The sequence below is a fragment of the Timaviella obliquedivisa GSE-PSE-MK23-08B genome (assembly GCA_019358855.1).
GTDB lineage: Bacteria > Cyanobacteriota > Cyanobacteriia > Elainellales > Elainellaceae > Timaviella > Timaviella obliquedivisa.
The window spans coordinates 57,672-115,342 of sequence record JAHHII010000008.1 but is presented as its reverse complement, the minus strand read 5'-3'; the positions used below and the strand labels follow the sequence as shown (position 1 = coordinate 115,342).

Here is a 57,671-nt window from a genome sequence, read left to right as displayed (position 1 = left end):
TGTTTACGCTCAAGCTATGTGAGCGTTGGATGAGGTCATTACTGAATTCTTTCCATTCAAGTAGCTCAACAGATGGCAGTGTGGGCGATCGACCCATGCACTCATCTCAATAAGTTGATTTCTATAGAGAGCCAGATTCAAGCGATCCAATTTACCTCTTTTAGACGACAAAGCAGTTCTTATCGTAGGATCTAGACCTTACTGTTGAAGAGCCATCCCATGTTTGAACGAATTACGCTACCCGATAACATCCTGCCTCCTGTCTCTCCCTACTGCCATGCAGTGCGGGCTGGAGATTTGCTATTTGTAACCGGACAGCTTTCTCAAAATCCAGCGACCGGAGCGGTAGACAGAGGTTCTATTGAAGAGCAAACTCATCAAGTTATGCAAAACTTAAAGCGAGTCTTAGAACACGCTGGAACCTGCTTCGATCGCGTGGTTATGGCACGAGTGTTTATCACCGATTTTCGCTGGCTGCCGATCGTGAATGAGGTTTATGCTACTTATTTTGAGAATGGGCAGTTCCCAGGACGAACCGCGATCGGGGTGACTGCTTTGGCAGGATTTGGGGATGTGGAAATTGACTTGATTGTTTACTGTGGTGAATAAGGAGTTGCGTGAAAATAAAACCCAGTGAGACGTATTGACTTTTCAGCCCCCTAAATCCCCCATTCTGGGGGACTTTGAAAGGTTCGGAAGTCCCCCAGAATGGGGGATTTAGGGGGCGATTCAGGGTGTTATTTAATTGCAACTCCTAAGCGATTTCCAAACCTAGAGGATTTATGGATGCGTCTTGCGTCATTCCTGTCTTTAAGACTCCCAACGACTATCAAGCTTATCGGATTGGCGCAAACGATACCAATCGACTGGCGATCGTGTTTGATCCTGTCATCGCCAATATGTCGTTGACCTATTGCATAGAAATCTTTGATGTAGGCGGAAAAACACTGCCCAATCGTCATCAACTGGCAGTAGAAATGTTCTTCATCCTCAAAGGCGAAGGAGTAGCCAGTTGCGATGGTAAAACAGTGCCCATTTGCTCTGGTGACAGTCTCTTAGTCCCCCCGACTGGCGTTCATATTATTAAAAACACGGGTTCAGAGCGGCTTTATGCTCTCTGCATTATGGTTCCTAACGAGGACTTTGCTGAGTTGATCCGGAGTGGTACCCCGGTTGAACTAGACGCAGAAGATTGGGCAGTCCTGCGGCGCACAACAGCATGAAGCACAGCCTTTCTATGGAAACCCGTGACGGGGTACGCCTAGACGCAGATGTTTACTATCCGGAGTCTTTGAAGCAAACTCTATTAGAGCAGACTACCCACGAATTTCCGGTGCTGCTGATGCGGCAGCCCTATGGCAGAGCAATCGCCTCTACCGTCGTCTATGCCCACCCTACTTGGTACGCGGCTCAAGGCTACATCGTCGTCATTCAAGACGTGCGCGGGCGCGGCTCCTCCGAAGGTAACTTCGATCTATTTGCCCATGAAATTAACGATGGGTTTGATACCGTCCATTGGGCAGCCTCTCTTCCCCAAAGTAACGGACAAGTCGGCATGTATGGATTTTCTTACCAAGGCATGACCCAACTCTACGCTGCCGCCGCCCATCCGCCAGCCCTCAAAACCCTCTGTCCCAGCATGATTGGCTACGACCTCTACCAGGATTGGGCATACGAAGGCGGGGCATTTTGCTACCAACTCAACTTAGGGTGGGCAATCCAACTTGCTGCTGAAACGGCTCGTCGGCAAGGAGATGCAGAGGCTTACCAAGCGCTCTACACTGCTTCCTGCAGCCTGCCTTTATCAGATCCCGTTTGTCCCCATTCAGATCTCCTCCAGCAGTTTGCTCCCGACTCCTTCTACCACGATTGGCTAGCGCATCCTGAACCCGATGATTACTGGAGGCAGCTTTCCCCCCAGGCTTATATGCACCATGTGGATTTGCCGATGCTGCATATTGGCGGTTGGTTTGATGCTTACATGCGGGGCACGCTGCGGTTTTACAAGGAAATGGCAACTCGCAGTTCGCCGCAAGCACTTTGGGTGGGCCCTTGGGCTCATTTGCCGTGGGGGCGGAAGGTGGGGGCGATCGATTATGGATTAGCCGCGAACCGGGGGATCGATCGCCTTCAAATTCGCTGGTTTGATCACTTTCTTAAGGGTAAAGATACAGGCTTACTCGACGAGCCTCGGGTTAATCTGTTTGAAATGGGCAGCAATCAATGGCGAACGTTTGAGCAGTTTCCCGCCGCGCGAACGAAATCTTATTTCTTGGTTACCACAGGGCTAGCAGGAATGGATGAACGGGAAGGAAAGTTGGTTGAGATGCGAGCGTTTAAGTCATTGCCAGCAGAATTGCCAGCAGATACATGGGTGCATGATCCCTGGCGACCTGTCCCGGCGATCGGTGGACATGGAGGGTTTGCAGTGGGAGGGAGCGATCGCACTGCTCTCGATTGCCGCACCGATGTATTGACCTACCAAACCGATCCCTTAACGACAGATTTATCTTTAGCCGGAGAACTTAGCGTATCGCTTTATTGCACTGCCGATGCCCCTAGCTTTGATCTCTGTGCCGTACTATCCGAAGTAAAGACAGACGGGGTTTACAACTTTTCTCAAGGCTATCGACGGATCGATTCTCTTCAACCCCAGGTCGAGATTATCTTACAACCCACTTGCATTTGCATTCCTAAAGGTAGTGCCCTTCGCCTCAGCATTAGCGCTGCTTTTTTTCCAGCTTATGCAGTCAATTCGGGCACCGGGAAGGCAGCAGGCAGAAGTCGATTAATTGATGCCAGAGTCATCACTCTGACATTACAGAGTCGTTCTGAGCAGCCTTCTCAAATATGCCTCTCTCTTTCTGAATTCGACCATTCTATTTAGAGATCGGTTCAATAAATGCTCGATATAAACATTCAAAGAAAACGCAACACAGTTAAATAGTTCTTTGCTAATGCATTGTAGAGCGATCGGGAAAGACCAAAAGTTTAGGAATAAATATCCCGGCGATCGCCCTCCTGGCAGTTTGATAAGAATTTGACACTAGCCCAAATTTATTCTCAAGGAGCTTTAACTCATGTCTATCAAAATAGGCATCAATGGCTTTGGTCGCATTGGCAGACTGGTTTTGCGTGCCGGAATCAAAAATCCCAATCTTGAATTTGTTGGAATTAACGACCTCGTTGCCCCTGATAACCTGGCTTATTTGCTCAAGCACGATTCCACTCAAGGACGATTCAATGGCACTGTAGAAGCAACGACAGAAGGCATTGTAGTCGATGGTCATCTCATTCGCTGCTCCTCGGTGCGCAACCCAGCAGAACTTCCTTGGAGTGCGTTGGGCGTAGATTACGTTGTGGAATCTACGGGGTTATTTACTACATTTGATGCAGCGTTTGGACATATTCAGGCAGGCGCAAAGCGTGTCATTATCAGTGCGCCGACGAAAGATCCCGATCGCGTTCCTACGTTTGTCATTGGGGTGAACCATAGCCAGTTCAATCCTGAAACCGATGCGATCGTTTCTAATGCAAGCTGCACGACCAATTGTCTTGCCCCGATCGCCAAAGTCCTGAACGATAACTTCGGCATTACTGAAGGACTCATGACCACCATCCATGCCATGACTGCCACTCAGCCTACGGTCGATGGCCCCAGCGCCAAAGACTGGCGGGGCGGACGCGGAGCCTCCCAAAACATTATTCCTTCTTCAACAGGAGCCGCTAAAGCGGTGGCACTAGTGTTGCCCGAACTCAAAGGAAAGCTGACGGGCATGGCGTTACGCGTTCCTACCCCCGATGTCTCGGTCGTTGATCTAACCTTCAAGACTGCTAAAGCGACCTGCTACGAAGAAATTTGTGCGGCAATGCAGCAAGCTGCCGAAGGCGAATTAGCAGGAATTTTGGGGTACACCGATGAACAAGTCGTCTCCTGTGATTTTCTAGGCGATCCCCGCTCTAGTATTTTTGATGCAGGGGCCGGAATTGAGTTGAATTCTAATTTCTTTAAGGTGGTGTCTTGGTACGACAACGAGTGGGGCTACTCCTGCCGTGTGGTTGACCTGATGCTGTCGATGGCAGCAAAGGAAGGATTATTAAAAGCTGTAAACTTGATGAGTTCAGCGGTGCGGTAAGCGATCTGATGCTCCTACGGCTTTAAGTATTTAGCTTTAAGTATTTAGCCGTAGGAGTATCAACAACTTGTCTACAAATCTGTTGCTCCACTAAAAACTTGTTGGGCGGGGCCCGTCATATATAGCCGTTGATCGACCTCAGACCATTCAATTTCTAAGCATCCTCCGGGTAATTCGACGGTGGCACGGCGATCGCACAATCCGTTCAAAACTCCAGCCGCCAACGCTGCACAAGCCCCCGTTCCACAGGCTAAGGTAATCCCTGCGCCTCGCTCCCACACCCGCATCTTTAAATAATCGCGGCTGACCACTTCAATAAACTCTGTATTGATCTTTTGAGGAAAAGCAGGATGCTGCTCAAACTGCGACCCGATCGCCTCTAGCGGAACTTCTGCCACATTAGCGACAAACGTAATGCAGTGAGGATTGCCCATGCTGACACAGGTGACCTGCCAAGATTTCCCAGCCACTTCTATAGGCTGATTCACGACCTGCTGGTCAGCGGCTACCAGAGTTGTGGGGATTTCTGCTGCTATTAGACGCGGTAAACCCATGTCTACCGTCACTTGTCCATTTGCTTCTAGTTTGGGAATCATTACCCCAGCGAGGGTATGAATCCGATAGACTTCTTTGGCATTTTCTCCTTCTAAGTCGGCAATGAAGCGCGCCAAACACCGAATGCCGTTGCCACACATTTCTGGCTCAGAACCATCAGAGTTGAAAATGCGCATGGTGTAGTCGCTGCCTGCTTGACCCGGCAACGCAAAGATCACGCCGTCAGCGCCAATCCCAAAATGGCGATCGCACCACAAAATCGCTTGCTTTGGTGTGATCATGGGCTCTAACTGTTGCCGATTGTCCACCAAAATAAAGTCGTTGCCCAAGCCGTGATATTTGACGAATGAAATCATAAGTGGAATTTTTCCAGTCTAATTTGGGTTTTATGAGGGGATAGATGCAAATCTTAGAATAGCGTTTACCATTTATCCTTGACATCCCTATCCCTTACTCTCCGACCTATGGCGAATGAACTAGAAACCGGACTCCCCAGCATCAGACAAATCCAAACGCTCATTCGGGAAGACAAAGAAGTCGAAATAAAGCTTTTGACCAATGATTTAATAACGGGAAAAATTCGCTGGCAAGACAATAACTGCATTTGCCTGGTCGATCATTATGATCAACCCACCGTGATTTGGATACAGGCGATCGCGTATATGAAGCCTAAAGGATAATCTAAAACCATAGCATCCCCATAAAGAACCCCGCGATGGCTTTGCTATCACGGGGTTCTTTGACTTAGAAATCGGAGATTAAGAAATTGGAGATTACGAGATTATCTAATCTTCCTCATCCATATCATCGTCATCCACATCAGGCGACGCGTAATCATCTTCCTCATCATCAATTAAAGCCTCAGCCTTGCCGAAGCTAGCGCCAAAATCACCGAGGGGTTCTACAACAGGAGTCGCGCGGAACGGAGTTGGGAAGACATCAAAGCCGCCATCTCGCTCATAAGAACGAGCAGTGCGATCGTCTAACACCACATCTGTCATCAGGTCTAGCTCATCCTCAAACGATGAACCATCGTAGATAGGGTCAATCTCAACGCTTGCCGTTTCCTCATAAGCATTAAAGCCCGTCCCTGCCGGAATCAATCGTCCAATAATGACGTTCTCTTTCAAACCGCGCAACCAGTCCGACTTACCCTCAATAGCAGCCTCAGTTAAGACTCGAGTCGTTTCTTGGAAACTGGCAGCCGAGATGAAGCTGTCGGTATTCAATGAAGCTTTAGTGATGCCTAACAGCACAGGCGTATACTCTGCTGGAGCGCCGCCCGTAATAGACATGGCTTCATTCACCTGTTCAATCTGGCGCAGTTCTACCAACTCTCCGGGCAGCATGGTAGTGTCGCCGCCATCATCAATTCTGCCCTTAGAGGTCATCTGCCGCACAATCACCTCAATGTGTTTGTCGGAGATCTCGATACCCTGAGACTGATACACCGACTGGACTTCATTAACCAAGAAGGTTTGTACTTCTTGGAGGCTCTTCATCGAAGAATCGTGAATACCCAAGGTTTCGCGGTGTAGTTCAAAGAATAGCTCCAGAATTTCGTGGGGGTTGGCAGGGCCATCAGTGAGGGGTTCGCCCGACTTCACCTCAGCCCCATCAATCACCAGAAGGTTTTGACCTGGACCCAGAGGATAATCGGTGATGACACCGTCCTTTTCAATGACTTTGATATCTACCGAATCATCGTCGTTGTAGACGACCTGAGCTTGTCCAGCCCGACGTGCCAGAATACAAGCTTCCTTGGGCTTACGAGCCTCCAGCAATTCCTCAATTCTAGGTAGACCCTGAATAATGTCTCCGGTTTTTGCTCGTTCAAACACCAACAGCACCAAGTTGTCCCCCCGTTGAACGAGGTCACCATCATCAATGTGCAAGACTGCACCATTCGATACGCGATAAGGACGAGCCGTTCGCACAGTGACTTGGCTGCCTTCTACAGCAACGACCTGACCTGATTCTTCTAGCGTGACTCCACTCGCCAGCTTGCTACCCGAGACTAAAAGATCGCCCACCTTAACAAGGGGTTCTTTTGAGCCCGTATTGAGGGTCACGAGGTCGGAAGCTCGTACAACCAGTAAACGGCGAACCGATTCACTACCCAGTCGCAGTCCTCGTACTTCTCCAGCTTCTTTAGACAAAATTTCAGTCCGGGCTATGACTGCGCCAGGAGAAATTTGGTCGCCATCTGCAACTAGCAGACGAGTTGTTGTGCTGCCTTGAGTTTGATCAGCGGCAATGTCACGTCGGATCACCAGAGATTCAAGGATGACGAGCTGTAAACGCATGACCTCTGGATCGGTTTCGTCTGCCATTAGCTCAATGTCAGCGGCGAGTTGGGGCGTGTCTTTGTCAACTTCTAGAACAAGCTGAGTGCGAATTAGCTCCAGTCCATCGACTGATTTAACACGCTCTCCATCTTTGTAAGAAATGCGCTGCACAGCCCGTAGTTGGATCGATCGCCCGACTTCTTCGCTGGTAGAAGTTTGGCTAGGAATCGAAGGCTCGTTAGGGACATTGAACTCCGTCACAGGACGCAGCAGCAGCGCGGGCCCTTCTGGCGACTCAATGTACTCCATGTACCGCATTTCAGTCACCGCTAGCCCAGGAATTGCCTCTTCTCCGGGGTTAATAATGGTGCCATTTTTTGCGATCACTGCCTCAGGGTTATCGGCTAGGTGTAGTTCACCCGGCTTAATCACGATCTCCCGCAGAATGTCGTTTTTCTGGGTCACTTCGACCACACCACTAGTTTGACAGAAGATATCTTTGACTACTTCTGTTCCGGCTTCAACGTATTGACCGTCTTCTACCACCAGTAGTGAAATATCTTTGTTAACTTCGTGGGTTTCTTCAGGAATCCATAGCAGAGTACCGCCTTGCACCACTTCGTAGCCCAGCTTTGCTTTGCCGCGTTTAGCAACGTCTACGCCAGAGTATTTAATGATGCCGCCTGTCTGTGTACGGTAGCGGTTGTCAATCAGTTCAGCGACGACCTGACCGCTCGTAACCTTCGTGCCAGGAGTAGCAATCAAGGAAAAACGCTGACCGTTTTGAGTTTCAATCAGGTAATGCTCACGCCCCTGAAAACTTTCGGCAATGACCTGGGCTTGGTCAAGGACAACGGAAGCCGTAATGATTTCAATTTCCCGACCGCCTTTGCCCTCGCTGTCTTGAGGAATTCGGACAACGCCGCCGTTTTCAGTCACTAGTTTGGTTTGGGCAAGGATGCTATTTGCTTCAATGCGATCGCCATTTTTTACATTGGGCTCAGCCCCAGGCAGCAGGTTATATACCTCGCCTGAGAGAATCCAAATTAAGCCGCCTCTCTGAGCAATTCGAGTCGTGTTGCCTTGACGGTCTTTCTTTTCTTCGGGCACCACCTCAGCAAACAGAATCTCGCCTGCCAGGTCTGAAGCAACATCTTTAGTTGCTTTTTCAGTCACCTTGCGAGTCCGGCTGGCAGCTGGCATCTCTGCAATGACGTGACCGATTTTGACGTGGGAACCTTCAGGAGAGAATAAAATAGAACCGGGAGGAAGCGTAGATTTCTCTTTGCGATCGCCCGCTTCCAAGGTTACATCTATCGTCACCTCAGTAATTAGCGCTTCTTGTCCGTGGCTAGTTCTAAAGGCGCGCGATCGGAATTGCTTGGGCTTGGTACGCACCGTGCCATCAAAAGCAGCCCGAATTTGGGGCACCACTTCACCCGTAAACGTACCGCCCGTGTGGAACGTCCGCATCGTGAGTTGAGTGCCGGGTTCGCCGATCGACTGTGCCGCGATAATGCCAACCGCTTCCCCTAAATCGACCACCGAGGCATGGGCAAGGCTCCAGCCGTAGCAGGTTTGACAGACGGATCGAGTCGCCTCACAGGTGAGGGGCGATCGGGCATACACCATTTCAACCTTAGCCTTGCCAACAGCTTGAGCCATATCATCTGAGATCGGCTGGTTCCGCTCAACAATGACTTCTCCGGTTTCAGGATGCAGTACCGGACGAGCCGCCACCCGACCCAGCAACCGATCTTTGAGAGGAATTAACACCCGCTCACCGTCCGTCATTGCCACAACTGGAATACCGCGATCGGTGCCGCAGTCAATTTCCCGAATAATCACGTCTTGAGAAACGTCTACCAAACGGCGGGTTAAGTAGCCAGAGTCAGCGGTTCGCAGCGCCGTATCAACCAAGCCCTTGCGCGCGCCGTAAGACGAAATAATGTATTCCGTGACGGTCAATCCTTCCCGGAAGTTGGTTTTGATTGGCAAGTCAATAATTTCCCCTTGCGGATTCGCCATCAAGCCCCGCATTCCCACCAACTGCCGAACCTGGGAAATATTTCCCCGCGCTCCAGAGAACGCCATCATGTAAATAGAGTTGAGCGGGTCATTCGATTCAAAGTGGCGCACCACTTCGTCTTTAAGTTCCTCGCTGGTACCGTTCCAGGTGTCAATAACCTTTTGGAAACGCTCTACTTCTGTAATTTCGCCCCGAATGTAGCGCTCTTCAGTATCTTTAATCTGCTCTTCAGCCGCTTCCAAAAGCTGCTTTTTGCTGGGCGGCACTTGCAGGTCGTCGATACTGATCGAAACCCCGGCACGAGTCGCAAATTTGAAGCCAAGATCCTTGAGTTCGTCTGCCATGACAGCGGTTCTGGCGGTGCCGTAGTGGGTAAACGCCCAGGCAATCAGCTTTCGGAGTTGCCCTTTGCTCACCACTCGGTTCCGAAAAATCATTTTTGGATCAGACTTCTGGGTTAAATTTTGCTCTACCATTACTTTCCTCTTGCCCCTCAAATCATTTGGAAATTGCAGGGCGATCTGGCGATCGCCCAAACGAAAATTGATTCCTAACCTCTACCCCATCCTGACTTACCCCATTAGGGACTCTTGAATCGCCTTGTTGTAAATAATCCGTCCTGCCGTTGTTTTGACGTACTGCGAAATCCGGTTGCCATTGGCATCTTCCCGAATCCGACGATACTTATAGAGCTTTGTGACTGTTCCATCTGCCCCCGGATCTTCTTGCAAAACCTCGGCATCGGCTTCATCGCCTTCAACTTCGCCCTCAAACCGCACCCAAATGTAGGAGTGAATATCGACCTGTTTCTGGTCGTATGCCACAATTACGTCCTCCATGTTAGAAAAGTACTTACCTGCTCCCAACGTTGCCTTAGGGTTTTCAACGGTTAGGTAATAGCAGCCCAGAACCATATCTTGGCTAGGGGTGACGATCGGTCTACCTGTGGCTGGCGAAAGAATGTTGTTCGATGCCAACATCAATAGCCTTGCCTCAGCCTGAGATTCCAGAGAGAGAGGCACGTGAACCGCCATTTGGTCACCGTCAAAGTCGGCGTTGAATGCCGGACAGACGAGCGGGTGAATTTGGATGGCGCGTCCTTCGACCAAAATGGGTTCAAAGGCTTGAATGCCCAAACGGTGGAGCGTTGGTGCCCGGTTCAACATCACTGGGTGCCCTTCGATCACCTCGTCCAGTACGTCCCAAATTTGAGGGTCGTTGCGCTGAATCAGTTTCTTCGCCGCTTTGATGTTGTTGACCAAGCCTTGTCGAATCAAGCGGTGAATCACAAAGGGTTGGAATAGCTCGATCGCCATTTCTCTAGGCAAACCGCACTGGTGAATCTTCAGTTTCGGTCCAACCACAATGACCGATCGCCCTGAATAGTCCACCCGCTTACCCAGAAGGTTCTGCCGGAATCGTCCTTGCTTCCCTTCAATAATGTCGGAGAGAGACTTGAGCGGGCGATTGTTCGCACCCACCACTGTCCGACCGCGCCGACCGTTATCAATCAAGGCATCCACGGCTTCCTGAAGCATCCGTTTTTCGTTACGGACGATGATTTCAGGGGCGAGAATTTCTTGAAGTCGGGCAAGACGGTTGTTGCGGTTGATGACGCGACGGTAAAGATCGTTTAAGTCAGAAGTCGCAAAGCGTCCACCATCAAGCTGTACCATTGGGCGCAGATCGGGCGGAATCACAGGGATATATTCCAGAATCATCCACGAGGGGAGCGATCGCGTGGCAATAAAGTTGTCAATTACCCGCAGGCGCTTGATGTACTTAGCTCGCTTTTGCCCCTTTGAGGTAAGGATATCTTCCCGCAGCTTCTCAGCCGTGTTTTCCAGTTCCAAATCTTGCAGCAAACGTTGCAGCGCTTCCGCCCCAATGCCCACCTCAATACCGACAAGCTGAGAATCTTCCCCGTAAAGCTGGTCTTCAATTTCAATCCACTGATCTTCGGTCAGCAATTGCTTATAGGTCAGGTTCTCGGCGTTCCCCGCATTCAGCACCACATAGGAGTTAAAGTAAACAATTTGCTCAACATCCCGCAAAGGCATATCTAGCAAAATTGCCATGTAGCTCGGAATCCCTTTGAGATACCAAACGTGCGCCACTGGAGCCGCCAGCTTGATGTAGCCCATCCGATGCCGCCGCACGCGAGACTCTGTGACCTCAACGCCACAGCGCTCACACACAATGCCGCGATGTCTCACTCTCTTATACTTACCGCAATGGCATTCCCAATCTTTTGCAGGTCCAAAAATTCGCTCGCAAAACAGACCATCCATTTCCGGCTTTAGCGTCCGGTAGTTGATAGTTTCCGGCTTGGTGACTTCGCCGACGACCATGCCGTTCGGTAGCGTCCGCTCTCCCCACTGACGAATTCGTTCGGGAGATGCCAGACCAATTTTGACGTAGTCAAACCGCTGTTCTAGCTTTGGCATCGCTGATTACTTCCTTATTTACGTGGCAATTTGAATAAATTGAGGAATGGAGTCGTTCATACCTAGATGGCAGAACGCTCCACTTCTCCAGACTTAGCGCTCTCCTTCAGCCCCTTCCATTTCTTCCGTGGAGATGGATTCGTAGGTGGGGCGCGATGGCGTGCGGCGAGTGCCGACATCTGCCATCAAGTCCACCTCAATATCACGGCTAGTTCCGTCTTCCTGGGTTTGCAACTTGTGAGCAGCAATGTCTAAACAAAGCGACTGTAGCTCTCGCATTAAGACCTTAAAGGACTCGGGAGTTCCCGGTCGAGGAATCGCCTTGCCTTTAACGATCGCATTCAGCGCTTCATTACGCCCCTGCATATCGTCGGACTTAACCGTAAGTAGCTCTTGAAGAATATAGGCGCACCCAAAGGCTTCTAATGCCCAAACTTCCATTTCTCCAAATCGCTGTCCGCCTTGCTGAGCCTTGCCTCCCAACGGCTGTTGAGTGACCAAGGAGTAAGGACCCGTAGAGCGAGCATGAATTTTGTCGTCTACCAGGTGAACCAGTTTCAACATATAGGCTTTACCCACTGTGACATCGCGATCGAAGGCTTCTCCACTACGACCATCAAATACCTTGATCTTGCCTGCGTTGTTGGGGTTGAACACCCAATCTTGTCCTACTTTTTCGCGCGCCTCCATCATCTTGCCGTGAGTGGTTAAGCGCGAAGCTTCCTCTCCGTACATTTCATCAAAGGGAATCATCTTGAAACGTACGTCCAGATTGTGTCCAGCCCAGCCTAACAAGCACTCAAACACCTGACCCACATTCATCCGAGAAGGCACACCCAGAGGGTTAAGAACAATATCAAGGGGAGTTCCATCGGGCAAGTAAGGCATGTCTTCCTGCGGCAGAATCCGGGAAATAATACCCTTGTTGCCATGACGACCCGCCATCTTGTCGCCCACCTGGATCTTCCGTTTTTGCGCTACGTAGACTCGCACCACCATGTTGGCACCCGGAGGTAGTTCATCACCCTGCTCACGGGTAAAGACGCGCACATCTACCACCCGACCTTTTTCACCGTTAGGAACGCGCAAAGAGTTATCCCGCACATCTCTGGCTTTTTCACCAAAGATTGCCCGCAGTAGCTTCTCTTCAGGAGGCTGATCTGACTCGCCTTTAGGCGTAACCTTACCGACTAAAATATCGCCTGAATCAGTCCATGCTCCAATCCGGATGATGCCAGTTTCGTCTAATTGACGTAGCGCATCTTCCCCAACGTTGGGAATTTCACGAGTGATTTCTTCAGGTCCTAGCTTGGTTTGACGTGCCTCAATCTCATACTTTTCAATGTGGATGGAGGTGTAAACGTCGTCAGAAACCAGGCGTTCGCTGATGAGAATTGCGTCCTCGTAGTTGTAACCCTCCCAAGGCATATAGGCGACCAAGACGTTTTGCCCTAATGCCAACTCGCCGCCTTCGGTAGCCGATCCGTCAGCCAAGATTTGACCTGCGACGACGCGATCGCCCGAAAACACGATAGGGCGCTGGTTCAAACAGGTATCTTGGTTCGATCGCTGATACTTCTGCAACAGATACTCAATCTCATGACCTGTAGGAGGGCGCACCCGAATCCGGTTGGCATCGACATGGGTCACGTCCCCATCAGTGCGGCTAACAATGACCATTCCAGAGTCTCTTGCCGCTTGCGCTTCTAAGCCTGTGCCCACCAAAGGACGCTCAGGATGCAGCAAGGGTACTGCCTGACGCTGCATGTTCGATCCCATCAAAGCCCGGTTCGCGTCGTCATGCTCCAAAAATGGAATCAAAGATGTTGCTACCGAAATAATTTGCACCGGGGAAACTGCCACATAGTCAACCTCAGCAGGCGTGGTAGTGGTGAATTCTTGGCGATACCGGACGGGCACTTGTTCACCCAAAATAAATCCGTTTTCGTCCATAGTCACGTCACCCGCTGCCACCCGCAGGTCATCTTCTTCATCCGCAGTCATATATAGAGGAGCCTGATCTTTCAAAGCTCGTCCGTTATCGACTGGAAAGAAAGGCGTTTCGATGAAGCCGTAAGCATTGACTCGCGCGTGGGTCGCTAGAGAGCCAATCAAGCCCGCGTTAGGACCTTCAGGCGTTTCAATTGGGCAAATCCGACCATAGTGAGAAGGGTGAATATCGCGTACTGCGAAACCTGCACGCTCACGAGTCAAACCACCTGGGCCCAAGGCGCTAAGACGGCGCTTGTGGGTTAGCTCTGCCAGGGGATTGGTTTGATCCATGAACTGAGAAAGCTGGGAGGAGCCGAAGAACTCCTTAATGGCTGCCACAAGGGGCTTGGGGTTAACCAAAGAAGCCGGAGTCAAAGAATCGGCATCTGAGACGGTCATCCGTTCCCGAATAATTCGCTCCAAACGGTTCAAGCCGACTCGGACTTGGTTTTGTAACAGTTCACCGACCGAGCGAACGCGACGATTGCCCAAGTGGTCAATGTCGTCAATGCTGCCAACATCAAACTCCAGGTTAATTAAGTAGTCGATCGCCGCCAAAATATCAGGAGCAGTCAACACCCGCGTCGTTTCAGGAACAGTTAACCGCAGTTTTTTGTTGAGCTTGTAGCGCCCCACCTTACCCAAGTCATAGCGCTTAGGGTCAAAGAACCGAGAATCTAGAAGTTGCTGCCCACCCGAAACCGTTGGCGGCTCACCCGGACGCAGTTTCCGGTAAAGCTCCATCAAGGCTTCTTCTTCGTTGAACTGACCTTCTTTTTCAATAGTCTTCTGGAAGTATTCAGGGTGACGCAAGGAGTCGAAAATTTCGCCATCGCTTAACCCCAACGACTTCAGCAATACTTGGGCAGAGAGTTTACGGGTTTTATCGATCCGCACCCAAACTAGGTCGTTCTTATCCGTTTCAAACTTCAGCCACGCGCCTCGGTTAGGAATCAGGCTGGCATTGAAGGCGCTGCGTCCGTTCTTGTCGATTTCCTTTTTGTAATAAACGCCGGGACTCCGGACGATCTGGTTGACGATGACTCGTTCTGCGCCGTTAATAATGAATGTGCCTCGATCGGTCATTAAGGGCAAATCGCCAATAAAGACCTCTTGCTCTTTGATTTCTCCAGTTTCCTTATTAATCAACCGAGTGGGCACATACATTTGCACGGCGTAGGTGCTGTCCCGACGCTTGGCTTCATCAACGTCGTACTTAGGTCGTCTCAACCGATACTCCTTACCCAGGAAGTGAAGCTCGAGCTTGCCTGTGTAGTCAGTAATAGGGGAGAAGCTTTCTAACTCTTCAATCAAACCTTCATCCAAGAACCAGCGAAAACTCGCCCGCTGAATTTCTACAAGGTCTGGTAGGGTAAAAACGGGTGCAGATTGGGCTAGGTTACTCATGCGGCTCCTCAGGTGGTTCAGTCTTAGGGCAAGTCCCTCAAGGCTGATGGGTCTTAATTAACAAATATCAACACAAAACGTCAGTCTCCAGAGAAGGGTGAAGACTGAGAAGAATCTAGCTGTATCTCGAAAGTTGAGTCGAGACGAAGCAGAATTTCAGGGGAGATTTCAATATTTAATGTTAAGGGCTAGGGTGATTTTAGAGCAGAGTGAGCATAACGCAGAAGAGGACTCATGTCAATAATTATGACGTATATTCTCTTTTTCGTGTGTTGCTTAAGAAATTTCTACAAAGTGTGTTTCGGTCGATCTAGATTGATCGGTGGCTGGCAATTGGAACAGTAAGCAAGCGTTAGCGGTGGTTTGAGCGGCGATCGCCTCCACTTCAACCCCTCGCAGCCGCGCCACTTGTTCCGCTACATATTTAACGTATGCGGGCTGATTGCGCCGTTCACCTCGCTTGGGCACAGGTGCCAAAAACGGACAGTCGGTTTCAATCAAAAGGCGATCGTTGGGAACCAACTGGGCTGATTCATGCACCTGAGTCGCATTCTTAAACGTGACAATGCCACTAAAGCTAATGTAAAACCCCAAGTCAAGAAACCATTGCGTCTCCTCCGGAGTGCCGCTCCAGCAGTGCATCACACCTTGCACAATCCCATGCTCTTTCCAGAAACCTTTAATCAGCTTCGCCATTGCCTCTGCTGCATCTCGACAATGAATGATCACAGGCAAACTAAGCTGACGAGCAACCTTAAGCTGTGCCCAAAACGCCTGTTCCTGAAGTTCTTGGTTGTCTGCCTTATAAAAGTCCAACCCCATTTCACCGATCGCCACCACCCGAGCATCAGACTGAGCGAGTGCCAAAATTTGGCTGGCTGAGTCTGGTGTCCACTGATCCACATCCAGCGGATGTAGCCCCACTGCAAAAAATAGTTCTGGGAACCGATCTGCTAAGGCTTGAATCTGCTCAAACTCGGAAGGCGTGACGCAAGAGTGAACCAAGCGTACTACTCCTGCATCTCGCCAGTTTTGAGCCACAGCATCTAGGTCGGGCTGAAAGCTATCAAAGTTAATATGAACGTGGGTGTCGATTAGCTGCATGAGGGGGTCAAATTATACAGGAATCAACACAAGAACAAGGAGAAAGACGAAAGGCTAGGACGCTGAAGCTTCCTGAGCTTTCAGCGCTCTAGCAAGGCGTGCTTTTTTGCGGGCACCCGTGTTGGGATGAATCACACCTCGCTTGACCGCGCGATCGATTTTGCTAAAAGCAACAGACATGGAGGTTTCAACAGCCTGCTGAGCTTCAGGAGACGGATTTGCCTGATGAGCGCTCATCGCAGCCAGGGACTTTTTCATCAGCGTTCTAACCGCCGACTTATAGGATTTATTCCGAAGACGATTGCGTTCTGCAATGTCAACGCGTTTGATCGCAGATTTAATATTTGCCACAATTAATGCTTTTGGGGATAGTTCTTTCAGCGATCAACTATCATAGCGGACAACCTGAACTAAAAGCTAGCAAACTTTATATTCGTCCAATCTCTACTCTTGCAACTCATCCTTCAACTTCCTTAAAATCCAGTTAAGCTATAAGGAATCGTGCTGGAGCTAGTTTGCTTTTCTGAATATATTTTTCTCAATATACATTCCGAATATGCCTAGTTGTTTGGCAAGTTTTTAAGAATCTAGAGTCATCCGTTCTACCCCAACGAGGCGATGCTGCGAATTATTACTCAGCGAGCTGAGGCACTAACCGAACTGCACCGAATCTGCGATCGCACCCACGACGACCAGGTTGTCCATAAAGAGGCAACAGTCCGCGAAGTGCTCCAATCTGTCAAACGGCAAGGAAATCGGGCAGTCCTCCATTACACTGAAGAATACGACCAAGTTCAGTTGAAAGCCGAAGAACTGCGGGTTAGTGGTTCTGAGCTAGATGCAGCATATCAGCAGGTTTCTAAGGAGCTACTGGGTGCGATTCGACTGGCTTGTCGGCAGGTAGAAGCATTCCACCGCCAGCGAGTGCCCAAAAGCTGGGTTCATTTTGGTGAAGATGAAGTGGTTCTGGGCAAGCGTTATACGCCTGTGGACAAAGCTGGACTTTATATTCCGGGTGGGCGGGCGGCTTACCCCAGTACAGTCATCATGAATGCTATCCCAGCTAGGGTGGCAAAGGTGCCGCGCATCGTGATTACGACACCGCCCACGGCTGATAAGACCATTAATCCGGCGGTACTGGTGGCGGCACAAGAAGCAGGGGTTCAGGAAATTTATCGGGTGGGGGGCGCACAAGCGATCGCTGCTCTTGCCTATGGCACTGAAACAATCCCGAAGGTGGATGTAATCACAGGGCCTGGCAATATTTACGTCACTCTCGCTAAGAAGCTAGTCTATGGCACAGTAGGCATTGATTCGTTGGCAGGGCCCTCAGAAGTGCTAATTATTGCCGATTCTGCTGCTAATCCTATCCATGTTGCAGTAGATTTGCTGGCGCAGGCAGAGCATGACCCAATGGCAGCGGCAATTTTGCTGACAACAGATGCAGATTTAGCAATTCAGGTGGTGGCTGAGGTCAAACAGCAGCTGATTAACCATCCTCGTAAAATTTTGACCGAGAAGGCGATCGCCCATTACGGTTTAGTCGTTGTGGTTGATTCTCTAAAGACCGCTGCTGAACTCTCGAACGAATTTGCTCCTGAACATTTAGAGCTAGAAGTCGAAGATCCTTGGAGCCTACTAGAACAGATCCGGCACGCTGGAGCAATTTTCTTAGGGAACTCTACGCCTGAAGCCGTGGGGGATTACTTGGCTGGTCCTAACCACACGCTGCCTACGTCAGGCTCAGCGCGCTATGCCTCGCCGCTGGGGGTAGAGACGTTTATGAAGCACTCTAGTTTGATTCAGTACTCCGATGTGGCGCTGCAAAAAATGGCAGGGGCGATCGAGCTTTTGGCGACAGCCGAAGGCTTATCTTCCCACGCAGATTCTGTCAGGCTAAGAACTCAGGAGGAAGAGCCTTAATATAGGAAAAGTCTCTATGAGGAAAATCCACTGTGCTGAAAAAGATTTTGGTGGCTTTGGATAGCTCTGACCTTTCGGAACTGGTGGTTCAAACCTTGCTGCAATTTCAGCTTCAACCTCAAACTGAAATCATTATTGCCCATGTTGTTTTCAACGCAGGCAACAACCCTGATATTGCTGCCGATCGCCCTCAAGTCGAAACAGAGTCGATTTCCCACGAGGCTTTGGTCAAGCTCCAGGCATATCAGGCAGTTTTGCCATGTAAAAGCGAACTAGAAATCGTCACAGGCGATCCGGCTGAAGAAATTACTCGCCTCGCCAATATCCACAAGGTTGACATGATTGTGATTGGCAGTCGAGGGCTGACGGGAATGAGCCGGATTTTACAAGGTTCGGTGAGTGGTCAGGTTGCTGAAGAAGCCCATTGTTCAGTGCTGATCGTTAAACCCTTCACTTAAACCCTTAAGCGATCGCCATTGATTCTAAGACACCTTTGAAAACGCTTAGCCCCTCGGTGTTACCCAGCATTAGGTCGGCAGCGCGTTCGGGGTGAGGCATCATGCCCATAACGTTGCCGCGACGGTTGCAGATGCCAGCAATGTTGTTGAGGGAGCCATTCGGGTTTCCGGCAGGACTAATCTCGCCAGTGGGCGTACAGTAGCGAAAGAGAATTTGATGATGGCTTTCTAAATCTGCCAAGGTTTCGGCATCGGCGTAGTAGTTGCCTTCTCCATGGGCGATCGGTAGCGTAACAATCTGTCCTGGCTGGTAGCTCTGTGTCCAGGGAGAGTCTGTGCGCTCGACGCGGAGAGGAACGCGATCGCAGACAAAGTGCAAGTCTCGATTACGCATCAGTGCGCCTGGGAGCAAGCCTGCTTCTGTAAGGACTTGGAACCCGTTGCAGATGCCCATCACCAGCTTGCCTTGTTCAGCATGTTGAACAGTAGCTTGCAAGGCAGGAGAAAAGCGAGCGATCGCGCCGCAGCGAAGATAGTCGCCGTAGCTAAAGCCACCCGGAATAATCACCACGTCCAAGTCGGAGAGATCACTCTCTTCATGCCAGACCATGCGCGTTGGCTGATGCAGGAGATCGCGGACGACCATCGCAATGTCGCGATCGCAGTTTGAGCCTGGGAAGACGATGACACCGAATTTCATGGGAGGTTCCTATGGGCTAATGCTTTTTAGAATAGCGCCTCGGTTGTCTGACCGGGCAGGGGTGGAGATGATTAGGGGGTTGGGTTGCTGTCAGCAATAATCGATCGGATGCCCTCCATTGTGGCAGGAATAGCGCGGGGATCCATGAACATGACTTTGCTGCTGGCGCTGGCACCAATTTTGCTACCCATGTCGAGGTAGTTTTGCGCCATCAGAAACTGGAGAGCTTCGCGGGCGTTGGGGTCAACCTGAAGAGTTTTGGCAATAATTTGGAGAGCCTCGGCAGTAGCTTGAGCTTTCAAAACTTGCTCCTGACGTGCGGCTTGGGCACGAAGGACAGTCGCTTTTTGCTCAGCTTCGGCACTCATAATGACCGACTTTTGCTGAGCCTCAGCATTCAGAACTTGGGCATCCGCTTTTCCTCTAGCGCTGTTGACGGCAGATTCGCGTTCACCTTCAGAGGTGAGAATAGCGGCTCGTTTGCGGCGCTCAGCAGACATTTGTAGCTCCATGGCTTCTTGCACAGCCTTAGAGGGAATGATGTCACGAAGTTCAACGCGAGTCACTTTTACGCCCCAGGGGTCGGTGGCAACATCCAGTTCACGCAGCAGGAGTTCGTTAATTTCAGAACGGGCAGTAAAGGTTTCATCAAGTTCTAGCTGACCCATCTCAGCACGAATTTGGGTCAAAATCACGTTGATCATTGCAGACTGAATATCTTGCACTTTGTAGTAAGCCTTTTCCATATCAACAATGCGCCAATAGACGACGGCATCGACAGAGATAGAAACGTTGTCCCGAGTAATGCAGGATTGGGGAGGAATATCGATGACTTTCTCGCGGATGGTTTCCTGATAAGCAATGCGATCGACAAACGGAAACGTAAAGTTTAGCCCTGGTGAAAGTTTTTTATTGTAACTGCCCAGTCGCTCCACTAGCGCTTCGTTGCCCTGATTAACGATTCTGACCGATCCTGCTAAGCCGGCTCCGCCTAGAGCGACAATAATGAATGCAAAAAATCCTTCCATGTTAACCTCTAGCTGTGTTTAAGACTGGCTGTATTTAGGAATTGTTTCAAGAATGTAGTAATTTAAGAATGCAGTAAGTTTTCGGGCATAACGATGAGGGTCGTTCCTCGGCGCTCTATCACGTAAACCTTTTGATTGGCGGCGATCGCCATTTCTTCATCAGCGCACCGCCCTTGCCAGGAGTTCCCTTCATACAACACTCGTCCTGTTTGTCCTGGCAAAATTCCCGTCAAAGTCCTGGCTTCTTTAGAATCATCAATAGTTCGGTTTTGGGGTTTGGGCAGAAAGCGACGCAGTAAAAGCGTCAAGCTAATCGACAGTGCCAGCCAAACACCCACCTGAATTCCTACGGATGGAATGAATCGAGCCAGGATCGCGACAAGGATGGCACTCATTCCCATTGTCAGTTCGATAAATGCAGTAGGGAAAACAAATTCCAACGCACAGAGGGCAATACCTGCAATGAGCCAGAGAAAGGGGAGGGTCATGAGAGAGGATGGGGAAAGAGCTAAGGAAATTAAGAGAGCCAAACTGAGGGCGATCGCAAATAATACGGGCATTCTGACGCACTTCCAGGGTCAGGGTTCCCAAACTAACTGCCTAAGACATCATGCCTAATCATGGTTGTAGGCTAACAAAGATTGATTAAGGACGAACTAAAGGTAAACAATCATTAAGTTTCAGGTTCGATTCAGAGCGAAATAGATTTTGAGCCTTAAGTTTTGAGTCTCTCTGATCTTTAAAGCCCATAAGTTTAGAAGCCCATAAATTTAGAAGCCCACAAGTTTAGAAGCCCCAAGTTTAACTTTCAGGGTTAATCTTTATAACTAATTGAGTTCAGCGCCCTAGAACCCATGACAAACGATCGTCCTATCCGTCCGCCATCGCCCACGCTAGATTCTCCGGTTAGTCCACCTTTGTATATGCAGTGTTCTAATTTGGGGTGTCTCTATCCTAATAATGTTTTGGGGAAGCGGGTCTGCGATCGCTGCCAAGCTCCGTTAGAGTACCGCTACTTATGGGCGATCGGCGAATCTGTGACGCAAATTCCAGCAGGCGAATTAGTTAGCGATCGCTACGTCGTCATGGGTTCAAATATTTGGCTAGAAACAAAGCCGACTCAAGCTCCCGATATTCCCATCTTTCCCGATGGAGTACAGCCCTACCTCCAGCTTTATCCACATCAACTCCATGTGCCAGGCATGTATGGCTTTTGCATTTTGGCACAAGATCCCATCTTCCTTTTAAACAACGTTCCTGTTGATGCCTCAGGAAAACTCTATTCTGCCCTTGCCTCGGAATGGTCTTCGACTTCAGCGGTTCGCCAGGTCTACTGGCTTTGGCAGATGCTGCAACTGTGGGAACCGCTAAAGCAACAGGGGGTAGCGACCAGCCTTCTCGTACCCGACAACCTCCGAGTAGAGGGTTGGCGAGTCCGACTCTGTGAGTTAATTCCCGATCGCCTGACCTCGCCACAGCTTAAAGATTTAGCGAACTGTTGGCGACCCTGGATTGCCTACGCCCAGCCCCCCGTAGCCAAAGCACTGCAAGCGTTTATTCAAAACATGCAGTTTGCCGAAGCGACTCAGGCAGATTTGGCGACCTTTAGCGTTGCAGCGGCGATCGCCTCCCACGGCACAGTGCCCCTTACCCTGAGCGCCCAACTCAACCAAATTTTATTGGAACAAGCAGCACGGCAACCCCTTCACCTAGAAATTTTTGGAGCAACGACCACGGGGCCCCAACGTGACCATAACGAAGACGCTTGCTTTCCTAGTTCGCCAATGCCTGCGTCGGTGCCAGACAAACTGCTGCCCCATGTCGGGATTATTTGCGATGGCATTGGTGGGCACGAAGGCGGCGAGGTTGCCAGTCAACTGGCGTTAAGTTCGCTCAAAATTCAGATCAGTGCTTTAATTCAGGAACATACCAACAAGCCCCCGACGAGTCCAGCAGTCATTGAACAGCAACTTGCCTCCATTGTCCGGGTTACCAACAACCTGATTTCTGCCCGCAACAATACTCAAGACCGAGAGATGCGGCAACGGATGGGCACCACCTTGGTCATGGCAATTCAATTGCCCCAAAGTATTGCAGGCAGCCACAACGCCCATGAGCTATACCTGGTAAACGTCGGAGACAGCCGTGCCTATTGGATTACGCCGCACTACTGCCATACGCTGACGGTAGATGATGATGTGGTAACGCGAGAAGTGTCTATGGGGCGATATCTTTATGCAGAGGCAAGGCAAAGACCCGATTCTGGCGCTCTGACGCAAGCCTTAGGAACGCGCGCAGGAGAATTACTTCATCCAAAAGTGCGGCGATTCATTGTAGAGGAGGATGGATTGCTGCTGCTGTGTTCGGATGGATTGAGTGATGGCGATCGCGTGGAGCAAAGTTGGGAAAACAACTCGCGCCAAGTCCTCCGGGGCGAGGTTTCCTTGGAACAGGCAGTGCGATCTTGGATCGATTTAGCCAACAAAAAGAACGGTCACGACAACACCTCAGTTGTGATGTTGCGCTGTCGCGTTACCGATGCACCCTTTGAGGCTGCGTTAATAGAAGACCCGGAAGATGATCCGATGATGGACACGGCAGATCCTGAAGACTTTACAGCCGCATCCCGCGCCCTACTCTATGGCAATGATAGTAATTTAGAAGAGCCGCCTCTAGAACAACCCTCTATTCCTAACGAACCGATCGCCATTCCTAAGCCCATGAATTTTGGGGCGGTTCTCGTGCTCGGCATCATTGGCATTGTCTTAGGAGGATTCAGCATTATTGTTTTGCAGCAGCTTACCCAAAGTAGATTGAGCCAACCTGAACCGTTGCCTCTACCGTCTCAACAATTGCCTAGTCCATCTCCAGACTCTAACTAGGATTGTCAAGGCAGAGATGAGGGCGATCGCTTCGAGAGCAGAACCAGGAGCCACCCTCGATCAACAATCAGGTTTCTCGAAGATGGGAAAGGAACATGATGTGCAAAAATGATGAAGTGTCGTGATCAACAGCAAAAATGGATATGACACTCCCAGTGCAGGTTTTCAAAGAGAGATGACTAAAAGGCTATGAAAGTTGGCGATCGCGTTCGAGTCAAAGAATCTGTTGTGGTTTATCACTACCCCGCCCATCGAAACGAAGCCTTTGACCTTAAGGGTTTAGAGGGTGAGGTGGTGGGTATTGCCTCAGAGTGGCATGGCAAACCTATCAGTGCAAACTTTCCCCTCTTAGTAAAATTTGAGGGCAAGTTTAAGGCGCATTTACGAGATACCGAGCTGGAATCGATCTAAATTTCAACTTTTCCTAAATCTCAACCACCACGGGCGCATGGTCGCTCGGCTTCTCTAGTTTGCGGGGAGCAATATCGATAGTGCAGCTTTTTGCCTGCTCATACAAGTTTGGCGACAAGTAGTGGTGATCAATCCGCCAGCCCAAATTTCGCCGAAAGGCGGCGGCTCGATAATCCCACCAGCTAAACTGCCCTTCTTCTGGGTTAAATTTGCGAAAGGCATCAGATAAGCCCAAATCAAAAATTGCCTGTTGCAACGCTTGCCGTTCTATATCGGAAGCCATAATGCACTGTTCTCGCCCTACGGGATCATGGATATCGCGGTCTTCGGGAGCAACATTGAAATCGCCGCACACTAACAAATTGGAGTGCTGCATCATGAGCGCCTTCAAATAGTTTCGTAGCATCCCTAACCAACGCAGTTTGTACACATACTTTTCACTACCGATCGCCGAGCCATTGGGCACATAAAGATCAACAATTCGCACGCCATCTAACACGCCCGTAATGATACGTTTTTGATCATCTAAATCACCGACGATCGCTTCTCCCAAAACGGGCGTAAAACCCATGCTGACCTCGGTTAGGGGCGATCGGCTGAGCAATGCCACCCCGTTATAAGACTTTTGCCCTGAAACATAAGTGTGGTAGCCCAAAGCCTCAATAGGTAACTTAGGAAAATCTTGATCGACAACCTTTGTTTCTTGCACGCATAACACGTCTACTGGATTATCCTCTAACCATCCCACCAGATGTTCCAACCGAGTGCGAATTGAGTTAACGTTCCACGTAGCAATTTTCATGACAGGCGCAGTAAATACTAGCTTATAGATTAAATCATCTCATTGCTGATCACGCCCAACAATATTCCAGGTCTTGATAAATTCACGGTTACAGGCGCGGTCATTTGAAAAATGATTTCTTGAATGCCGTATTTTTCACGCACAGAAGCCTGCATTTCTGCTAGTAAGCGATCGCGCTCCTCCCCATCTCGAATATCCACGGTCAACTCAGCAAATAGCGCTTCCTGACCCAGGGCGATCGTCCAGACATAAAGGCGATCGACTGCCTTCACGCCTAAGAACTCTTGCAGATGAGTCTGAATTTGCTCTACATCTAGATGAGGCGGCGTTTTTTCGAGCAAAATATTGCAACTTTGCCGAATGATCGGAATTGCCCCAATTCCAATAAACACGGCAACGCTGAGGCTAATCGCTCCATCTGCCCAGTTCCAATGGAGTAGCCAAACCGCGATCGCTGCCCCAATGACTCCCACCGAGCTAACGGCATCCGCCACCATGTGCAGAAAAGCCCCTTGCAAGTTGAGATCATGATGGCTATCATCGTGCAGTAAGAAAGCGTTGAGGCTGTTCACGCCCAGACCCACGACCGCCGTGACTAACATCGGCAAGCTCAGAATTTCGGTAGGCGGCTCTCGAAGGTGGGCGATCGCTTCCCAGGCAATCAAACCCGCTACAACCATCAAGCTTACTCCATTCGCCAATGCCGCCAAAATTTCGACCCGTCGATACCCAAACGTCGCCTGATGCGAAACAGGCAATTGCGCCAGCCAAGTTGCTAACAGCGCCACTCCTAACGCTAAGGCATCCGAGAGCATATGCCCTGACTCTGCCAGGAGCGCCAAACTATGGCTAAACAACCCCACCAACAGTTCTGCAACGGCAAAAATGCTAATCAACGCCAGCGCGATCCAAAGCTGTCGAATTTTGCGGGAAGGGGGTTCAGTGCAATCGCAACTAGGACGGCAGAAATGGGAATGAAAGTGCATTTTTTCGATACGCTGGAAAAGGTCTTGTTCAGGAAAAGTGTGAGATGGCAGTTTATCAGGTTCGGTTGGTGAATCCGGCGATCGCCCTCGATCGCACTCTGTCAGTGCCCGATGACCAATATATTCTAGATATTGCCGAAGATGCAGGCATCCGGTTGCCTGCGGGCTGCAAATTGGGAGAATGTTCGGGCTGTGTTGCCAAGCTGCTAGAGGGAGAAGTCGAGCAAGCCGAGCAAAAGTTCCTGCGATCGCCTGAATTAGCCGCCGGATACACAGTCACTTGCGTTGCCTACCCGCGCTCCGACTGCACTTTGCTAACTCATCAGGAGCAGGTTTTGTATGGCACTTCATTGTACTATGCCCCAAAAACCGATGTGCCCAAGGATTAATGACGTTTCTGAATCACTATATGAAATCCAGTTCCCCTGCCCTCTTAGGGAAGGGGCTAGGGGTTAGGTTTCGTCGGCAACGCAGCTAGACCTCTCCCCAAACCCCTTTCCTTCAGGCGAGGGGCTTTGAGTAGGTTCATACTTTTGAGGTAATGTCAGATTAATGCAATAAACCTGAACTTTTGTAACAGCTTGGTAAGGCTGGTTACAGAGAGGCGATCGCGCAATGGTAGGCTAGCATCTACGCTTAAAAACTCGACTTAGCATTACTAGCATTAATTGACGGAGTTGCAATGACCGGATTCAATCAAGTTCCCTGTTTGCTTCGGGCTGCACGCGGCGAAGCAGTAGAGCGTCCTCCCGTCTGGATGATGCGCCAAGCGGGACGCTACATGAAAGAGTATCGGGAACTGCGCGATCGCCATCCCTCTTTCCGAGAGCGCTCCGAGAATCCAGAGATCGCCGTAGAAATTTCACTACAACCTTGGCGCGCGTTTCGACCCGATGGCGTAATTTTGTTTTCAGACATTTTGACTCCGCTCCCTGGAATCGGCATTCCCTTCGACATTATTGAGAGCAAAGGGCCCATCATTGAGCCAGCTATTCGGACTCAGGCACAAATCGATCAACTTTACGAAATCGAGCCGGAAGAATCGATGCCGTTCATCCGCACTATTTTGCAAACCCTGCGGCAAGAAGTGGGCAATGAGGCAACGGTGCTAGGGTTTGTCGGCGCCCCCTGGACTTTGGCAGCTTATGCCGTTGAGGGGAAAAGCTCGAAAGACTACAGCATCATCAAGGGCATGGCGTTTTCTGAGCCAGCTATGTTGCATCAACTCTTGAGTAAGCTTGCCGATGCGATCGCCGCCTACGCTTGCTACCAAATTGAGTCGGGCGCACAGATTGTGCAAATGTTTGATTCTTGGGCAGGGCAACTCAGTCCTCAAGACTACGATGCTTTTGCCCTACCCTATCAGCAGCAGGTCGTTCGTCAAGTCAAAGCTAAGCATCCTGACACCCCAATGATTCTCTACATCAGCGGCAGTGCAGGCGTGTTAGAGCGCATGGGTCAATCGGGCGTAGATATCATCAGCGTTGATTGGACAGTAGATATGGCGGAAGCGCGGCAACGGCTGGGTTCTAACATGATGGTGCAAGGTAACATTGACCCTTGCGTGCTGTTTGGCTCAAAAGCATTGATCCGCGATCGCATCCTCGACACGGTTCGCAAAGCTGGTAGACGAGGACACATCCTCAATTTGGGTCATGGCATTTTACCCAAAACCCCAGAAGAAAACGCGGCATACTTCTTTGAAACAGCAAAGCAAGTGGATCAACTGCTAGCGGTTCCAGCCTAGGCTGTCACACCAAACCTGTTACACCAAGACTGTTACGCTAACACCGTCACGCCTTTCAAATAATCGGCAAGCTGGCGATCGTGGTCATGGGATAGTTCACCCTGGGGAATTTCTCCAAGTTTGAATGCCTTCACGTCCAAGACTTCCAGCTTGTCCTGCGCCAGCATGGTACCCTCCACCGCCGCCTCAACCAAAACGCAAATGGAATGAAACCGGGGATCGCGCGTTGGGTCAGAATATACGCCAACGAGCCGCTTAATATTAACTAGATTTAGTCCCGTCTCTTCGGTCAATTCCCGCTTCACCGAGGTCGGGATATCTTCGCCCCAATCTACAATGCCACCCGGAAAGCTCCAACGACCGTTATCTCGGCGCTGAATCAAGACAATTCGCCCATCGGGCAGCACGGGTACAATGCTAGTGCCCGTAATCGGATGCCGAAAAATTATGCCCAGCGCTGCCTGGACGAACCGCTGTAACTGTTGCATGGGGATTTTTTAGGTTTGTGGGTTGGTCACATCAGCCAACACTTCGACTGCGTGACTTTCGGGAGTAACCTTAAGGTAAATCTTCTCGATGTTCCCGTTAGGGCCAACCAAAAAAGAATTACGGCTGATACCCATATATTCTTTACCCATAAACTTTTTCAGCCCATAACTCTCATAAGCCGTTGAAACTTTACCATCGGCATCGGTTAAGAGCGGAAAAGGCAAATTAAGTTTTGTTGCAAACTTAGTATGGGCTTTGGCATCGTCTGTACTAATTCCAAGCACGACTGCGTTAGCATCCTGAAAGTCGGAGTAGGCGTTCCGAAAGCCGCACGCTTCTTTAGTGCAACCTGGAGTGTTGTCTCGAGGGTAGAAATAAAGCACGACTCGCCGTCCTCGAAAGTCCGAGAGCTTGACGATATTTCCTGCTCCATCTGGCAATCTGAAGTCTGGCGCGGCATCACCGGGCTGAAGGGGCACAGCAACTCCTTTTATCACACTTCTTTTATTCTTTCTATTTTTTATGGCAAACATAATCTACATTTTAGAGCTAATCGGCTATGGCAGAACAAATCATTGATCCAATCGCTGGGCTAACTTCCAAGGCAGACCTGCGCCGATCGCTCCTCAAAGCTCGTCGTGCCCTTGCTCCTGAGATTTGGCGAACCCAGAGCGATCGCCTCTGCACCCATCTTCAAACCACTCCCCAATTTATTCGAGCACAGACCATTCTGGCTTATACCAGTTTCCGCCAAGAACCGGATCTTAGCTCGCTAATCTATGGCGCTGACAGTTCCAAACGTTGGGGACTGCCTCGGTGTGTGGGAAAATCCCTCACTTGGCACGCTTGGTCGTCCACCTCAAGACCGCTGCAAGCCGGAGCCTACGGAATTTTGGAACCTCACGCCGATGAGCCGATCTTAGAGTTAGAAACAGTAGACTTGATTTTGGTGCCAGCAGTGGCTAGCGATCGCCAGGGCTACCGACTTGGCTACGGCGGTGGCTTTTACGATCGCCTGCTCAGTGACCCTCACTGGGCAACAAAACCGAGCATTAGCATCCTCTTTAACTTTGCGCTGTTGCCCCATTTGCCAATCGACCCGTGGGATCGCCCCCTTCATGCCATCTGTACAGAAGCAGGATTATTTTGGATTAATCGTTAGGAATGCTCCTCGCTAGAATGCTTCTTGCTAGAAGACTCTCCGCTAATATGGGTAAAATGTTTTTCGCTAAGACGTTTCGTTCAGACATTTCGTTAAAGGGGCTGGGAAACTCATGCGCGTGTTTGTTTTGTTGTTTAATGCTCGTACCGAAAATGAAGGCATTCATACCCTCAAGGTAGGCGATCGCAACGTAGTGCTGATGTTTGAGTCAGAAGATGATGCCACTCGGTACGGCTTAATGCTAGAAGCTCAAGACTTTTCTAGCCCAATGGTAGAGTCGTTTGAGTCAGAAGAAATTGAAGACTTCTGCAAAGATTCTGAATATGAATGCAAAATTGTTCCCGAAGGAACGCTTGAACTACCTCCCGAATCTAACGTTGAATCGACTGACTGGCAAGCCGAGGGGGCGCGTCCCATCGAAGATCACTCAGATGAAGACCGCCTCGATCAAGTCTCAGACGAACCAACCGAATTTTCTAACTCAGAACTAGACCGACTTCGACGTAGGCTAGAAGGGTTGCTGTAAGCGATCGCGTCAAACTATTAGCGATCGTGCCTAAACCTTCCAAAATCCAGAACCTACCATGAAAGACTTAGCAGAACGGGGGCATCTTCTCACTGAGCAAGTGAATCCAAATAGCCAAAACCTTGACCAAATGAGCGCCCTAGAGATTGTCGATCTCTTCAACAAAGAAGATGCCCAAACGATCGCCGCCATTGCCAACGCTCGGTTGCAGTTAGCAGAAGCGATCGACCGCACCGCTACAGCACTGCATCAAGGCGGACGGCTTTTTTACATTGGGGCAGGCACCAGCGGCAGATTAGGCGTGTTGGATGCTGCCGAATGTCCGCCGACTTTCTGTACGCCGCCTGAGTTGGTGCAAGGCATCATTGCGGGTGGGGCAGGGGCATTGGTCAGAAGCTCTGAAGCGTTAGAAGACCAGGCGGAAGATGGTAGTCAGGCGATCGCCCGTCGTCACATCACCCACTTAGACGTGGTAGTCGGCATTACTGCGGGCGGCACAACGCCTTACGTCCAGGGCGCGTTACTTGCTGCTCGACAACGGGGAGCCACCACCATTTTTATTGCCTGTGTCCCTCAAACTCAGGTTCGGCTAGACGTTGATGTTGATATTCGTTTGTTAGTAGGGCCTGAAATTTTGGCGGGTTCTACACGGCTAAAAGCTGGCACTGTGACCAAGTTGGCATTAAATATTCTTTCGACTGGGGTCATGGTTAAGCTGGGCAAGGTCTACAGAAATCGCATGGTCGATGTTGCCGTGACCAATAGCAAGCTGCTCGATCGCGCTCTGCGGATTCTCCAAGACCTAACTGACCTGGATCGGGAAGCCGCTAGTATTCTTTTAGAAAAGAGCAATCGTCAGGTCAAACTCGCCCTGCTGATGCATTGGACAGGAGTTAATGGAGAGGAGGGCGATCGCTTGTTGTCAGCACATCAAGGAAATTTGCGGCAAGCTGTGAAGGCGAGCAAAGGAGAATAGGAGAGGGTCTGTTATTCTACCGTCTCTACTCCTATTTCTTCGTTAAGTTCTGGCTCTAGATCCTTTTCCCCAACTTCTGTTATGCCCAAGCTTTTTAAAACATGTTGTGACCAAATCTGTACCTGGGCATTGGGGCAGATGAGCAATTGCTGGCAGAGGGCGATCGCCTGCTCCTTCTGTTCTAAGTTCTGATAAATCTTGACCAAATGCATTTGAGCTCGCAAATATTCTCTAGAATTAGGCACAGCATTTTGACAAAACGTTTCAAAAATTTGAATTGCTTCCTGGTCTTGCCCCTGTTTAAGCGCTTGCAAACCTGCTTCCATTGATGTGGCTGTGCGTGACATACAAAACTCCGCGAAAATGGTGAAGGAACAGCCGCGTTGTCCCTTTTAAGAAGTACCCGCAAATCCACCTTCTTTAACCGTAAGGGCTAACGTGCCTCATCCCTCTAAAACTTAAAGTAACCGACCATCGGCTCAACCCCATGACTCCCAAAATCTTGAATTCAACCCTCCCCGCTTTAGCCCGTCAAACCCGCGAGGCAGCCCGCAAGCTAGCGGTGCTATCGACAACCGCCCGCAATCAGGCAATTGAGGCGATCGCCCTTGCCCTGGAAGCTGCTGCCCCAAAAATTTTGGCAGCCAATGAAGCCGATTGCCAAACGGCGCTAGCAGAAGGATTGGCAAAACCTTTGTATGGAAGGTTGAAGCTGGATGCTGGCAAGTTACAGGGGGCGATCGCGGGGGTGCGAGACGTAGGGCGATTGGCTGACCCAGTGGGAGTTCGGCAAATTCATCGAGAATTAGCAGAAGGGTTGGTGCTTCAGCGCATCACTTGCCCATTAGGAGTCGTGGGAGTCATTTTTGAATCGCGTCCTGATGCCCTAGTGCAGATTGCGACGCTGGCAGTGAAGTCGGGTAATGGGGTGATCTTGAAAGGCGGCAAAGAAGCTGTGCAGTCTTGTGAAGCATTGACTCAGGCGATTCATCAAGGGCTGGAACAGGCAGGAATTGATCCCGCAGTCGTGCTGCTGCTGACCACACGGGAGGAAACTTTAGAATTGTTGCATTTAGACCAAGATGTGGATTTAATTATTCCACGCGGCTCTAATTCTTTTGTTCGATTTGTGCAAGATAATACGCAAATTCCAGTGTTAGGTCATGCAGAGGGAATTTGTCATTTATATGTTGATCAATCTGCTCAGATTGTTGATGCTGTGGCGATCGCCCTGGATGCAAAAACCCAGTATCCTTCTGCTTGCAACGCAATTGAGACACTCTTAGTACATCGAGCGATCGCTCCACAGTTTCTGGCTCAAGCTGCACCTATTCTGAAAGCGGCAGGTGTCGAGCTAAAGGGCGATGAACGTACCCGTGAATGGCTAAATATTGCTTTAGCAACAGAAATTGACTGGGAAACGGAATACAGTGATTTAATTCTTTCAATTAAAATCGTGAATGATTTAGCAGAGGCGATCGCTCACATTAACACCTATGGTTCGCGCCATACTGAAGCGATCGTGACTGAAGATGCCCAAGCGGCTGCCACCTTTACAGATCAAGTCGATGCCGCAGGGGTATTTCATAATTGCTCAACCCGCTTTGCCGATGGCTTCCGCTACGGCTTTGGGGCAGAAGTTGGGATTAGCACCCAAAAAACGCCGCCCCGTGGCCCCGTTGGGCTAGAAGGACTGGTGACTTACAAATATCAAGTGACGGGTAAAGGTCATGTTGTTTCTGCCTATAGCAGTGAAAAAGGTCAGCCATTTACTCATAAAGATTTGACAGACTTGACACAGACCAGATCATGAAAGACGCAATTTATGTCAACGGTATTCGAGCCTTTGGGCATTTGGGCGTTCTTTTAGAGGAACGCACAATGGGACAGTGGTTTAACGTCGATCTGATGATTCAAGTAGACTTGTCGAAGGCAGGGGCAAGCGATCGCCTTGCTGATACCTATGACTATTGCAACGCCGTTACTGCTATTCAGAGCTACATTCAAACGAGCGAAGTGCAGCTTTTAGAAGCAGCAGCAGAGGCGATCGCAGCGATCGTTTTGACCGCAAATATTGTTCAACAGGTGCAGGTTCGTTTGACCAAACTGGTGCCTCCTATTCCTCACTTTAGTGGAACGATCGTTATAGAGATTACCCGTTCACTTAGGGATGGGGGAGTGTTGAGGAAATAGTATTCTGTGCGCAAACCTAAAAAAGGAGGCAAAAGTATTACTTTTGCCTCCTTTTTTAGGTTTGAACGATACCCCCAGGGGAATTCGAATCCCCGTCGCCTCCGTGAAAGGGAGGTGTCCTAGGCCTCTAGACGATGGGGGCTGGTGCTTTGGTCGTCTTGATGTGTGCTTTGTAGCCTTAACTAAGGTAACGAATAGCGGTGACCTCTGTCAACTACTCGGCGCTAAATTTGTGGGGGCATGAAAAGAGGTAGGGGCAATGGGAGCGGTGGGAACAGAATTTTTTTGGTGGAGCAGTTGCACCATGTAGTGAATTAACCAGCCCGCGATCGCCAAGCCCACAAACGCCATCACCATTGAGACTGTATCGGGCAACCACTCTGGCATGATCAACTGATCGACCATCGTAGGTTTGGCATCTTTAGAAACGCTGAGGGCGGCAACTGGCTGCCGATCGCCGTGATTAACCGCAGCCGTAGCAGCCACGCCATGGGCAGTTCGGAACTGTTGAATTTTTTGAATTACGGCGATCGGGCGCGACCCGCTGCGGCTCCATTGCAGTAAGGCTTCACCTGTGATGCCACATAAGTTCACCTCAGGAATTTCGTAGAGGCGCTGCAACAGCGAACGGTCTTTGGTGACTAGAACGACCATACTGGCCTGAAACGTTTGGGAAAGACCGTATGCTGCTCGCCCTACTGCCAGAGAAACTCTGGCTCGGCGTGTGAGAGATTGACCTGAACCCATTTTGAGGGCGGCATGGTGCGCGTTGGCTTGAGTGACGTTCCAATTGCTAGTGGTGTGAAAACGGTGAAAGTCTTTGGCGATGCGCTCCAAATCAGGGTCAGGAGAGCGATCGAACATCATCTTCATCTCCTCATAAACCACTTGAGGAAGGTAGCAACTGCCCACCCGTGCAAACTCTCGCCATTCGCTGCAAGAAGCCGCAGACAGAGCGCTGACATCAAACACCAAGATTATTGAGGGAATCGCCGCCATAGATTTCATCTCCGAAATTAACCACCAATACCCAGCCGACCTGCTAAACCCGGTGTGAGAGGAAGTAGCGTCGCCGCCATCAAAAACAAGACCAGTAGACCTAGAGCCGCCCGAGTATCGTTGGGTTCAACCAGTTCATTTAAAGCAGGGCGCTCTAAATTCCGTTGCAAAACCAGAATCACGATCGCCCAATAAAGCGCTAACGGATTCGCCAAGGTGACAATTCCTAGCACAATCAACGTTGCCACCGTCGTTCTGCCGGCTGTTTTGCGCCCGTAGATAGACTGAACAATGCGTCCTCCATCTAGCTGTCCTGCGGGCATTAGGTTAATGGCAGTCATTACCAACCCCAACCAGCCAATGACAACCAGGGGATGAATGCTAACCACAGGCTGTTGCAAGGCAGAACCCAAAACGACCCGTGCCAATGTGCCCACTAAAATTGAGCCTTGAAAGAACTCCGCCGGAATTTGAAATAGGCTGGTCGGGGTGGACAGCACCAAGCCCGCTACTAGCATACCCAAGGCAAGCAGTCCACCTGCCGCTGGCCCCGAAAAAGCAATATCAAACAGGGCTGAACGATTGGGCAACAAGCTTTGAAACCGAGTTAATGCACCAAAAGAGCCAATCTGTATAGCGGGAATAAAAAAGGGTGGACTGAGGCGAACTTGCTGCTGGCGAGCAGCCCAGCGCCGCCCGAGTTCATAAGCCGCCAAAATTAGCAGAATACCCGCACTGATGGGCAATACTTCCAAATATCGCTCGGTTTGGTTAAAAAAGTCAAAGCCTTTCAAAATGCCTGCGGTTTCCAGGCTGCTGGCGATCGTGGCTAGCCCTAGCACTCCTGCAAGCAAAGCTTGAGTCAGGGTGGTTGGCTTCGGATCGTTGCTACTAGGCAACACGACGACCACAGGTTTTCTATCCTCACCCTCCACTAAAAATAGACGGTAGCGATCGCCTAATCGGGTTTGGAGCATTGCCGACAACTGCTCATAGCTAGCGTGCGGATCTCCCCGCAAATTTCCTCTAAAAATTACGCCATCTTGGTAAGGAATCGTTTCGGTAGCAAAGAACGTGTCAATACCAAAAATGCCTCGTACTAGCTGCACATCTTCAGCGGGCATAGCAATGGCTTCAGCCAGTTCTGGAGAAGGCGTTTGGAGAACTGGAGCGGGTTCTATAGAAATTTTGGACACATCTGGCGAAGCAGATGAATCGGTAGGAGATTGGCTGGCGATCGCCCGTAACTGCCGCCCCAGAACGATGTAAACAACCGTTGAAGCGACGAGCAGGAACAAGACTGCGGCTAAGTTCATGTAAATTCCAGCAGCCGATAACCCGAAAAACAGTAGCCAAGGCAACATCAGCACCACCGACTGAAGCCAAGCCAAAAGCCCCAACTTGCCCATAGGCTGAGCGCGATACAAGCCCCAACCCAGTATTCCTAACGCCACCAACAAAATCAGAACAGTAATCATGGTCAAAATCCCTTTGTCTTCTCACTAGAGACAGTGCTATCGCCAAGACTCTAGCGAGCTTTATCCTATGAATTAATCTATCATCCGTGTTTTACTGCACAGAGAGAAGGGGCGACAGGGAAGACTCATTGTCTTCTCTCTTCGCCCCTTTGCTGAAATTAAATAATTTAGTGGCTTGACACGAGCTTGATTCAGTCAAGAATTTCTATTCCTGGCGGTACAGAGCAGGTCAAGAATCGTAAATTCTTGCTTCTAAAGCATTTGGATTTTCTTCGCAGTACTCTTCAAAGGGGGTCTTTTTTTGCTGCGGAACTTCGGCTTTTTGGTGGGCAGCTTCGGCATGGAGTTCTTCTACTTCGTCCCAGGCAACCGCACATTCAGGGGAATTGGTGCCTTTGCTAGCACAAACTTCACGGGCACGGGCGATCGCTTCTTGAATGCGTTGTTCAAGCACTACTTCCTTAGGTCGCTCGACAAAGTCGCCTTTGGTCAAAATATCGGTAATCGAAATAACCCCTAAAAGCTCGCCCTTAATGACAGGAGCACGGCGAATGCGGGTATTGGCAAACAAGCGAGCAACGTATTCTACGCCCAGGTCGGGATTGACCACAATGCAGGGCTTGGTCATAATTTCATAAACTCTGACCCGCTTTGGGTCGGTGCCAAAAGCAGTCACTTTGTAAACAATGTCTGTTTCGGTCACCATGCCATAGGCATCTTGATCATGGCGGCGATCGACAATGAGCGCCCGCAATCCGTTTTCTTTCATCAGTTGTACGGCTTCTGCAACGGTTGCAGATCCCCGGATTTTGACCACGTTTTTGGTCATAATGTCCGCCGCTTTCAGCATAGTTTCCTCTCAATCACAGCAGCTTTACATTTTCCCGCATTTTGGGGGCACTACAGATTTTATTGAGCAGATTTCTGCTATGGACCTGCCCGTTATACCCATCGATTCATGAACTTAGGACGCTGGTAAGGCACAAACAGCCAGGTGATAGCAACTTTGGCGAGGGGCAGAGGTAAAAGCCCAACCCAAAGGAACCACAGGCTATAGGCTAGTTTTTTATTTTGGCTGAACTGCGAGTATTTCCAAAGCGATCGCATTCCCCAATAAATTAACTGCAGGGGGTGATCGGCAGGGATAGGATGATCAACGGGGTCAAGCCGAAGGGACGCAATGCGCGACCACAGGTGACCATGAAATCTTAAGTCAAAATCAGAGGGAAGAGGCAGCCCTAGCTCGTTGGCTTTTTGAGCAAGCAAGTTACGGCTTTGCAGGTCGTGGTGAACAAAGCGATGAAAGCGATCGCCATTCACAGTCGTTAATGCCCATTGGTTAGTGGTATGAATCCGGTAGGCAGCTAGTGTCTCTTGAATTGCCCCTACTTCTCCATAGAACGGAATGAGGTTAGATAAATAATCATCTGCGATCGTGCGGTAGTCAGTAGGAATAGGCATAACCTGAGCGAGGGCTTGGCGGCTCAAGGCATTGCCGCTGGTAGAAACACCCGTGTAAGTTCCTTCTTCCAATAAGGTGCGCCACAATTCCCCTTGGGCAAGGAGTTGACCGTGAGGAGGTGCGGCTGTGCCTAAAGGCTGACCTTCAGCATCGACCACTTCAAGACGATAGTGAATTTTGGCGAAATTGGGTTGCCATCTCGAAACAATTTGTTTGATCGCGTAGGGAGCAAGGTAATCGTCAGAGTCTAGAAAAAGAATAATTTCGCCGTTGCTAGCAGCAAAGCCACTGTTAAAGGCTGCACCTTGTTTGCCGTTCTCTTGAAAGACGGAAATCAGGCGATCGCCATAGCTTTGAATAATCGACCGGGATTGATCGGTAGAGCCATCATCAACCACAATTACCTCAACATGAGGATAGGTTTGGGATAAGGCGCTATCGATTGCTTGAACAAGGAAGCGATCGTAATTATAGTTGTTAATAATAATGCTGACGAGCAAGAGTCTATACCTCCACTGAACGAAATCGATGAATAATTTTCTCCACTAGGCGCTTACGCTCTTCAGGATAAAGGAGGATTTCTGTGAATGATTTAGCCTTAGAGGCAGGTATCACTGACATTACTAAAAACCAGAATATAAACAAACATCGACCACGCAAGCGCATATGGGGCGAAATGAATGCAGCAATACAACCTTTAAGACACAGCAAGAGCAGGCGATCGGCGGGTAATGGATGGTTATGTGGATCGAGCTTTAAAGAGGTGACTCTGGTTTTGAGGTAGGCAATTTCCCAGGCTCCAATATTTTGTAGGGGAGGCGAGTAAAGCTGATTGAACAGAGCTTTCTGGCGATCGCGGGTTTCTAAATTAACCTGCAAGTTGCGGCGGAGACGTTCTGGTTCTTCCATACTCTGAATGGGTTTACAAAAGTTGTTGTTGCCATGGATTCGATACAGTGCGCCTACTTGATGCAAGGAAACAACTTTGCCTAATAAAGGGACTAAGTTGTTAATATATTCGTCTGCCACAATGCGGTATTCGGTTTCAGGCATGGGCAAAAGACGATGGAGTGCTGCTGCTGAGAACGCATTGCCACTCGTGGGAGGACAGCCATAGGAATGAAACTTGACAATGTGCGATCGCAAGTTACCACTAGGCATGTAACGGCTTTCGGGAATAATTTTTGCAGTTTTACGACTATCACCGTCAATCACTTGCAACTGATATTGCACTTTAGCAACATCAGGTTGTTGCTGAAAAGCTTCGACAACTTGTTGGGCAATCTGAGGCAACAGCACATCATCACTATCAAGAAAAATGATAATTTCACCTTGGCTAATCGCAAAGCCAGCATTAAAGGCAGAAGCTTGTCCACCGTTTTCCTTTAAAACAGGAATGATGCGATCGCCGTAACGGGCAATTATTTCGCGGGAGCAATCGGTAGAACCATCATCGACCACAATCACTTCGGTAAAGAGATAGGTTTGATCCAGGGCGCTAGCGATCGCTTCATCAAGAAAGCGATCGTAGTTGTAATTATTGATAATGATGCTGACCCTAGAATTTATTTTTATAGACATGGCTAACAAGGTATGTTCTAGTGCAAATTTTTCAGACCAAACTTGTAAAACCCAACTTGACAAAGTAATACATCGATTTCCAACCCACCGCAAATTTTTCTGGGTAAGAAGCCATGGCAAAATACTGGCGAATCACTTTTTGGTAATCCAAATCATCGCCCTTACTTTTGAAGTAAGTTGCTAACCCTTTAGAAAATAGCTTTTGGCTTAGCTTTGAAAATTCTGGAAATTTAACGCGCATCCAGTACGCCGTCATGAGATACATTTCTGCATAAACTTTTCTTTTTCTAGAAAATCCTTGGGTTGAAAAAGCGTTGCTGGAGTGAATTCTAAAAACGCCTAAGTTTTTTTTAGAAGTACAGCCTGTCTCTAGCCCAACAGCAATGTATTTAATATAAAAATCATTGATGGCTGCACCAGAAAACCCTTTCACTTCGGGCAATGGAAATATTTTCTCAGCTAATTCTCGTGAAAAGCAGAGGTTAGAGGTCGAAGGAGTAAAGTCGGGAATTTGAGCTTTGAGAATATTGTTTCTAAAATCCATCGTTTGAGACGACTGATGAGCATTTTGTAGAGTCGCTCGCTCAAATAAAATAGAAGCCTCTGTGTCAATAATTTCTGTCGATTGGCTTGCCATTGACTCATGGAAAACCCAATTAATATGGGTTTGTGCTTGAAACAAATCAACAACTTCCGCTACTTTATGGGGCAGAAACAAATCATCAGCATCAAGCAGGCAAATAATTTCACCAAGGCTGGCTGCAAAACCCGCGTTGAGGGCAGAGGCTTGTCCGCCATTGTCTTTTAAAATTGGGATAATGCGATCGCCATAGTTCGCAATGATTTCTGGAGAGCAATCAGTAGAGCCATCATCAACCACAATTACTTCAGTATGAGGATAGGTTTGATTGAGCGCACTGGCGATCGCAGCATCTAAAAACTGACCATAGTTATAGTTATTGATCAGAATGCTAACTAGAGGTGATTTTGAAAACATTGCTAATTTAACTCCAAACAGAATTCCAGAAGAACTAGCCCAGTCTTGCCTTTAATTTTGGCAAAATCTCGTTCGGATGCCGAAAGAAATATTCAACGCTCTGACGAACTCGCAATCCCTCAAATTTGACTGCTACTTGCATTCGTTGAGCCCACGGAAGTTGCTTGCGATAAGTACGCATGACGCGACGCAAGCGAGGTTGATTGCCACCGTTATGACAGTCGGTAACTGTTTTAGTTCCAGCAATTTGACGATAGTTTCCCCAAGTTTCATCAACATACCTGACAGTTGCTTTTTGCACTGCCTTTAAAAGAAAATCAATGTCCATCGCATAATGTTCATCAACACAGTAGAGTCCAATCTTTTGGTGCAGTGAAGCATGATAAAAATATGCGGAAGGATTAATCGGAAAGGGGTTAATATCCATTCCTAAAAGTAATTCTTTAAACTGTAATTTTGTAGGTTTATTGATTCCGCCAAGACGTCCAGCATCATCCCAAACATTGCAGTTCCCCACGAGTAAGCTAGGTTCTGGAAGATGTTCAAATAGTTCATTAATGTGGTTAAGAACATTTGGCTCATAGTAATCATCCACATTTAACATAGCGATGATTTTGCCTTTAGCCATACTAATGCCTTTATTCATCGCATCAGATTGTCCGCGATCTGGTTCTGAAACCCATCGAATGTGAGAGTATTGGGCGGCATAGCGCTGAATAATTTCTACAGTGCGATCGCTCGAACCCCCATCGATTATGAGGTGCTCAATGTCTGGGCAGGCTTGATCAAGCACCACATGAATGCAAGATTCGATAAAGCGATCGCCATTATAGACAGGGGTAATCACACTAATCATGGTTCACCAATGTAAGAGCAGAGAGCATCGGTGTGGTGCTCAATGACGCAGATAAAATCAGGGGCAATTCAACTTAATGAAGCCCACACGCATCAGAATTAAAAGACCGTACCGCTTAGATTGATGCCTGGTCTTATGTTATTCTTCTACTGTTTACAGACACATCAGGATCAAATAGTAGATCAACGCACACAGATCAACGTAAACAGATCGACGTAAACTTGACCCGGAACTTTCTAAGCCCCTACAAATATCCGTGCTCTGCTAAAAAGCCATCGGTCACGCCACTCATTGTCTGGAGCGAGGCTAGAGGTTCTGCTGCGGGTTGTCCTAGACGCAAAAACTTTTCTACATATTTACCCAACACATCCCCTTCTAAATTGACAGGGCTACCCGGCTGTAAGTATCGCAGATTAGTCTCGGCATAGGTCAAGGGAATGACAGCAACTTTAAACCAGCTTCCGACTGAGTTACAGGTGGCGATCGTCAAACTCACGCCGTTCACGGCAATACTCCCCTTGGAGACAACGTATCGGGCAACCTTAGCGTCATCCACCTGAAAGCTCATTTCCCAAGAGTTCTCAGTTTGCACCGAAGCTTCCAGGTAACCTACCCCATCAATATGTCCGGTAACAAAGTGCCCACCGAGTTTACTGCCCACCTTTAGAGAAGGCTCCAGGTTGACACAAATTTCCCCTGAGTCACGATTGAGCGTAGTGCGGCTCAAGGTTTCAGGCGACACCGCTGCCACAAATCCTCTTGTCTGAATTTCGGTAACGGTCAGACAAATGCCATCCACCGCGACGCTATCGCCTAATTCCAAACCCTCTAAAATCACTCCGGGCAAATGTCCTGTGCAGACAACTTGGGCTAAGTTATGCCCTAAAAGGCGAAGCGTTGCCGTAGTGCGAATCAGTCCTGTAAACATACATTTCTTAATAATTCTTTTAAGTCAGGGAACCACTAGATTTCTTAGATATAACCTGGTCAATCTTCGTTTGCCTACAGGAATCATTCGCAATAGACAAGGATTCTTGCAAATCACTTGAAAAATTGTGTATCATTCTCAATAAGACTACATTGTTGAGATTATCAATGGGGCACCATTATTGAGAAAGGAGTCTTCGGGTTATGTATAGTACATCCTCACTCAAAGCTGAACTCAACGAACGGGGTTGGCGGATGACCCCTCAGCGAGAAACAATTCTACAGGTTTTCCAGAACTTACCAGAAGGCAGACATCTGAGTGCAGAGGATTTGCACATCCTTCTTAATGAGCAAGGAGAAGTTATTAGCTTATCGACAATTTACCGCAACCTCAAGCTCATGTCACGAATGGGCATTTTGAGAGAATTAGAGTTGGCAGAGGGTCACAAGCATTACGAAATCAATCAACCTTCGCCCCATCATCACCATCATTTGATCTGTGTCCGCTGCAATAAAACCATTGAGTTTAGAAATGATGCTGTTCTGAAAACCGGAGCAAAGACAGCGCAGAAGGAGGGCTACCACTTGTTAGATTGCCAAATGACAATCCACGCAATTTGCCCAGGGTGTCAGCGATCGCTTCTCCCAGCGTACTAACTTTACGTTCAGCGATCGGCAGTCAAAATTCGCAGGATAGTTTGGGCATCATCAAGTTCGCCGACAATGCGTTTAATGGGAACAGGCCACACTCGCATTAGCGTTGGCGTAGCAGTAACCTGATCGGCTTCAGCCAAGTCAGGATGCTTTTGCACATCAATCACCTTCAGCGTATAAGGTTGGTGCAAAGACTTATCCAGGAGGTTGTGGAGTTTACGCAAAATTCTTTCTGTACCACTGCCGCTCCCTGCGACAAATAAACGAAGAACGTAGCCTTGAGGGGAAACTTCTGGAATCATAGGCGACCACGCGGCGGTAATTCTGCCCGGCTCTGGAGGCATTGGCTCAACTTTTTCATAGCGAATCACGAGGTCATGATCTTCCCAAAGCTGAGGAAATTGCTTTTGATAGGTGCTGATGACGGCTAAGTCGCATACTTCTTCAGTATCGGCAGGATGCCAGGTTAACGCTTCGCCAAAAAGCACATTTAGTAAGGCTTGGTGACGCAGAACAAAAGGGGCAGCTTCTGCCACTGTTCTGCAAGTTTGAGTTTTAGGATCGAGCCACCGATCGAAGGTTGCAGCGTAGCAGGGCACCAAAAAATGAGGCGGTTCAGATAGCCCTAAAACTTCTTGAAAGACTGAGCAAAGCTGCAAATGCCAGCGGCTTTGCTTGGAGCGATCGATACAATACACCAGGTCGCCCCCAGGGGTGAACAGAGCAATCCCCTTGAATATCTCTGATAGGTTAGGAGAGTGAATGAAGCCTTCGATCGGAGAACCGTTAAGCATTGACGTGACTGCCTGATCAAGATAGGCTACCCTTTGTATCAGACTGTTTTACCACAAATTTAACTCTCCCAAATCTGAACCAGGATAGAGGTGTAAATTGCGCCTCCATCCTAATTTAGTTAAAAAATGGTTGGTTAAAAAATGGCTATTTTTAGACGCGACCGCGTAAAATTTGAGCCATTTCATTAGGTTTGGGCGACATTTCTAGTGCCGTTTCCTCAGTGATACGTCCGTCTTCGTAGAGCTTATATAGTGACTGGTTCATGGTACACATGCCATCGAAGGTGCATCGAGGGATAAGGGCTTCGATTTCTTCAATGTCGCCTCGACGGATGTAGTCTTTGATCGCGTCGGTGTTGATCAAAATATCGTGGAATGCCGCGCGTTTGCCATCAGTAGTGCGGCACAGCCCTTGCGAAATGACTCCAACTAGAGATTCAGCGATCGCTACCCGCATGGGTTCCTGTTGATCAGGTTCGTACAGGTTAAGAATCCGCTCAATAGTCTTGACGGCGCTGTTAGTGTGCAGTGTGCCCATAACTAAGTGTCCGGTTTGAGCCGCCTTAAGAGCCGTATTCACCGTTTCCTTATCCCGCATTTCTCCAATTAGAATAATGTCTGGATCTTCCCGCAAAGAAGCTTTGAGAGCATTATCAAACTTTTTAGTGTGAATGCCTACTTCTCGCTGTTTGACCAAAGATTTGCGGCTTTGGTGAACAAACTCAATCGGATCTTCAATCGTGATAATGTTTTTCGGCATCTCATGATTAATGTAATCAATCATAGCCGCCATGGTGGTGGACTTTCCTGAACCTGTCGGCCCGGTTACTAGAATTAGTCCTTTGTGATAGTGACAGATATCTCTGAAGACTATTGGTAGGCTTAGCTGCTCCATCGTCAAAATTTTCAAGGGAATCAATCGCATGACCATTGCCGGACCTCTCATGCTGTCAAAAACATTGATTCGCACCCGTGCGAACTCGTACTGGGTAGCGCCGTCGTACTCTAAATTGTCCTGGAATTTTTGAATATCTTCCTCGCTCAGGATTTCTCCAAGCCAACTAAAGAAAGTGTCTCTATCAGTTACTGGGTAGTCCGTCACATCAATTTCGCCCCGGTTACGAAAGCGAGGCACTTCGCCAACACCCGTATGCACATCAGAAAATCCTTTGTCATAGGCTTCGCGGACAAGCTGTGCCATAGTCGGGCTACCAGCGCTAGGCTTGCTCTGACCCACATGGCCGAGGGGAGGAGGAGCAGGACGAGGATTTGCCGGAGGCGCAGCGGGTCGAGTCGCGGGGGGTGCACCGGGAGGGGCGATCGGGCTAGTTGCAAAGCTAGAGTTGACTGTGGTGACCGCTGAGGCAACCGTCGCTACTGTTGAGGCAGGTGCAGCAGGGGTTGCAGCCGCTCTTGCCGTCCCAGGAGGCAAGGGCGGCATCATGTCGGTGACATCGTTGGAGGTCGTTGCCCGTGGCGGCGGCGGCGGCGGCATCCGAAAAGCAGGGGGATTGTTGGGCAAATGTTGTGTGTCAGTCATAGACCCTGTGATTGGCGAGAGAGCAGTTTCAGGATGGGGCGATCTCTACGAGTTACCCGCAAGGGGTCGCGCCGCCGTTCCATATCCAGGTTGCCCATAACCGCAACAGGGATATCGTTCATAGTCTGTGGCAATTACAATTAGCCACGACCGAGAAGACTGAACAATGTCAAGTGCCTCTCTTTTATCCATAAGAAAGAGCTAAGATGAAAGATGCTCTTTGTATTGAGCTATAAAATCTTCCTATATTACAGAAAGGTGGTGAGATCATTTATGGCTCATGATGTAACTGTTGAAATACTGATTACTGGTGAAGGTATGTCACCAGGAAAAGTTCGTTCTAAAGAAATTGCGGAATTTATTGAGTCTGTTGAGGAAATGATTGCTTCTATGGTGATCCGTGATCACCCGGAGTTGTCGAAAGAATCCATAGTGATTGGCTTAAAGAATATCCGACAAGGAAGTATTGGGCTAGAGTTCTCTCCAAATTTGGCAGAGTTAACTTTACCTGCTACGCGTCGTATAACAACCTCAATAGCAGAGAATGACTTTAGCGTATTACCAAGTAACGCAATTAACGCTTTGAAAAAGTTGTCTGCTTTCACGCGGCGACATCAATGTAAGGCTGAGTTCTTTGCACAGAACGGCAAACTGGAAACGCTTGCTGTACTTACTCCTGAGACGACGATCCCTGACATTTATCCTTTGTCAGGGGAAACAACCTTGTATGGAGAAATCACTCGTGTTGGCGGGTCAGATCCAAGAATTCAGTTTAAGACTCTGGATCGTAAGATTGTTTACTGTACAACTAGCAAAACAGTAGCTAAGAAAGCAGGTGCTAAGCTCTATACGAAAGTCTCATTATATGGTCTAGCGGAATGGAACTCCGAAACATTTGAGATTGAAAACTTCAATGTTTTTGACATCTCTGATTATGAAGAAACTTCACCATCAGTAGCCTTCGAGGAACTAGCTAATTTAATAGGTAATTCATTTGACAATATTAAGGATGTAAACCGTTTCGTCTCTGAAGTACGCTATGGATTCTCGGAGGCGTAGATGAGCTTAGTTTGTTTTGATACTCACGTGATTATTTGGGGCGTGAGGGGGCAATCAACCTGCGGACAGGAAGAAAACATAGGCAAAGCTAAGCAGTTGATTGACAAATGCGAGAAAGACGAAACCAGTATCATGATTCCGTCCATAGTTGTTGCAGAAGTTTTGTGTGGTTTAGAGCCAAGACTTCATAGTGCATTGAATGGACTCATGCACCGTCGGTTTATTGTTCTACCTTTTGATACCCAAGCTGCTCTTCGATTTGCAGAGATGTGGAGAACCAAACGGGAGCCTCAAGATAGAGGTGGAATATCCAGATCTGAAATGAAGGCTGATTTAATGATTATTGCTACAGCAGTAGCAAAAGGAGCGAGCTGCATCTACAGTGAAGATTTAGGTCTCAAGAAGTTTGCTCAAGACTACATTGACGTGAAGCCACTGCCTAACATTGAAAGACAGATGTCTATAGAGGATATTTAATTATGGGTAGAGCCGCTAGGCATAACAGTTGCAGTTAAGTCCGCGTGCTGGAAGTTCGCCTGGTTGATATTGGCGCTAATCAATACCGCTTCACTCAAATCGGTTTCGCTCAAGTTTGCCCAGCACAGCACTGCTCGATAAAGATTTGCCCGACGCAGTTTAGCTCCCCGTAAAGAAGTCCAGCTTAAATTTAAGCCTCGCCCATTAATTTGACAGAGGTTAGCATTGATCAAATTTGCTCCCACGCACTGAGCGCGGCTGAGATCAGCTTCTCGCAAATCAGCTTCTTCTAAGCTCACGCCGTGCAAGATGGCATTCGTCAAAATTGCACCTTCCAAAATCGCGCCAGTTAGCATTGCACTAGTCAAGTTGGCGCTATTCAAAACAGCATGGGTCAAATTGGTTTCAGCTAGCTTTGCACGATGGAGGGCGGCATGGCTGAGGTTGGCTTCGCTGAGGTTGGCTTGGTTTAGGATAGCTTCTCCTAAATTGGCTTCTAACAGGATGGCGCGCGTCAGGTTTGCTTCAACGAGCTTAGTTCCCCGCATTCCGGCACGGGTCAAGTTAGCTTCGTAGAGATTGGCACGAGTTAAGTCTGCGCCAATGCAGTTCACTTCAGTCAGGTTAGCTTCTCGGAGGTTGGCGTCAATTAAATTGGACTCTCGCAAATTTGCCGAATTAAGATTAGTGCCGCACAAGTTAGCCTGCTGAAGGTTGGCACGCCGCAGATTGATTTCACTTAAGTCAATGCCACTTAAGTTTGCTCCGGCTAAATTAATTTCTCGAAAATCTCGCTTTCCTGCTGCATATTGTTCCAGCAGTTCTTCAACGTTCATGATGAATCGTTCCACAAATGTTTTTAGTTGCTTGATGTGGATTTAGGTTGCCCTAAATTCAGGGTATTGCTCTAGTGGCGTATAATCCAACATTGGCGAGAGATCTAATTGAGAGCGCACAAGAGGGAAGCCCGATGCCTGAGAACAAATCTGACAGCACATCTAAAAGTAAGCCTGAGAATTTGAAAAGCCGAGTTGTAACCCAAGGGGTGCAGCGATCGCCCAATCGCGCCATGCTCCGAGCGGTGGGCTTTAAGAATGAAGATTTTACTAAACCGATCGTCGGGGTTGCCAGTGCCCACAGCACCATTACGCCATGCAATATGGGCATTGCGCCGCTGGCAATCAGGGCAGAGGCAGGGATTCGGGCAGCAGGAGGAATGCCTCAAACGTTTGGCACCATTACGATTAGCGATGGCATTTCTATGGGCACCGAGGGGATGAAGTATTCCCTGGTGTCGCGGGATGTGATTGCCGATTCCATTGAAACTGTTTGCATGGGGCAAAGTTTGGATGGGGTGCTGGCGATCGGCGGCTGCGATAAGAATATGCCAGGAGCCATGATTGCGATGGCGCGGATGAATATTCCGGCTCTGTTTGTCTATGGCGGCACCATTAAGCCGGGACATTTGGAGGGCGAAGATTTAACAGTGGTGAGTTCGTTTGAGGCGGTAGGGCAATACAGCGCTGGCAAAATTAACGAGGCACGGCTAACTGCTGTTGAAGAAAAGGCTTGTCCTGGTGCGGGGTCTTGCGGCGGTATGTTTACGGCTAACACCATGTCTTCGGCGTTTGAGGCGATCGGCATGAGTCTGATGTATTCCTCCACAATGGCGGCTGAAGATGCTGAGAAAGCAGTGAATACGGAAGAAGCCGGAAAGGTGTTAGTAGAGGCAATTCGGAAAAATATTTGCCCCCGCGACATTATTACGCGCCAGTCGCTTGAAAATGCAATCTCGGTCATTATGGCGGTCGGTGGCTCGACTAATGCGGTGCTGCACTTTTTGGCGATCGCCCACAGTGCCAACATTCCTTTCACCATTGATGATTTTGAACCCATCCGCGCTCGCGTTCCCGTTCTCTGCGATCTCAAGCCCAGCGGTCGTTTCGTCGCTACTGACTTACATACAGCAGGCGGTATCCCCCAGGTTATGAAAATGCTGCTTAACCACGGTTTGCTCCACGGCGATTGCCTGACCATTACCGGAGAAACGATCGCCCAGCGCCTCAAAGATATTCCTGCTGAACCTCGCCCCGATCAACAGGTCATTCGTCCCTGGAACAACCCCATGTATCCGCAGGGGCATCTGGGAATCTTGAAGGGTAACTTGGCGCAGGAAGGTTCTGTCGCGAAGTTGACGGGCATCAAGTTTCGGAAGATTACAGGATCTGCACGAGTATTTGAGTCTGAGGAATCCTGTCTAGACGCAATTTTGGCAGGCAAGATTAATCCAGGGGACGTACTGGTAATTCGCTACGAAGGGCCAAAGGGCGGGCCAGGAATGCGAGAAATGCTAGCGCCGACTTCGGCAATTATTGGCGCAGGCTTGGGCGATTCAGTCGGACTAATTACTGATGGTCGCTTTTCTGGGGGAACCTATGGCATGGTTGTCGGACACGTCGCACCAGAAGCATTTGTGGGCGGCAACATTGCCCTAATTCACGAAGGCGACTCCATCACCATTGATGCCGATGCCCGACTGTTGCAGGTCAATTTGACCGATGAAGTTTTGGCAGAGCGGCGATCGCAGTGGCAGCAGCCTCAGGCTCTTTATAAATCAGGAGTGCTGGCAAAATATGCCCATCTAGTCTCTTCCAGTAGCCTAGGGGCTGTAACAGACTTGTTAAAATACTGAAGCCTCCTGCCCTTACTTGGAAGATCCCTATGGTCGAAATCTCCCAAACTCCAACTTTTGTTGAATATCCTGACAGCGACGGTCAACCCATGACGGAAAGCGATGCCACGCGCATTTATTTAATTTATTGCGTGGAAGCCCTGAGGCTGTTTTTTCGGGGGCGATCGCAAGTCTACGTCTCTGGTAATTTGTTTATTTACTATCAAGAAGGTCAGCCCAACAAAAGCGTCTCGCCCGATGTTTTTGTGGTGTTTGGAGTCAGCAATAGAAAACGGCGTAGTTACAAAGCTTGGCAAGAGTCGGGTAAGTTGCCCTCTTTTATTTTGGAGATTACTTCTCTTAGCACTAAAAAGCAGGACGAAGAATCTAAGCCTTTGCTGTACGCGAGTTTGGGAGTTCCAGAATATTTCCAGTATGACCCGACAGGTGATTATCTGAAACCGCAACTCAAGGGTAGGCGGTTAGTCAACGGTATCTACGAGCCGATCGCTCCCACCACCCTTGCCGATGGCACTGTCGTCTTACAGAGTGAGACGCTGGGGCTTGATTTGCGGCTATTGCCTGCCGACCAAACCACTGTGCAGTCCCCAGGAATTGCGACGAGAGAGCTAAGGCTTTTTGACCCCCAAACAGGCGCAAAGCTATTGAGCTATCAGGAGGCTGAGCAAGCAAGGTTAGAGGCTGAGCAGCTAGCCAATGAAGAACGTCAGAGGGCAGAGCAGGAATCGCAACGTGCAGAGCAGGAATCGCAACGCGCAGAGCAAGCGGAACAGAGATTGACAGAGTTGATGGAAAGACTTCAGATACAGGGAATCAACCTGGAGCCTTAATTAGGTCTGCTCTTCATAGAATCGAGCAGCCTGGTAATTTAAACGTAAAAAGGATCTCCCAATAGCGGAGATCCTTTCTTTTTCAACAGCGCATTACAGAGAATCTTTCGGTCGTCGATAAGTTGCGATCGCCTCAGTCAAATCTACCCAGGCTGATGTTTTGCAAAGCTGTAAGCCTGAGAAATGTCTAAAAAAGACCGCAAAATTTCTTGGCAAATATAGTCCTCCTCCCTTTGAATTCAAGGCTTTGCGCGATCGTCTTCACTTTTCTTAACTAATAACTGAGTAATCGCTCATTAATTTGTCAACTAATGTAAATATCTGTATCTTTTTTTATATCAAATTGTTTCAGATAGACCTCGAATCGCTGAATGGGTAAGGGTTTTCTGGTACAACAACTGATGTAACACTTTTACGAGCGACCAGTTTGTGATTAGCTGCGTCGGTCTCTAAAAGTCTTGAAAAGGAGCCTCCCTGCATGTTCACACACGTTAAGCCCACCATCAGACACATCGCACCCACCGATCTTCAGGGGCGATCGCTGATTAAAGTGGTCTACGTCGTGCTAGAGCCGCAATATCAAAGTTCGCTCTCTGCGGCAGTTCGATCGATCAACGAAAGCAACCCCAGTGTTGCTATTGAGATTAGTGGGTATCTGCTAGAAGAGCTTCGTAGCGCCGAAAACTATGAAGCATTTAAGCACGATGTATCTCAAGCCAATATTTTTATTGCATCGCTGATTTTTATTGAAGAATTAGCCGACAAAGTTGTAGCAGCAGTTGAGCCTCACCGCGATCGCCTGGACGTTTCGGTCGTCTTCCCGTCCATGCCCCAAGTCATGCGCCTAAACAAAATGGGCAGCTTCTCGTTGGCGCAGATTGGGCAGTCGAAGAGCATGATCTCTAGCTTCATGAAAAAGCGCAAGGAGAAATCCGGCGCAGGCTTCCAAGACGCGATGCTGAAGCTGCTGCGAACGCTGCCCCAGGTGCTAAAGTTTCTGCCCATGGAAAAAGCGCAGGATGCTAGACACTTCATGCTCAGCTTCCAGTATTGGTTGGGCGGATCTGCTGATAACCTGGAAAACTTCTTGCTGATGTTGGCAGATAAATACGTGCCAGCCGCAGAAGGACTCAAGGAAGTTACGCTTCAGTACCGCGATCCAGTTACCTACCCTGACATGGGCATCTGGCATCCGCTGGCTCCCAGTATGTTTGAGGATTTGAAAGAGTATCTCAATTGGTTTAGTTCGCGGTCAGATATTTCTGCTGATCTGAAGGATCCCCTGGCTCCAACAGTAGGCTTGGTGCTGCAAAGAACTCACTTGGTCACAGGTGACGATGCTCACTATGTGGCAATGGTGCAAGAGTTGGAATGCATGGGCGCGCGCGTCGTGCCTGTGTTCGCAGGTGGGCTGGACTTTTCTAAGCCTGTCGATGCTTATTTCTACGACCCGATCTCTAAGAAGACTCTGGTCGATGTTGTGGTTTCTCTGACCGGGTTTGCCCTAGTCGGTGGTCCAGCGCGGCAGGATCATCCTAAGGCGATCGAATCTCTCAGTCGTTTGGGTCGCCCGTACATGGTGGCATTGCCATTGGTCTTTCAAACTACCGAAGAGTGGCAGGAGAGTGATTTAGGGTTGCACCCCATCCAAGTCGCATTACAAATTGCGATTCCTGAACTAGATGGCGCGATCGAACCCATCATCATGTCTGGGCGAGATGGTAATACGGGTAGAGCGATCGCTCTGCAAGACCGTGTGGAAGCGATCGCCCAACGTGCTATGAAATGGGCAACTCTGCGCCGCAAGCCCAAAATTCACAAAAAGCTAGCAATTACTGTCTTCAGCTTCCCTCCCGACAAAGGAAACGTGGGTACAGCCGCTTACTTAGATGTGTTTGGCTCTATTTTTGAAGTCATGCAGGCACTTAAACAGAACGGCTACGACCTCCAAGACGTGCCCGACTCTGCTGAAGAATTGATGCTGGCAGTCATCCACGATGCCCAAGCCCAATACAATAGCCCCGAACTTAACATTGCTTACAAAATGTCTGTGCCTGAGTACGAGGCACTCACCCCATACCATCATCGGCTGGAAGATTCCTGGGGTTCTGCCCCTGGACAACTCAACACTGATGGGCAGAATATGCTGATTTACGGCAAAACCTTCGGCAACGTCTTCATTGGCATTCAGCCCACTTTTGGCTACGAAGGCGACCCGATGCGGCTGCTGTTCTCTCGCTCTGCCAGCCCGCACCACGGCTTTGCGGCGTACTACACCTATCTAGAGCACATCTGGAAGGCGGATGCAGTCCTGCACTTTGGTACTCACGGTTCCCTAGAGTTCATGCCTGGCAAACAGATGGGGATGTCGAATGATTGTTACCCCGATAGTTTGATTGGCAAAATTCCTAATCTTTATTACTACGCGGCAAATAATCCTTCTGAAGCAACGATCGCCAAACGCCGCAGCTATGCTGAAACCATCAGCTACCTTACTCCTCCTGCCGAAAACGCTGGACTATACAAAGGACTAAAGGAACTGAGCGAACTGATCGCCTCTTACCAAACCCTCAAAGATTCGGGGCGCTCGACCTCAATCATCAACGCCATCATCGACAAGTGCCGTTTGGTGAACCTGGATAAGGACATTAACCTGCCTGAAGAATGCAGTGAAATGGATGGCGAAGCACGGGATACCCTGGTGGGTCAGGTTTACATCCGGCTGATGGAAATTGAATCGCGCTTGCTGCCCTGTGGGTTGCATATTATTGGTAAGCCGCCGACTGCTGAGGAAGCAGTAGCAACATTAGTCAATATTGCCGGACTCGATCGCCCTGAAGATAATCTTCTCAGTCTTCCCCGCATTATTGCCAATAGTTTGGGGCGAGATATGGATGACATCTTTAAGAGAAGCGATCGCGGCGTTCTCGAAGATGTGCAATTGCTATTCGATATCAATCAAGCGTGTCGAGATGCAGTGGCGGCAATGGTGAAAGAACAGACCGATGCAGAAGGTCGGGTTTCTAAAGTCACTAAGCTTAACTTCTTCAACATGGGTAAGAAAACGCCCTGGATCGAGTCGTTACATACATCTGGCTATCCCAAAGTTGATGCCGATGCCATCAAGCCCCTATTTGAATATCTAGAGTTCTGCCTTAAGCAAGTCACTGCCGACAATGAGTTAGGCGCACTGCTGAAGGCGCTGGAAGGTGAATATATTTTGCCAGGGCCCGGTGGCGATCCAATCCGCAACCCGGATGTATTGCCGACTGGCAAAAACATTCACGCCCTCGATCCCCAGTCCATTCCAACTACTGCCGCTGTGCAGTCAGCGCAGATTGTGGTAGACCGTCTGTTAGCAAGACAAAAGGCTGAGAACGGGACTTATCCTGAAACGATCGCCTTTGTCCTTTGGGGCACTGATAACATCAAAACCTATGGCGAATCTCTGGCGCAAGTCATGCTGTTGGTAGGCGTGCTTCCGGTTCCTGATGCGTTGGGTCGGGTTAACAAGTTAGAGCTAATTCCTCTAGAAACATTGGGTCGTCCTCGCGTAGACGTAGTGGTTAACTGCTCCGGTGTTTTCCGCGATCTGTTTATTAACCAGATGAACCTGCTCGATCGCGCTATCAAAATGGCAGCCGAAGCCGATGAGCCTTTGGAAATGAACTTTGTGCGTAAACACGCCCTCAAGCAAGCCGAAGACATGGGCGTTAACCTGCGGCAAGCTGCGACTCGCGTATTCTCTAATGCTTCTGGCTCCTACTCTTCTAACGTCAACCTGGCAGTGGAAAATAGCACCTGGGAAACCGAGTCAGAACTTCAGGATATGTATTTAGCGCGGAAGTCTTTTTCCTTCAACTCCGATAATCCTGGCATGATGGATCAATCGCGGGATATTTTTGAGGCTTCGTTGAAGACGGTGGAAGTGACGTTCCAGAACCTCGATTCTGCTGAGATTTCTTTAACCGATGTATCCCACTACTTTGACTCTGACCCAACCAAGGTCGTCTCGACGCTGCGAGGCGATGGTAAAACACCTGCTTCTTACATTGCCGATACGACGACGGCAAATGCACAGGTGCGATCGCTCTCTGAAACCGTTCGCCTCGATGCTCGTACCAAGATGCTCAACCCCAAATGGTACGAAGGGATGTTATCCCACGGCTACGAAGGTGTGCGCGAACTCTCTAAGCGCCTGGTCAACACAATGGGCTGGTCAGCCACCGCCGGAGCCGTTGATAACTGGATCTACGAAGACACGAACACCACGTTTATTGCCGATCAGGAAATGCGCGATCGCCTCATGAACCTCAACCCCAACTCTTTCCGCAAGATGGTAGGGACATTGTTAGAAGTTAATGGTCGTGGCTATTGGGAAACCAGTGAAAGCAATTTGCAGCTTCTACGAGAACTTTATCAGCAGGTGGAAGACCGAATTGAAGGCGTAGAATAGTTCACCCGATCGGGCGAACCAGAATGGTGAAGCCTCCCATCAAGCCTCCCGCCTAAAGTAAAGAAAGATAAGTGACGTTCATAAAGACCTGGCAGGGGGCTGTTGGGTCTTTTACTTTTCTATTGGTTTCGAGAGTGCTCCAACGCGATCGACTTAAGTTTTAGTTAGGACAAATACGCTGCCTTCATTGCCTCGTCCAATTCGCAGATCGTCGTCTAAGTAAGTCACGTCCAGCCAACCTTTTTGTTCGCGGCTGGTAATGCTGAAATCGATCGCCTTAAACTTTTCTCCTGCCTCAATCTGCTGAATAAAGTGATCGACCGATCGATAATCGACCAGGCGCTGTAAGCCAATAATCGATCGCTCAAAGTTTACTTTTACCCGGCGATCGGACAAAGGCACAAACTTTGCCGCGACGCTCACCATCCCCTCAAGAAAGGGTAAACCAGAAGTTTCAGCGACGTTATAAATGCTAGAAGAACTGGCTTGAATATACTGATAAATTTGTCCGAGTTTGACCAGTGGAAATTGATCAATTTTCAATAGTCCCTGACTAGTTGTGAACAGCAACCGCCAGTTGCCGTTGAGTTTATCGATCGCTTCTAAGGGGCGAGGAGTGGGGTTACGTTCTTCCAGTTGCGCCACCGTTGCCAAAATAGCTCGTCGCTCAGAATCAGTCGCTAGTAATCCGCGATTTTTCCCGGCGATCGCCTCCAGTAAAGCTGATTTACCAAGCATTTTTGCCTACCTTCGCCATACGCCATACAATGTATAAACTACAAACAGATCTCACTACAGGTACAGAAGCTCCATGGATAGGAAAAACCCTGCGCTCCATCAAGTCCCCCGAAGTCAACCTGCTGCCGTCATTCCCCTGCAACGAGATGCTTCTATCTTAGGCTGGTTAGAAGGAACTGGGCGGATGCTTGCCCGAGACGTTCAAGATTTTGATTACCGTGAAGACGGTGAAGAAATCACTGATTTGATGGCGGGCGAAGATAACTCGTTTGAGGCAGATGATGACGATGATGATGCGCTCGATTTAGACGACTAGCCTTAACCGTTCTCCTGTAGGAATACTTACAGGAGATTTTTTTTAAAGAACTTGATCCAAAATTTCAAAGTTGAGATATTTTTAGGGGAACTTTAGACCTTTGGTAGCAGAGAAGCTTGACTACAGCCATTTCTGTAGGCTTTAATGCTCTTGAAATTCAGTAGATGAGTTTTCCGTAAAGGGTTAGGGTGCTGGTGTAGTGAGTGGTGTGGAACGTGAGAGTAAAACTTGTGGATGCAAAATTGCACCCCGATAGACCCCTCAGTGGTCTTGTGGGATACCATCTATTTCTAACGTTAGGAGCAGGGCTAAGCATTGTCGCTTTGGTTCTAGATTGGTTTGCTGGACGATCGCTTTTTTCAGGCATTGGGCTAACGTTGCCTCTAATCGTCTGTGCTTTAGCAACGGCTGGGGTGGGCTTTTGGGCTGTACCGATGCTGAGAGCTCTCAAGGCAGGACAAGTAATTCGCCAAGATGGGCCCCAGGCACACTTGAAGAAAGCAGGGACTCCCACGATGGGAGGCATCTTCTTTGTTCCTGTTGCAGTAATGTTGGCTTTGGTTTGGACTGGGTTTAATTCTAATGTTCTAGCAGTATCGGTGCTAACACTGGCTTATGGGGCGATCGGCTTCTTAGATGATTGGCAAATCCTCTTGAAGAAGTCGAACAAAGGCATTTCCGCCCGGATGAAACTGGCGTTGCAAATTGGCTTTGCCGCATTCTTCTGTATCTGGATGGCGTGGAGCCAACCTTGGGACATTACGACTATTCTTTTACCGTTAGGGATGACTCTTCCCTTGGGGGCAGCATTCTGGCTATTAGCGGGGTTTGTCTTGGTAGCTGAAAGCAATGCAACCAATCTAACCGATGGATTAGATGGCTTGGCGGGTGGAACAGGAGCGATCGCGCTGATGGGTTTGGGGGCACTGATTGCGCCAACTTCTCCAGAACTCATGGTTTTTTGTGCTGGTCTCAGCGGCGGCTGTTTAGGGTTTTTAGCGCACAACCATAACCCGGCAAAAGTTTTCATGGGTGATACGGGCTCCTTGGCGCTAGGCGGTGCCTTAGCAGCCGTGGGTTTGCTGAGTCACTCGCTGTTTGCGTTACTCATTTTGAGCGGCATCTTCCTGGTTGAGTCGCTGTCTGTGATTGCTCAGGTCGGCTACTACAAGGCAACAAAGAATAGTGATGGCGTGGGCAAAAGACTTTTCAAAATGGCTCCCTTGCATCATCACTTTGAATTAACGGGTTGGTCTGAAACTACGGTGGTTTCTCGTTTCTACTTAATCGGTGGCTTGTTGGCAATCTTGGGTTTTACAGTTCACTAAATCAATTCATCTACCATTCATATCTGCAAGTCTTCTGGAGTGCCGATCGCACTCCATTTGTTTTTTAAAGGCTGCCCATCTTGTCTAGCGTCAGTAGCTGCGCGACTTCATCAGTCTGGAAACCTAACGCCATCGGACGCTGTACCTTGGGTAGAACTTGCACATCGTAGAGTTCAGTAATCACGCCTTCTAACCGTAACCAATGGACAATGCTGCCCGTATGCAAGTCAATAACCATCAAACCGCAGCGGGCTTCGGCATCTTTAGCGGCTAATTGGTCATCGAGTGCTAGTCCTGAAAATGTATGGTCTTCCCGCCGAGGTTTGGACAGACTCACAATGGCGAAGTCCTGCCAAAAGGCTAAGCCTCTCAAGTAGCCTGGACAAAAGGCGATCGCTTCAAAGGTTCCAGCTTGCAAATTTAAGTATCCGAATTCGCCTGTTCCAGAGTTATGTAGCCATAGCCTGTCATGGTAGTAGCGAGGCGAGTGGGGCATAGATAAGCCTGTGGCAACGATTTGATGAGAATGCAAATCAATGACACACCCACCGTTACGCCGTTTGTCGCGCCAGCCATCCACAATATCGGATTGACTACAGGCAGTCACATAGCGCGGTTCGCCATCGATCATTGCCAGCCCATTCAGGTGACACCGATCTTCGTTGACCAACTTAGAAATGAAAGAAGGTTGCCAAAGGGGAGTGCAGCTATGGCGATCGCTGACCGTCGCTAAACAGTTTAATAAAGTACTAACAAAAATTAACTTGCCCGTGCGATCGATCACCACATCATGAATATCCAAATCTCCGGTGGTGTAGCCAATTCGGGGAATATAAAGCTTGTCATAATCCTTATAGAACTGCCCTACTTCCAAAACATTATCAAACTGCCAAATTTGGTACTTAGAACTAAGATAAAGTCGCTCTGAGGTTGCACACAGCCCCATTGCCCGATCAAAAAGCCGCTCAAATCCTGAAATTCGTCCTTCAGGCGTGGCTCCTAAAAGGATCAGGCGAGAGGTTTGGTAAGTAGTCAGAGCAAGGCTCAGGCGGTGTTCGCTCAACCATTCAACAAAGTGGCGAGAAGCAAAGATGTCTAGGGAGGCATTCATGAGGCAAGCTCAGAGGGCAGAAAAGTTATGAGAACAGCGACCCCTTGTGGGTATCTCGAAGAGCACGCTGCCTGAGTTTAATCTTATGCGCATCCTTCCATAGATCCTACTTCGGGAATTTGTCCAGCGCGAAATTCAGTGACTTTTCCCCTTGAATCTGTCTCAAAAATAATGCGGTATTTGCTATCAGCAGTGCTTTTGGGCACAAAAGTTAAATAGTTCCCACCTTTAACAAAGGGATGAGGCGTAACTTCAATTTGCTTTGGATAGAGCGCTTTGATTTGCTCTTCAGTAGAACCAATGCCTGCACCACTACGGGTCGTGATTTTGCTGCCTTGCTCAATCTCAATTCCAATAATGCGATCGCCCACCACCATCATTGCAAGACCAGGCACTCCGCCTTGAAATTTGTAATAGAAACAGCTTTGACTTGCCACGTCACCATCCGTTCTTGCAGGGAGCCCTACAGCTTTGGTGGCTTCTATAACGGTCATGCCAATTTGAATCGGATGAATGCCATTGATCACCAGTTTAGATTGCTCGGTAAGACTGGGGGCTGAAGGAGAAAGGGATGGTTTTGGGGAAGAAGCTACTATTGCTGAAGGAGAGGGACTGGGGGATGCAATGGAGGATGGGGCAGGAGAGACTGAGGCGATCGGGTTAGGGGATACTATCGGTTGATAAGAAGCGAGGCTGGCTCCCACAACAGCAGCGATCGCCGCAAAAATAGCAATGAGCCAATAAGGAGTTTTCATGGGGGTATTTATAATGAACTTCTAAGGTAAATCAAACCCTGCTGAAATTCTTATCTTTCGGGAAGGATTTCTGGGCTTTACCATTTTCGAGAGCTTAAGATTTTTAACCATTTAATAGACCCAGCCCATCCTCACCGCATCTGACTATGATAGAAAAAGAAATTTATCACGACGATCGCCTCGATCGCTTCTTTATCTGGATTCTTTCGCGAAACATGGCAAAAGCCATTGACAAGAAGACAAAATTGCACGGTTACGACGGATTTGTAGATCTGTCTAAAAAAATCATGCAAGGGCGAACCGCTAAAGAGCAGCAGGCAGTTGTAGCGAAAGTGCTAAATTCTTTGGTGCCGTCGGCAGTTTCAACCCTAATCCGCACC

53 protein-coding genes and 1 tRNA gene (1 of these 54 only partly in view) are annotated in these 57,671 nt (G+C 49.0%); 25 read left to right on the top strand and 29 right to left on the bottom strand.

The window, feature by feature from the left end; genetic code table 11:
* Nucleotides 1-219: 219 nt before the first annotated feature.
* The 4 genes from KME11_15245 (at nucleotide 220) to gap (ending at nucleotide 4,136) form a co-directional block, all read left to right on the top strand.
* Entirely contained in the window at nucleotides 220-609 is a 390-nt protein-coding gene (locus tag KME11_15245) for a RidA family protein (protein ID MBW4516564.1), read from the top strand.
* A gap of 173 nt (nucleotides 610-782) precedes the next feature.
* Nucleotides 783-1,223, top strand: coding sequence for a cupin domain-containing protein (locus KME11_15240; protein ID MBW4516563.1), 441 nt, complete (start codon nucleotides 783-785; stop codon nucleotides 1,221-1,223).
* A 14-nt stretch (nucleotides 1,224-1,237) separates the two neighbouring features.
* Entirely contained in the window at nucleotides 1,238-2,887 is a 1,650-nt protein-coding gene (locus KME11_15235; protein MBW4516562.1) for a CocE/NonD family hydrolase, read from the top strand.
* A 193-nt stretch (nucleotides 2,888-3,080) separates the two neighbouring features.
* Nucleotides 3,081-4,136 carry a type I glyceraldehyde-3-phosphate dehydrogenase gene (gene gap / locus KME11_15230; protein MBW4516561.1) on the top strand — a complete coding sequence of 352 codons (1,056 nt, stop codon included), beginning with the start codon at nucleotides 3,081-3,083 and terminating at the stop codon, nucleotides 4,134-4,136.
* A 71-nt stretch (nucleotides 4,137-4,207) separates the two neighbouring features.
* Here the strand turns inward: gap and dapF are convergent, their stop codons facing one another.
* Nucleotides 4,208-5,047 carry a diaminopimelate epimerase gene (gene dapF, locus KME11_15225; protein ID MBW4516560.1) on the bottom strand — a complete coding sequence of 280 codons (840 nt, stop codon included), beginning with the start codon at nucleotides 5,045-5,047 and terminating at the stop codon, nucleotides 4,208-4,210.
* Nucleotides 5,048-5,155: 108 nt separating this feature from the next.
* Here dapF and KME11_15220 point away from each other — a divergent pair, with 108 nt between their 5' ends.
* Complete coding sequence (locus tag KME11_15220; GenBank protein ID MBW4516559.1) at nucleotides 5,156-5,371, top strand: RNA-binding protein hfq; 216 nt, start codon at nucleotides 5,156-5,158, stop codon at nucleotides 5,369-5,371.
* A gap of 105 nt (nucleotides 5,372-5,476) precedes the next feature.
* Here the strand turns inward: KME11_15220 and KME11_15215 are convergent, their stop codons facing one another.
* From KME11_15215 to rpsT, 5 genes are all read right to left on the bottom strand, one after another.
* Entirely contained in the window at nucleotides 5,477-9,484 is a 4,008-nt protein-coding gene (locus tag KME11_15215; protein MBW4516558.1) for a DNA-directed RNA polymerase subunit beta', read from the bottom strand.
* Nucleotides 9,485-9,580: 96 nt separating this feature from the next.
* Nucleotides 9,581-11,455 (bottom strand): DNA-directed RNA polymerase subunit gamma, encoded by a 1,875-nt coding sequence (locus KME11_15210; protein ID MBW4516557.1) that lies wholly within the window; start codon nucleotides 11,453-11,455, stop codon nucleotides 9,581-9,583.
* A gap of 93 nt (nucleotides 11,456-11,548) precedes the next feature.
* Entirely contained in the window at nucleotides 11,549-14,854 is a 3,306-nt protein-coding gene (gene rpoB / locus KME11_15205; protein ID MBW4516556.1) for a DNA-directed RNA polymerase subunit beta, read from the bottom strand.
* A gap of 276 nt (nucleotides 14,855-15,130) precedes the next feature.
* Nucleotides 15,131-15,958, bottom strand: coding sequence for a TatD family hydrolase (locus KME11_15200; protein ID MBW4516555.1), 828 nt, complete (start codon nucleotides 15,956-15,958; stop codon nucleotides 15,131-15,133).
* A gap of 54 nt (nucleotides 15,959-16,012) precedes the next feature.
* A complete protein-coding gene (gene rpsT, locus KME11_15195; GenBank protein ID MBW4516554.1) occupies nucleotides 16,013-16,309 on the bottom strand; it encodes a 30S ribosomal protein S20 in 297 nt (98 codons plus the stop codon).
* A 267-nt stretch (nucleotides 16,310-16,576) separates the two neighbouring features.
* On the opposite strand from rpsT, the gene hisD reads away from it, so the two are divergent.
* Together hisD and KME11_15185 are read left to right on the top strand one after the other, a co-directional pair.
* On the top strand, nucleotides 16,577-17,881 hold the full coding sequence (hisD, locus tag KME11_15190; protein ID MBW4516553.1) for a histidinol dehydrogenase: 1,305 nt from the start codon (nucleotides 16,577-16,579) through the stop codon (nucleotides 17,879-17,881).
* A 32-nt stretch (nucleotides 17,882-17,913) separates the two neighbouring features.
* Nucleotides 17,914-18,339: a universal stress protein gene (locus KME11_15185; GenBank protein MBW4516552.1), complete on the top strand. Its 426-nt coding sequence runs from the start codon at nucleotides 17,914-17,916 to the stop codon at nucleotides 18,337-18,339.
* Nucleotides 18,340-18,343: 4 nt separating this feature from the next.
* Here KME11_15185 and purQ read toward each other — a convergent pair whose 3' ends face one another.
* The 3 genes from purQ to KME11_15170 form a co-directional block, all read right to left on the bottom strand.
* Nucleotides 18,344-19,039 carry a phosphoribosylformylglycinamidine synthase subunit PurQ gene (gene purQ / locus KME11_15180; GenBank protein ID MBW4516551.1) on the bottom strand — a complete coding sequence of 232 codons (696 nt, stop codon included), beginning with the start codon at nucleotides 19,037-19,039 and terminating at the stop codon, nucleotides 18,344-18,346.
* 71 nt (nucleotides 19,040-19,110) lie between these two features.
* Complete coding sequence (locus KME11_15175; protein MBW4516550.1) at nucleotides 19,111-20,067, bottom strand: SPFH/Band 7/PHB domain protein; 957 nt, start codon at nucleotides 20,065-20,067, stop codon at nucleotides 19,111-19,113.
* A 62-nt stretch (nucleotides 20,068-20,129) separates the two neighbouring features.
* Nucleotides 20,130-20,555 carry an NfeD family protein gene (locus KME11_15170; GenBank protein ID MBW4516549.1) on the bottom strand — a complete coding sequence of 142 codons (426 nt, stop codon included), beginning with the start codon at nucleotides 20,553-20,555 and terminating at the stop codon, nucleotides 20,130-20,132.
* A 366-nt stretch (nucleotides 20,556-20,921) separates the two neighbouring features.
* Between KME11_15170 and KME11_15165 the strand changes: the two genes are divergently transcribed.
* Together KME11_15165 and KME11_15160 are read left to right on the top strand one after the other, a co-directional pair.
* The gene (locus KME11_15165) at nucleotides 20,922-22,949 is read left to right on the top strand and encodes a protein phosphatase 2C domain-containing protein (GenBank protein MBW4516548.1); all 2,028 of its coding nucleotides are present in this window, start codon (nucleotides 20,922-20,924) and stop codon (nucleotides 22,947-22,949) included.
* Between the two features lie 189 nt (nucleotides 22,950-23,138).
* Nucleotides 23,139-23,360, top strand: coding sequence for a ferredoxin-thioredoxin reductase variable chain (locus KME11_15160; protein ID MBW4516547.1), 222 nt, complete (start codon nucleotides 23,139-23,141; stop codon nucleotides 23,358-23,360).
* 13 nt (nucleotides 23,361-23,373) lie between these two features.
* Here the strand turns inward: KME11_15160 and xth are convergent, their stop codons facing one another.
* Both xth and KME11_15150 read right to left on the bottom strand, forming a co-directional pair.
* Nucleotides 23,374-24,162, bottom strand: a complete 789-nt coding sequence (xth, locus tag KME11_15155; GenBank protein MBW4516546.1) for an exodeoxyribonuclease III — start codon at nucleotides 24,160-24,162, stop codon at nucleotides 23,374-23,376.
* Nucleotides 24,163-24,191: 29 nt separating this feature from the next.
* Nucleotides 24,192-25,148 carry a cation diffusion facilitator family transporter gene (locus tag KME11_15150; protein ID MBW4516545.1) on the bottom strand — a complete coding sequence of 319 codons (957 nt, stop codon included), beginning with the start codon at nucleotides 25,146-25,148 and terminating at the stop codon, nucleotides 24,192-24,194.
* A 44-nt stretch (nucleotides 25,149-25,192) separates the two neighbouring features.
* Here KME11_15150 and KME11_15145 point away from each other — a divergent pair, with 44 nt between their 5' ends.
* A complete protein-coding gene (locus KME11_15145) occupies nucleotides 25,193-25,537 on the top strand; it encodes a 2Fe-2S iron-sulfur cluster binding domain-containing protein (protein MBW4516544.1) in 345 nt (114 codons plus the stop codon).
* A 293-nt stretch (nucleotides 25,538-25,830) separates the two neighbouring features.
* A complete protein-coding gene (hemE, locus tag KME11_15140) occupies nucleotides 25,831-26,895 on the top strand; it encodes a uroporphyrinogen decarboxylase (protein ID MBW4516543.1) in 1,065 nt (354 codons plus the stop codon).
* 32 nt (nucleotides 26,896-26,927) lie between these two features.
* Here the strand turns inward: hemE and KME11_15135 are convergent, their stop codons facing one another.
* Both KME11_15135 and bcp read right to left on the bottom strand, forming a co-directional pair.
* Entirely contained in the window at nucleotides 26,928-27,383 is a 456-nt protein-coding gene (locus KME11_15135; protein ID MBW4516542.1) for an NUDIX hydrolase, read from the bottom strand.
* A gap of 9 nt (nucleotides 27,384-27,392) precedes the next feature.
* Nucleotides 27,393-27,863, bottom strand: coding sequence for a thioredoxin-dependent thiol peroxidase (bcp, locus tag KME11_15130; GenBank protein MBW4516541.1), 471 nt, complete (start codon nucleotides 27,861-27,863; stop codon nucleotides 27,393-27,395).
* An 80-nt stretch (nucleotides 27,864-27,943) separates the two neighbouring features.
* Between bcp and KME11_15125 the strand changes: the two genes are divergently transcribed.
* The 3 genes from KME11_15125 (at nucleotide 27,944) to murQ (ending at nucleotide 30,048) form a co-directional block, all read left to right on the top strand.
* Nucleotides 27,944-28,546: a 5-formyltetrahydrofolate cyclo-ligase gene (locus tag KME11_15125; protein MBW4516540.1), complete on the top strand. Its 603-nt coding sequence runs from the start codon at nucleotides 27,944-27,946 to the stop codon at nucleotides 28,544-28,546.
* 112 nt (nucleotides 28,547-28,658) lie between these two features.
* On the top strand, nucleotides 28,659-29,072 hold the full coding sequence (locus tag KME11_15120) for a DUF3110 domain-containing protein (GenBank protein ID MBW4516539.1): 414 nt from the start codon (nucleotides 28,659-28,661) through the stop codon (nucleotides 29,070-29,072).
* 58 nt (nucleotides 29,073-29,130) lie between these two features.
* Nucleotides 29,131-30,048 (top strand): N-acetylmuramic acid 6-phosphate etherase, encoded by a 918-nt coding sequence (murQ, locus tag KME11_15115; GenBank protein MBW4516538.1) that lies wholly within the window; start codon nucleotides 29,131-29,133, stop codon nucleotides 30,046-30,048.
* An 11-nt stretch (nucleotides 30,049-30,059) separates the two neighbouring features.
* On the opposite strand, the gene KME11_15110 is transcribed toward murQ, so the two are convergent.
* Nucleotides 30,060-30,395, bottom strand: coding sequence for a hypothetical protein (locus KME11_15110; protein ID MBW4516537.1), 336 nt, complete (start codon nucleotides 30,393-30,395; stop codon nucleotides 30,060-30,062).
* A 140-nt stretch (nucleotides 30,396-30,535) separates the two neighbouring features.
* On the opposite strand from KME11_15110, the gene KME11_15105 reads away from it, so the two are divergent.
* Both KME11_15105 and folB read left to right on the top strand, forming a co-directional pair.
* Nucleotides 30,536-31,861 (top strand): glutamate-5-semialdehyde dehydrogenase, encoded by a 1,326-nt coding sequence (locus KME11_15105; GenBank protein ID MBW4516536.1) that lies wholly within the window; start codon nucleotides 30,536-30,538, stop codon nucleotides 31,859-31,861.
* Nucleotides 31,858-32,241 carry a dihydroneopterin aldolase gene (gene folB, locus KME11_15100; protein MBW4516535.1) on the top strand — a complete coding sequence of 128 codons (384 nt, stop codon included), beginning with the start codon at nucleotides 31,858-31,860 and terminating at the stop codon, nucleotides 32,239-32,241. The genes KME11_15105 and folB overlap by 4 nt, the downstream gene beginning before the upstream one ends.
* A gap of 69 nt (nucleotides 32,242-32,310) precedes the next feature.
* On the opposite strand, the gene KME11_15095 is transcribed toward folB, so the two are convergent.
* The 9 genes from KME11_15095 to ribE form a co-directional block, all read right to left on the bottom strand.
* Nucleotides 32,311-32,383: transfer RNA gene (locus tag KME11_15095), tRNA-Glu, on the bottom strand.
* Nucleotides 32,384-32,451: 68 nt separating this feature from the next.
* On the bottom strand, nucleotides 32,452-33,240 hold the full coding sequence (locus tag KME11_15090; GenBank protein ID MBW4516534.1) for a hypothetical protein: 789 nt from the start codon (nucleotides 33,238-33,240) through the stop codon (nucleotides 32,452-32,454).
* A 17-nt stretch (nucleotides 33,241-33,257) separates the two neighbouring features.
* Nucleotides 33,258-34,718, bottom strand: coding sequence for a site-2 protease family protein (locus KME11_15085; protein ID MBW4516533.1), 1,461 nt, complete (start codon nucleotides 34,716-34,718; stop codon nucleotides 33,258-33,260).
* A gap of 229 nt (nucleotides 34,719-34,947) precedes the next feature.
* Entirely contained in the window at nucleotides 34,948-35,568 is a 621-nt protein-coding gene (locus KME11_15080; protein ID MBW4516532.1) for a CBS domain-containing protein, read from the bottom strand.
* Between the two features lie 92 nt (nucleotides 35,569-35,660).
* Complete coding sequence (locus KME11_15075) at nucleotides 35,661-36,680, bottom strand: glycosyltransferase (GenBank protein ID MBW4516531.1); 1,020 nt, start codon at nucleotides 36,678-36,680, stop codon at nucleotides 35,661-35,663.
* A gap of 4 nt (nucleotides 36,681-36,684) precedes the next feature.
* Nucleotides 36,685-37,761, bottom strand: coding sequence for a glycosyltransferase (locus KME11_15070; protein ID MBW4516530.1), 1,077 nt, complete (start codon nucleotides 37,759-37,761; stop codon nucleotides 36,685-36,687).
* 31 nt (nucleotides 37,762-37,792) lie between these two features.
* Nucleotides 37,793-38,758: a glycosyltransferase gene (locus KME11_15065; GenBank protein ID MBW4516529.1), complete on the bottom strand. Its 966-nt coding sequence runs from the start codon at nucleotides 38,756-38,758 to the stop codon at nucleotides 37,793-37,795.
* Nucleotides 38,759-38,792: 34 nt separating this feature from the next.
* Complete coding sequence (locus KME11_15060) at nucleotides 38,793-39,614, bottom strand: glycosyltransferase (protein MBW4516528.1); 822 nt, start codon at nucleotides 39,612-39,614, stop codon at nucleotides 38,793-38,795.
* A 244-nt stretch (nucleotides 39,615-39,858) separates the two neighbouring features.
* Complete coding sequence (gene ribE, locus KME11_15055; protein MBW4516527.1) at nucleotides 39,859-40,542, bottom strand: riboflavin synthase; 684 nt, start codon at nucleotides 40,540-40,542, stop codon at nucleotides 39,859-39,861.
* Between the two features lie 203 nt (nucleotides 40,543-40,745).
* On the opposite strand from ribE, the gene KME11_15050 reads away from it, so the two are divergent.
* A complete protein-coding gene (locus tag KME11_15050; protein ID MBW4516526.1) occupies nucleotides 40,746-41,198 on the top strand; it encodes a transcriptional repressor in 453 nt (150 codons plus the stop codon).
* Nucleotides 41,199-41,206: 8 nt separating this feature from the next.
* On the opposite strand, the gene KME11_15045 is transcribed toward KME11_15050, so the two are convergent.
* Complete coding sequence (locus KME11_15045) at nucleotides 41,207-41,989, bottom strand: circadian clock KaiB family protein (GenBank protein ID MBW4516525.1); 783 nt, start codon at nucleotides 41,987-41,989, stop codon at nucleotides 41,207-41,209.
* Between the two features lie 151 nt (nucleotides 41,990-42,140).
* Nucleotides 42,141-43,529 (bottom strand): type IV pilus twitching motility protein PilT, encoded by a 1,389-nt coding sequence (locus tag KME11_15040; protein ID MBW4516524.1) that lies wholly within the window; start codon nucleotides 43,527-43,529, stop codon nucleotides 42,141-42,143.
* Nucleotides 43,530-43,802: 273 nt separating this feature from the next.
* Between KME11_15040 and KME11_15035 the strand changes: the two genes are divergently transcribed.
* Together KME11_15035 and KME11_15030 are read left to right on the top strand one after the other, a co-directional pair.
* Entirely contained in the window at nucleotides 43,803-44,588 is a 786-nt protein-coding gene (locus KME11_15035; GenBank protein ID MBW4516523.1) for a hypothetical protein, read from the top strand.
* Nucleotides 44,589-45,065 carry a PIN domain-containing protein gene (locus KME11_15030; protein MBW4516522.1) on the top strand — a complete coding sequence of 159 codons (477 nt, stop codon included), beginning with the start codon at nucleotides 44,589-44,591 and terminating at the stop codon, nucleotides 45,063-45,065. It abuts the gene before it with no gap.
* On the opposite strand, the gene KME11_15025 is transcribed toward KME11_15030, so the two are convergent.
* Nucleotides 45,062-45,901, bottom strand: a complete 840-nt coding sequence (locus tag KME11_15025) for a pentapeptide repeat-containing protein (GenBank protein ID MBW4516521.1) — start codon at nucleotides 45,899-45,901, stop codon at nucleotides 45,062-45,064. The two genes, KME11_15030 and KME11_15025, sit on opposite strands and share 4 nt — an antisense overlap.
* A gap of 134 nt (nucleotides 45,902-46,035) precedes the next feature.
* Here KME11_15025 and ilvD point away from each other — a divergent pair, with 134 nt between their 5' ends.
* From ilvD to KME11_15010, 3 genes are all read left to right on the top strand, one after another.
* Entirely contained in the window at nucleotides 46,036-47,757 is a 1,722-nt protein-coding gene (gene ilvD, locus KME11_15020; GenBank protein ID MBW4516520.1) for a dihydroxy-acid dehydratase, read from the top strand.
* 29 nt (nucleotides 47,758-47,786) lie between these two features.
* Nucleotides 47,787-48,587, top strand: coding sequence for a Uma2 family endonuclease (locus KME11_15015; protein MBW4516519.1), 801 nt, complete (start codon nucleotides 47,787-47,789; stop codon nucleotides 48,585-48,587).
* A gap of 478 nt (nucleotides 48,588-49,065) precedes the next feature.
* Nucleotides 49,066-53,043 (top strand): magnesium chelatase subunit H, encoded by a 3,978-nt coding sequence (locus KME11_15010; GenBank protein ID MBW4516518.1) that lies wholly within the window; start codon nucleotides 49,066-49,068, stop codon nucleotides 53,041-53,043.
* 153 nt (nucleotides 53,044-53,196) lie between these two features.
* Here KME11_15010 and KME11_15005 read toward each other — a convergent pair whose 3' ends face one another.
* Nucleotides 53,197-53,781 carry a PAP/fibrillin family protein gene (locus KME11_15005; protein ID MBW4516517.1) on the bottom strand — a complete coding sequence of 195 codons (585 nt, stop codon included), beginning with the start codon at nucleotides 53,779-53,781 and terminating at the stop codon, nucleotides 53,197-53,199.
* A 73-nt stretch (nucleotides 53,782-53,854) separates the two neighbouring features.
* Between KME11_15005 and KME11_15000 the strand changes: the two genes are divergently transcribed.
* Both KME11_15000 and mraY read left to right on the top strand, forming a co-directional pair.
* Nucleotides 53,855-54,097 carry a DUF3134 domain-containing protein gene (locus KME11_15000; protein MBW4516516.1) on the top strand — a complete coding sequence of 81 codons (243 nt, stop codon included), beginning with the start codon at nucleotides 53,855-53,857 and terminating at the stop codon, nucleotides 54,095-54,097.
* Between the two features lie 230 nt (nucleotides 54,098-54,327).
* Nucleotides 54,328-55,425, top strand: coding sequence for a phospho-N-acetylmuramoyl-pentapeptide-transferase (gene mraY, locus KME11_14995; GenBank protein MBW4516515.1), 1,098 nt, complete (start codon nucleotides 54,328-54,330; stop codon nucleotides 55,423-55,425).
* Nucleotides 55,426-55,489: 64 nt separating this feature from the next.
* Here the strand turns inward: mraY and KME11_14990 are convergent, their stop codons facing one another.
* Together KME11_14990 and KME11_14985 are read right to left on the bottom strand one after the other, a co-directional pair.
* On the bottom strand, nucleotides 55,490-56,536 hold the full coding sequence (locus KME11_14990; protein MBW4516514.1) for a TIGR03032 family protein: 1,047 nt from the start codon (nucleotides 56,534-56,536) through the stop codon (nucleotides 55,490-55,492).
* A gap of 83 nt (nucleotides 56,537-56,619) precedes the next feature.
* Nucleotides 56,620-57,291, bottom strand: a complete 672-nt coding sequence (locus KME11_14985; protein MBW4516513.1) for a hypothetical protein — start codon at nucleotides 57,289-57,291, stop codon at nucleotides 56,620-56,622.
* A 146-nt stretch (nucleotides 57,292-57,437) separates the two neighbouring features.
* On the opposite strand from KME11_14985, the gene KME11_14980 reads away from it, so the two are divergent.
* Nucleotides 57,438-57,671 carry the start of a DUF4033 domain-containing protein gene (locus KME11_14980; GenBank protein ID MBW4516512.1) on the top strand. Its footprint extends 414 nt past the window's final position, so only the first 234 of its 648 coding nucleotides appear in the window; its start codon is at nucleotides 57,438-57,440; its stop codon lies off the right edge, out of view.

Coding starts and splice junctions, on each gene's coding strand:
- KME11_15245 (MBW4516564.1), top strand. CDS start 220: ATGTTTGAACGAATTACGCTACCCGATAACATCCTGCCTCCTGTCTCT.
- KME11_15240 (MBW4516563.1), top strand. CDS start 783: ATGGATGCGTCTTGCGTCATTCCTGTCTTTAAGACTCCCAACGACTAT.
- KME11_15235 (MBW4516562.1), top strand. CDS start 1,238: ATGGAAACCCGTGACGGGGTACGCCTAGACGCAGATGTTTACTATCCG.
- gap (MBW4516561.1), top strand. CDS start 3,081: ATGTCTATCAAAATAGGCATCAATGGCTTTGGTCGCATTGGCAGACTG.
- dapF (MBW4516560.1), bottom strand. CDS start 5,047: ATGATTTCATTCGTCAAATATCACGGCTTGGGCAACGACTTTATTTTG.
- KME11_15220 (MBW4516559.1), top strand. CDS start 5,156: ATGGCGAATGAACTAGAAACCGGACTCCCCAGCATCAGACAAATCCAA.
- KME11_15215 (MBW4516558.1), bottom strand. CDS start 9,484: ATGGTAGAGCAAAATTTAACCCAGAAGTCTGATCCAAAAATGATTTTT.
- KME11_15210 (MBW4516557.1), bottom strand. CDS start 11,455: ATGCCAAAGCTAGAACAGCGGTTTGACTACGTCAAAATTGGTCTGGCA.
- rpoB (MBW4516556.1), bottom strand. CDS start 14,854: ATGAGTAACCTAGCCCAATCTGCACCCGTTTTTACCCTACCAGACCTT.
- KME11_15200 (MBW4516555.1), bottom strand. CDS start 15,958: ATGCAGCTAATCGACACCCACGTTCATATTAACTTTGATAGCTTTCAG.
- hisD (MBW4516553.1), top strand. CDS start 16,577: ATGCTGCGAATTATTACTCAGCGAGCTGAGGCACTAACCGAACTGCAC.
- purQ (MBW4516551.1), bottom strand. CDS start 19,039: ATGAAATTCGGTGTCATCGTCTTCCCAGGCTCAAACTGCGATCGCGAC.
- KME11_15175 (MBW4516550.1), bottom strand. CDS start 20,067: ATGGAAGGATTTTTTGCATTCATTATTGTCGCTCTAGGCGGAGCCGGC.
- KME11_15170 (MBW4516549.1), bottom strand. CDS start 20,555: ATGACCCTCCCCTTTCTCTGGCTCATTGCAGGTATTGCCCTCTGTGCG.
- KME11_15165 (MBW4516548.1), top strand. CDS start 20,922: ATGACAAACGATCGTCCTATCCGTCCGCCATCGCCCACGCTAGATTCT.
- KME11_15160 (MBW4516547.1), top strand. CDS start 23,139: ATGAAAGTTGGCGATCGCGTTCGAGTCAAAGAATCTGTTGTGGTTTAT.
- xth (MBW4516546.1), bottom strand. CDS start 24,162: ATGAAAATTGCTACGTGGAACGTTAACTCAATTCGCACTCGGTTGGAA.
- KME11_15150 (MBW4516545.1), bottom strand. CDS start 25,148: ATGCACTTTCATTCCCATTTCTGCCGTCCTAGTTGCGATTGCACTGAA.
- KME11_15145 (MBW4516544.1), top strand. CDS start 25,193: ATGGCAGTTTATCAGGTTCGGTTGGTGAATCCGGCGATCGCCCTCGAT.
- hemE (MBW4516543.1), top strand. CDS start 25,831: ATGACCGGATTCAATCAAGTTCCCTGTTTGCTTCGGGCTGCACGCGGC.
- KME11_15135 (MBW4516542.1), bottom strand. CDS start 27,383: ATGCAACAGTTACAGCGGTTCGTCCAGGCAGCGCTGGGCATAATTTTT.
- KME11_15125 (MBW4516540.1), top strand. CDS start 27,944: ATGGCAGAACAAATCATTGATCCAATCGCTGGGCTAACTTCCAAGGCA.
- KME11_15120 (MBW4516539.1), top strand. CDS start 28,659: ATGCGCGTGTTTGTTTTGTTGTTTAATGCTCGTACCGAAAATGAAGGC.
- murQ (MBW4516538.1), top strand. CDS start 29,131: ATGAAAGACTTAGCAGAACGGGGGCATCTTCTCACTGAGCAAGTGAAT.
- KME11_15110 (MBW4516537.1), bottom strand. CDS start 30,395: ATGTCACGCACAGCCACATCAATGGAAGCAGGTTTGCAAGCGCTTAAA.
- KME11_15105 (MBW4516536.1), top strand. CDS start 30,536: ATGACTCCCAAAATCTTGAATTCAACCCTCCCCGCTTTAGCCCGTCAA.
- folB (MBW4516535.1), top strand. CDS start 31,858: ATGAAAGACGCAATTTATGTCAACGGTATTCGAGCCTTTGGGCATTTG.
- KME11_15090 (MBW4516534.1), bottom strand. CDS start 33,240: ATGGCGGCGATTCCCTCAATAATCTTGGTGTTTGATGTCAGCGCTCTG.
- KME11_15085 (MBW4516533.1), bottom strand. CDS start 34,718: ATGATTACTGTTCTGATTTTGTTGGTGGCGTTAGGAATACTGGGTTGG.
- KME11_15080 (MBW4516532.1), bottom strand. CDS start 35,568: ATGCTGAAAGCGGCGGACATTATGACCAAAAACGTGGTCAAAATCCGG.
- KME11_15070 (MBW4516530.1), bottom strand. CDS start 37,761: ATGTCTATAAAAATAAATTCTAGGGTCAGCATCATTATCAATAATTAC.
- KME11_15065 (MBW4516529.1), bottom strand. CDS start 38,758: ATGTTTTCAAAATCACCTCTAGTTAGCATTCTGATCAATAACTATAAC.
- KME11_15060 (MBW4516528.1), bottom strand. CDS start 39,614: ATGATTAGTGTGATTACCCCTGTCTATAATGGCGATCGCTTTATCGAA.
- ribE (MBW4516527.1), bottom strand. CDS start 40,542: ATGTTTACAGGACTGATTCGCACTACGGCAACGCTTCGCCTTTTAGGG.
- KME11_15050 (MBW4516526.1), top strand. CDS start 40,746: ATGTATAGTACATCCTCACTCAAAGCTGAACTCAACGAACGGGGTTGG.
- KME11_15045 (MBW4516525.1), bottom strand. CDS start 41,989: ATGCTTAACGGTTCTCCGATCGAAGGCTTCATTCACTCTCCTAACCTA.
- KME11_15040 (MBW4516524.1), bottom strand. CDS start 43,529: ATGACTGACACACAACATTTGCCCAACAATCCCCCTGCTTTTCGGATG.
- KME11_15035 (MBW4516523.1), top strand. CDS start 43,803: ATGGCTCATGATGTAACTGTTGAAATACTGATTACTGGTGAAGGTATG.
- KME11_15030 (MBW4516522.1), top strand. CDS start 44,589: ATGAGCTTAGTTTGTTTTGATACTCACGTGATTATTTGGGGCGTGAGG.
- KME11_15025 (MBW4516521.1), bottom strand. CDS start 45,901: ATGAACGTTGAAGAACTGCTGGAACAATATGCAGCAGGAAAGCGAGAT.
- ilvD (MBW4516520.1), top strand. CDS start 46,036: ATGCCTGAGAACAAATCTGACAGCACATCTAAAAGTAAGCCTGAGAAT.
- KME11_15015 (MBW4516519.1), top strand. CDS start 47,787: ATGGTCGAAATCTCCCAAACTCCAACTTTTGTTGAATATCCTGACAGC.
- KME11_15010 (MBW4516518.1), top strand. CDS start 49,066: ATGTTCACACACGTTAAGCCCACCATCAGACACATCGCACCCACCGAT.
- KME11_15005 (MBW4516517.1), bottom strand. CDS start 53,781: ATGCTTGGTAAATCAGCTTTACTGGAGGCGATCGCCGGGAAAAATCGC.
- KME11_15000 (MBW4516516.1), top strand. CDS start 53,855: ATGGATAGGAAAAACCCTGCGCTCCATCAAGTCCCCCGAAGTCAACCT.
- KME11_14990 (MBW4516514.1), bottom strand. CDS start 56,536: ATGAATGCCTCCCTAGACATCTTTGCTTCTCGCCACTTTGTTGAATGG.
- KME11_14985 (MBW4516513.1), bottom strand. CDS start 57,291: ATGAAAACTCCTTATTGGCTCATTGCTATTTTTGCGGCGATCGCTGCT.